This window comes from Tumebacillus permanentifrigoris, from assembly GCF_003148565.1.
Lineage (GTDB): Bacteria > Bacillota > Bacilli > Tumebacillales > Tumebacillaceae > Tumebacillus > Tumebacillus permanentifrigoris.
This window is the reverse complement of the sequence record NZ_QGGL01000001.1, coordinates 474477-517843: the sequence shown is the minus strand read 5'-3', so window position 1 is coordinate 517843 and position 43367 is coordinate 474477. Positions and strand designations below refer to the sequence as shown.

The following is a 43367-nucleotide window of genomic DNA, read 5'->3' as shown; positions in this document are numbered from 1 at the left end:
AAGAGATCATCCGGTATTAGCACTCGTTTCCAAGCGTTATCCCAGTCTGCCAGGCAGGTTACCCACGTGTTACTCACCCGTCCGCCGCTGACATCCATGGAGCAAGCTCCACATCAGTCCGCTCGACTTGCATGTATTAGGCACGCCGCCAGCGTTCGTCCTGAGCCAGGATCAAACTCTCAATTAAAGTTTGATTCAAGGCTCGAATCGATTCTCATCTATCACTCGTTTAGTTTTCAAGGATCAATCTGTAGCTCGTTGGCTACTCAACTAATCTACCATACTACTTTCAATCTGTCAACAATCTTTTTCTACCACCGCATCATCTCGCGGCGACAAGAGTTATCTTACCATGACAGCCTGAGCAAACGAAACCTGATCGCTGAAACAAACCCAAACAAATTCGCTCACACCTCCCCCTTATTCTGACCCAGACTCGCCCACGCTTATACATGCTCCATAAAAAAACCGCGTCTGCAAACGTGCAGACGCGGTGTAGAACCTACTCTTCTGTTTGCTGATCGCCGTTTACTTCTACAACGGCTTCCTTGCTCTCTTCTTTGTCTTCCTTCTCATCCTCGTCACTCTTCGGCACGCTGGCGACGGTTGAGACTTCCTCATCCTCGTCATGCAACGTGATCAGTTTGACGCCTTGCGTGATGCGGCTGAGTTCGGAGATGGTGTGGACGGCCATGCGGATGACGACACCCGTGTTGGTGATGACCATGATGTCATCCTCCTCCGTCACGACCTTCAGCCCCGCGATGTGTCCGGTCTTCTCCGTGCGGTCGATTGTCTTGAGGCCGCGTCCACCGCGACCTTGGATCCGGTAGGAGTCAATCGGGGTCCGCTTGCCGTAGCCCTTGCTGGAGACGACGAGGATGTGGCAGTTTTCACTGGTCACGTCCATATCAATCACGTAGTCACCCGCATCGAGCTCGATCCCCTTCACGCCGGCAGCAGTACGGCCCATCGAACGCACATCGTTCTCCGGGAAGTGAACCGACATGCCATTGTGCGTCCCGATGATGATCTGTTGATTGCCATCGGTCAGCTTCACGCCGATCAACTCGTCCTCGTCTCCACGAAGTGTCAGGGCGATCAGTCCACCCTTGCGGATGTTCTGGAACGCGCTCAGCGGGGTCTTTTTGACGATCCCGCGACGGGTCGCCATGAACAGGAACGGCCCGTTCACGACCTCGACCGCCTCTTCGCCCTCGACATTGTCGAGTTCCACAACTTCCGCTTCTGCCGACTCCTGTACCGCTTCGAGCGGAATCACAGCCGAAACCATCTCACCCTGTTCGATGTTCAGGACATTGATGATCGGAGTGCCCTTCGCCGCACGGCCAAACTCCGGCACTTCGTAAGCTTTGATCCGGTACGCCTTGCCGCGGTTCGTGAAGAACAGCAGGTAATTGTGTGAGGACGTTGTGAACAGGTGCTCAACAAAGTCCTCCTCCTTCATCCCCGTCGCCGTCACCCCACGTCCGCCGCGTTTCTGGCTGCGATATGTATTCGCCGGCAGACGCTTGATGTAGCCCTGGTGGGTGATCGTGATGACGACTTCCTCCACCGGGATCAGGTCCGCTTCGTCGATATCACCTTCTGCAGCCATGACTGAAGTGCGGCGTTCATCGCCAAACTTGTCACGAATTTCGGTGATCTCTTCGCGGATGACCTCCATCAGTTTCGCTTTGTCTTCCAAGATCGCCACGAGTTCCGCGATCAAAGCCATCAGCTCTGCGTACTCGTTTTCAATCTTGTCGCGCTCCAGACCGGTCAGGCGTTGCAGACGCATATCGAGGATCGCTTGCGATTGCTCCTCCGAGAGGCCGAAACGCTCCATCAACCCGTTGCGCGCTTCTTCACCCGTGCGAGACGAGCGAATCAAGGCGATCACCTCGTCGATGTGGTCGAGGGCAATGCGCAAACCTTCGAGGATGTGAGCGCGGGCACGCGCTTTTTTCAACTCGAACTGGGTGCGGCGGATGATGACTTCCTTCTGGTGCTCCAGGTAGTAATAGAGCATCTCGCGCAGGTTGAGGACTTTCGGTTCCTTGTTGACGAGCGCCAGCATGTTCACGCCAAATGTCGCTTGCAACTGGGTGTGCTTGAAGAGGTTCATCAGCACGACCTGCGGCTTCACATCTCGGCGCAATTCGATCACGACGCGCATCCCGTTGCGGTCCGACTCATCGCGCAGGTCGGTGATGCCGTCGATTTTCTTATCGCGGACGAGTTCGGCGATTTTTTCTACCAAGCGCGCTTTGTTGACTTGATAGGGAAGTTCGTTCACGATGATCCGCGCTTTGCCGTTATTGGCTTCCTCGATATGAGTTTTCGCGCGCATCACCACTGAGCCACGGCCGGTTTCGTAAGCTTGGCGGATACCAGAACGTCCGAGGATGTGCGCCCCGGTCGGGAAGTCTGGTGCGGTGATGATCTTCATCAGGTCCTGCAACGTAATCTCCGGGTCCTCAATCATCGCCAGCACGCCATTGATGACTTCAGTCAGGTTGTGCGGCGGGATGTTGGTGGCCATCCCGACCGCGATCCCGCCAGAACCGTTGACGAGCAAGTTCGGGTAGCGGGACGGTAGGACGTCCGGTTGCTTTTCCGAACCGTCGTAGTTCGGGACGAAATCGACCGTTTCCTTGTTGATGTCGCGCAGCAGTTCCATCGCGATCTGCGACATGCGCGACTCTGTGTAACGCATCGCTGCTGCTGCGTCGCCGTCGACCGAACCGAAGTTCCCGTGACCGTCGACCAGCAGGTAGCGGATGTTGAAGTCCTGTGCCATCCGCACGAGCGCATCGTATACAGATGCATCGCCATGCGGGTGGTATTTTGCCAATACGTCACCGACGACGCGCGCCGATTTTTTGTACGGTTTATCTGGCGTCATCCCGGCTTCGAACATAGCGAACAGAATCCGGCGGTGGACCGGTTTCAAGCCATCACGCACGTCCGGCAGTGCGCGGGAGACGATAACCGACATCGCGTAGTCGATAAAAGAGCTTTTTAACTCATGAGCTATGTCAATCGTCGGGTTGCGATCGATGTCTGCCATTGGGTATCCCCTTGTTCAAGAATGATAAAAAAATTAGATGTCGAGGTTCGCGTATCGCGCGTTCTCCTCGATGTAATCGCGGCGCGGTTCAACGCGATCGCCCATCAGGTGGTCGAACAGCATCTCCGCTTTGGCCGCGTCCTCGATGTTGACTTGCAACAGCGTGCGGCTCTCCGGGTCCATCGTGGTCTCCCACAACTGGGTCGGGTTCATCTCGCCGAGACCTTTGTAGCGCTGGATAGTGACGCCTTGGCGGCCGATCTCGGTGAGGCGTGCTTCCAGTTCCTTGTCGCTGTAGGCATAGGTGACCGTCTTGCCCTTGGCGACTTTGAACAGCGGCGGTTGTGCCATGTAAATATATCCGGCCTTGATCAGATCCCGCATGTAGCGATAGAAGAACGTTAACAGCAGGATGCGGATGTGGGAACCGTCGACGTCAGCGTCGGTCATGATGATGATCTTGTGATAGCGTGCTTTCTCGAGGTTGAAATCGTCCCCGATGCTCGTCCCTAGTGCCGTGATGATCGCACGGATCTCGTTGTTGGACAGGATCTTGTCCAGTCGTGCCTTCTCGACGTTGATGATCTTCCCGCGCAACGGGAGGATCGCCTGGCGATGCCGATCGCGACCTTGCTTGGCGGAACCGCCAGCGGAGTCACCTTCGACGATGAAAACTTCGGACTCGGATGGGTCGCGGGACGCGCAGTCAGCAAGTTTTCCTGGCAACGAAGACACTTCCAACGCCGATTTGCGGCGGGTCAGTTCGCGCGCCTTGCGAGCTGCTTCTCGTGCTCGGAACGCCAGCAGCGATTTCTCGACGATCTTTTTACCCGTCTGCGGGTTTTCCTCGAGGAACTGCAAGAACTTCTCGGCAAAAAGGGTCTCGACGATCCCCCGCACTTCCGAGTTGCCGAGTTTCGTCTTGGTCTGCCCTTCAAACTGCGGCTCTGGAACCTTGACGGAAATGACGGCGCAGATCCCTTCACGCACATCATCACCAGTCAAGTTGCTCTCGTTTTCCTTGAGCAAATTGTAGCGGCGTGCGTAGTCGTTGATCACGCGGGTCAAGGCCGACTTGAAACCAGATTCGTGCGTGCCGCCTTCATGCGTGTTGATGTTGTTGGCAAACGAGTAGATGCTGTCCTTCGAGTAGGAGTCGTTGTACTGGAGCGCGACTTCGGCGGTGATGCCTTCCTTCTCGCCTTCGGTGTACACCGGCTTGTCGAACAGCACTTCTTTGCCTTTATTCAAATACTCGACAAAGGACGCAATTCCGCCCTCGTAGTAGAATTCGTCCGCTTTTTCTCGACCAGAGCGCTCGTCGGTCAAACTGATGCGCAAGCCCCCGTTGAGGAACGCCAACTCACGCAAACGTCCTTCCAAAATCTCATAGTCGTACTCCAGAGTCTCTTGGAAAATTTGCGCATCCGGTTTAAACGTGACGGTGGTACCCGAGCGATCGCCATCCCCCATCTCGCCTACTGCGGTCAGCGAGTTCTGCGGTGCTCCGCGCTCATAATCCTGACGATAGACCTTGCCATTCTGGCGCACCTCGACTTTGAGCCACTCCGCGAGCGCGTTGACAACCGAAGCCCCAACGCCGTGCAAACCGCCAGATACCTTGTAGCCGCCGTCGCCGAATTTCCCGCCAGCGTGGAGGATCGTGAAGACGACTTCGACGGTCGGAATGCCCATTTTGGGGTGAACCCCAGTCGGGATGCCGCGGCCGTTGTCGATGACAGTGATGGAATTGTCTTCGTGGATTTTTACGACGACATGGTCGCAATAGCCTGCCAGCGCCTCATCGATCGCATTGTCGACGATTTCCCAGACGAGATGATGCAGGCCCCGGGAAGCCGTAGAGCCAATATACATGCCCGGACGTTTGCGGACGGCTTCAAGTCCTTCGAGGACCTGGATCGAATTCTCATCGTAGACGTAGGGTTTGTTTTCCTCAGTCAATGTCTAACCCTCCAGAAATCTGATTATGTATCTGCTAGTGTAGCCATCATTTCCCGATCTTTAAATACTCGATCTTTAAAATACTAGCATTTTACTGGGCAAAATAAAAGTCCACCGGGTCGTTAGTCCCGGTGGACGCCATTCTCACGCTGCCTATTCGAGCTCGGATACGAAACCAGCTCGTTTTTTTAACGTCAGCGAAGAGATCGGCGAGTAGAACACTTTTCGGGTCGTCACGACGAACGACTTGCTCTCGTTCTCGTCGATCACCACGACAAATCCTTCTTCGTCGGCGACATCAAGAAACTCCTTGGTCGCGTCTGCCGAATATTTCATCTTGAGGTCAAAAATCGCGATGACTTCCTTGCTCTGCACCATGACATCCCCACCCAAGTGGATGAACATCGAACGCACCTACCCTTCCCTGCAAATCACTCCGTGTTCCACGCGGTACACGTGGGCTTGTTCCTGCATGAACTGCTCCAATCCGTACGTGGTGGTCGTCGTGATCAAAGTCTGCACGCGCTCGCCCATGCTCTCGACCAGATGCAACTGCCGTTCGCTATCCAGCTCCGAAAGGACGTCATCGAGCAACAGCACCGGGTATTCGCCGACTTCAGCGCGGATCAATTCGATCTCCGCGAGTTTCATCGACAGCGAAGCCGTGCGCTGTTGACCTTGAGAACCGTACGTATGCACCTCTCGATCGTCAATCCGCACTTCCAAATCGTCGCGGTGTGGACCGACAGATGTCGTCCCTCGAAGGATATCCTGTCTGCGCTTTGATTGCAAGGTTTCAAAAAACCGCTCCGTGACGTCCGCGCCTTCTAGCAAATCAAACGAGTTGACATAACGAAAGGAGAGCAGTTCCTTGCCGCCTGAGATCCGGCTATGAATGTCCCTCGCAAAGTGTTCGAGCTTCTCCACGAACTCGTAGCGTTTTTGGACGACTTTCGCCCCATAGACGCACAACTGCTCGTCCCAGATCGCGAGCAGATCCTCTTTTTTTTCCTTTTTCGAGATCTCCTTGAGCAGCGTGTTGCGTTGCAGGAGCACCTTTTGGTACTGGGAGAGGTTGTAGAGATACTGCGGAGAAACTTGCCCGATCTCGACATCGAGAAAGCGGCGCCGCAGTTGCGGGCCGCCTTTGATCAATTGCAGGTCTTCCGGGGCGAACAGCACCACGTTCAAATGCCCGACGAAATCGCTCATCTTGCGTTTTTCGACGCCGTTGACGCGGCTTTTCTTGCCCTTGGCGAGCATGTGCAGATCGAGTTTCAACGTGCGGTCTTCGCGCTCGACCATCCCTTGCACCAGCGCCGTTTCCGCTTCGAAGCGGATCACTTCGGCATCGCGGCTGGTGCGGTGACTCTTGGCGACGGCAAGCATCAGGACCGACTCGACCACGTTGGTTTTGCCTTGCGCATTCTGACCGACAAAGATGTTTACGCGCGGGCTGAGGTCGAACAGCTGCAAGGACTCGTAATTGCGAAAATCACGAAGTTCCAGCGCTTTGAGCCACATCTACGGGGTTTCCTTTTCCAGCTTGTACGTGCCAACACCCGCGATGACGACGAGGTCGCCTGGGTGTAGTTTGCGGCCACGACGGTTCTCGATCTCGCCGTTGACCGTGATGTCGTGCTCTTCCAGGAACCACTTGGTGTTCCCGCCCGAATCGATGATGTCGGCAAATTTCAGGAATTGACCGAGCTTGATCTCGTCCTTGGACAGAAAGATCTCTTGTGCAGCCATGCAGGGATCGACTCCTTCAGGAATTAGTAAATGCGCACCGGCAAGATCAGGTGGAGGTATGTCGGGTTGTCTGGCAATTTGATCAAGAACGGGCTCATCGAACCGGTAAACTCGATCAGCAGATCCGGGCTGTCGATGACGCGCAGGGCGTCCATGAAGAACTTGGAGTTGAACGCGATCAACAATTCGTCCCCGTTGACCTGAATTTCATCGATCGGCTCCGACATCTTCCCGGCATCCGGGGATGCGGAGGTGATTTCCAAGCGGTCGTGCTTGATGTTAAAGCGTACCACGTTGTTATCCGATTCCTTCGCCACCAACGATGCGCGCTCGACAGCACCTTGCAATTCCTTGGTGTTGACGGTGAGACCTGTTTTGAAAGTCGTCGGGATGATTCGCGAGATATCCGGGTATTGCCCGTCGATCAAGCGGGTATAGAACTGCGTATGGCCCATTTTGACCAGCACTTGATTTTCCGCGACCACAACGTCGACGAGCACATCATTGTCGGCAAGCAGACGGCCAAGTTCGTTCAAGCTCTTGCCTGGCACGATCACGTTGGTAAATTCCATCTCAGGCGGTGCTTCGACAATCGATTCGCGCGTGGCGAGGCGGTGGGAGTCGGTCGCGACGAATTTGAGATTGCCGTTTTTCAGTGTGAACAGCACGCCGGTCAGCACCGGGCGGATCTCCTCGGAGGAAACCGCGAGCGATGTTTGGCGGATCATGTCTTTTAGAATGTCCGATTGTACGGAGAAAACCTGATTGCCCGCCACTTGCGGCAGGCGCGGGAATTCTTCGTGATCCAGACCGTGCAGGTTGTACTCGGTCTTGCCTGAGCGAATGATCGTCAGGTAGTTCTGTTTCACTTCGATCTCGACGGTCTTGCCTGGCAGCTTGCGAACAATTTCGCCAAAAAAGCGCGCAGAGAGAACGATCGCACCGGCCTCTTTAACTTGGACGATTTCTTCGTCGTCTATCAGCGTCGGCACCAATGTTTCGATTCCGATCTCCAAGTCGGTTGCGGTAAAACGCAGTCCGCTCTCGTCTGCAGCCATCTTGATCCCTGACAAGACGGGAATCGTGGACTTGCTGGAAACTGCTTTGTGTACGTTTTGTATAGCCTGCACCAATGCGTTTTTGAGAATGATAATTTTCATGCTTGGGCCCCCTCACTGGGATCTCATAGTTGTACTAGTACAGCACCGTTACGCATATTGTTGTAGGAGATAATATATAGATCTTTTTAGTAATAATACTAGTAGGCGCGGTGGATATGTGGATAACGCCGAAAATCCCAGCCAGAGCCGGGTTTGATCGGTGTGGACAAAATGTGAGCAAGTTCGACATGGTTATCCACATATCCACGGTCAATTTTTGCCCAAAAGTTATGCACAGTTTGACCACAAGGCTTATCCCCACCTGTTACTTGTGGCCGAGTTTGTCCTTCACCGCCTCGACCGTTTGCCGAAGTGTGAAGTCCGTTTGTAGTTCTTTGGCGATTTTTTCGTGGGCATGAATGACCGTGGTATGGTCGCGGCCACCGAACTCATCACCGATCTTCGGCAAGCTGAAATCGGTCAGCTCGCGGGCGAGGTACATCGCAATCTGGCGCGGGTAGGCGATCGCCTTCGTGCGCTTTTTGGCTTTGAAATCATCCAATTTCATATCGAAATGCTCGCCAACCGTCTTTTGAATGTCTTGGATGGTGATCTGGCGCGGCTTGTTGGACGGGATGATGTCCTTCAACGCCTCGGCTGCCAGTTCCGCAGACAGGTCGCGGTTGATCAGCGACGAGTAGGCGACCACGCGGATCAGCGCACCTTCGAGTTCGCGGATGTTGGTGTCGATTTTGTTCGCGATATGCGAGATGACATCGTTGGGGATGTCCAGCGCTTCGGCCTTAGCCTTTTTGCGCAGGATGGCAATCCGGGTTTCATAGTCCGGCGGCTGGATGTCGGTGATCAAACCCCATTCAAAGCGGGAGCGCAGACGGTCTTCCAGCGTCGGGATCTCCTTGGGCGGGCGGTCGGAGGAGATGATGATCTGCTTGTTCTCCTCGTGCAGCGCGTTAAAGGTATGGAAGAATTCCTCCTGGGTTTGTTCTTTGCCAGCGAGGAACTGAATATCATCGATGAGGAGGACATCCACGTTGCGGTACTTATTTCGGAAATCGATCGGGCGGTTGTCACGGATGGCATTGATGAACTCATTGGTGAACTTTTCGGACGAGATGTAGACGACTTTTGCCGAGGGGTTCGATTCCAACACATAATGACCGATCGCGTGCATCAAGTGGGTTTTGCCCAGACCGACGCCCCCATAGATGAACAGCGGGTTGTACGCTTTGGCCGGTGCTTCCGCGACGGCGAGCGACGCTGCATGGGCAAATCGGTTGCCGGCCCCGATGACGAATGTGTCGAAGGTGTACTTCGGGTTCAGCGCAGACGGGACAAACTCTTCGCCGGTGGTACCGTTTGACTTCGCAGGTACAGGCTTGGGCGAGTTCTCGTACAGAGATTCATCGAAGACCTGGGGAATGACAAACTTGACCGCAACCTCCGACATCGTTAATGCGGCGAGTGTTTCTTTGATGATGTGGGAGTACCGTGATTCCAGCCAATCGCGGGCAAAGTCGTTCGGCACGCTGACAATCAGGGTATTCGATTCAAAGGAGACGGGCTTCGTGGATTTGAACCACGTCTCGAAACTAGGCTTGCTGAGCTTCGTCTCAAGGGTGGCTAAAGTCTTCTGCCACAGGTCTACAGCTTGCCGATCCATAGAAGACGAGAACCTCCTCAAAAAATGCACAAATAAAAATCCACAGTCGATGGTTCTATCAACAGGAGCTGTGGATAATGGTGTAGGCATAAGATGTCGATATTTTATACGATTTGACAATCGATGTAAACCAATATCCCCAACCATGTGGACAAGCCGTACACAGCCTTGGACAACTATCCACAAACTTATCCACAGCTGTTAGTAACTTTGTGGATCGAGTAAAGTTCTCCACAAAGGGCTTTTCCATAATACCAGATAGGAAACCCTCATGACAACGGGACTTTTAGAACTTATCCACATAGGCAACAGGAAGCAAGCGACTGTATACACAGCCGTGTGGATTGTGGATAAGGATGTTGCAGGTTGTGGCTAACCTTGTCGAAACGTTCGAAATGTGTCGAATCCGTTATCCACAGGCTCAAATGCTGGCGTTGAAGCTCCGACTCCAGTCTTTGTACTTGCGTCATTTACTGAGAACCGCTATAATGATAAGGAATATTGTCTCTAACCAAGTGACTTGTGTCTCTTGACATAGACAAGTCGTAAGGGAGGTGTAACGATGGGACCGACTTATCGTCCGAACGTACGCAAGCGTAAAAAGGTTCACGGCTTCCGTACCCGCATGTCTACTAAGAATGGCCGTCACGTGCTTGCACGTCGCCGTGCTAAAGGCAGAAAGGTTCTTTCCGCATAAAGGCCACATTTTGTGGCCTTTTTTTCTACATAATAGGTGGGTTTACGCTCGAAGATGTAGCGGTTAAACGGCACCCTTGCTTCCGATACTAGAGATGGAATGGGGGCCAGCTCATGTTACAACGGGAACACCGATTGACAGACAAGCGAGATTTTCAGCGAGTATTCCATCACGGGCAGTCGTTTGCCAACCGCTATCTCGTTCTCTACTATATGAAAACAACCAACCCCGCGTTTCGGATCGGATTCTCCGTTTCCAAGAAAGTCGGCAAGGCGGTCACGCGCAACCGCGTCAAGCGATTGCTGCGCGAGGCGTTCCGGCTGGAGAAGGAACGGGTAACCGAATCCTACGACTTCGTGGTGATCGCGAGGCCGTCTGCGGCGGAGCTTGATTTCCATACGATACGCCAAAATGTCCAGCACCTGTTGCGCAACATGGATGCCAACAAGGACGGGACTGCGAAGAAATCGACACCCCCTGGGAAAAAGGGCGCGCCGGTTCGCAACGGCGGCGAGAAAACGAAGGGAGCCACCTCCTCATGAAGCGAGGGGTTCTGGCGTTTTTCCGTTTCTATAGGAAGTTTATCTCGCCGTTCAAGCCTCCGTCCTGCCGTTTTTACCCGACATGCTCTGCCTACGGTGTGGAAGCCGTGCAACAGCATGGCGCGGCGCGCGGTCTTTTTTTGACTGCGATTCGCGTGGGCAAATGTGGCCCGTGGCATCCGGGCGGGTTCGACCCGGTGCCAGATGCTCCTACACAAATACATACTGATGCTCTCAACAAGGAGGGAAATCCCGCGTGTTGCGTAAACAATCACGAATGAGCATCTTTTTGCTTCTGATCGTCCTCGCGATGACACTCACTGGCTGTACGGCGAAGACCACAGCAGAAGGCCAGATTGACCGCAGTGGATACTGGGGGAAATTCGTCGGGTTCGTCTCTGACGGGCTCGATTACTTCTATCATCTGCTCGGTGACTACGGGATCGCGATCCTGGTCGTCACGCTGATCGTCCGTATCATCGTATTCCCGCTGATGATGAAGCAGATCCGCTACCAGAAAGTCATGCAGTCGATCCAACCGGAACTTGCGAAGATTCGCGAGAAACACAAGGACGACAAGGAAAAGATCAACGCAGAAACGATGAAGATCTTCCAACAATACGGAGCGAACCCGTTCTCTGGCTGCCTGCCGATCATCGTGCAGATGCCGATCCTGTTCGCGCTCTACCAAGCGATCACCGTCAACCCGGATCTGAAAACGCACTACTTCCTCGGCTTCCTGGCGCTCTCGGAGAAACAAGGCATCGCCAACATCGTCCTCGCGATCCTCTCGGCGGCGACGACATTCCTTCAGTCGAAGATGTCGATGACCAACGCCAAGGACCCGAACACCAAGATCATGCTGTTCTTCATGCCGTTGATGATCGCGTTCTTCACTTGGCAATTCCCGGCTGCACTGGGTCTGTACTGGATCTTCGGTAACATCCTGACGATCATCCAAACGTACTTCACCAAGGGCATCCGCAACGCAGCACCGACCAGCCCCGAACCGGCTGCTCCGGCGAAAAAATCCGGAGGCAAGTCGAAGTGAAAAAGGTGATCACTACGGGGAAAACGGTTGAACTCGCAACCGAACTCGCGCTGAACAAGCTCGGGCTCTCTCGTGATCGCGTAGATGTAACCATTTTGACGCAGCCAAGTCGCGGTCTGTTCGGCTTGTTTGGCAAGCGTGATGCAGAGGTTCTGGTGGAGGAGCTTGCACAGGAAGTGCTTGCCCCCGACCCGATCGGTGAAACGCGCAAATTCCTCGAAGAGGTGTTTGCGGCGATGAACTTGAGAGATCTCACGCTCACGGTTGAGGAAGAACAGGACAACAGTTACTTGTTCCGCATGAAAGGCGAGTCGATCGGCGTGCTGATCGGCCGCCGCGGAGCAACGCTCGATTCCTTGCAGTACTTGGTCAATCTCGTGGCGAACAAGCACAGCGATACATTCTTGCGCATCTCGCTCGATGCCGAGGATTATCGCAAGCGCCGGCAGGAGACGCTGGAACGCCTCGCCGACCGCTTGGCCAAAAAAGCTGTGCAGAGTCGCCGCGAAGTGGTGTTGGAACCGATGGGATCTGTGGAGCGCAAAGTCATTCACAGCTATCTCCAAGACCGTTCGAACATCCTGACCTACTCGCAAGGGGAGGAACCGTACCGCAAAGTGGTGATCGCCCCGCGTGGCAGTGATCAGAAACCACGCCGCAAACCGGCCTCGCCGCATCAGCAAAAATCGCAGAGTGGCACACGCCGCTCGCACTCGAAATCGTCGAAGTCTGCTGTGCCGTCGCATAGCAAGGAACCGAACGAAAATCGATAGCATCAGGCAAAAACGACCGCCAGTGCCACGCACTGCGGTCGTTTTTTTTATACGAGTAGGGCGAACCTGTGGATAACGGGTTCGCTTTTTTTGTGCGGAGATGTTTCGAAAAAGTATCCACATGTGGATAGTTCTTGCCAATGTTTTGCGCTATGATAGAATGGTTATGCACAAGTGATAGAACGGGCAAACTGGATAGGAAGAAGCTAGACAGGAGCGATACCCGCATGAAGGAATTTGACACGATCGCCGCGATTGCTACCGCTCTCGGCGAAGGCAGCATCTCCGTCATCCGTGTGAGCGGCGCCGACGCGGTGACCGTTGTGGATAGGATTTTTCAAGGCAAACACGCGTTGTCCACTGTGGACAGCCATACCATGAATTACGGCAACATCATCGATCCACAAACGGGCGAGCGCGTGGACGAAGTGTTCTGCGCTGTCTTCCGTGCGCCGCGCACCTATAGCGGTGAGGATGTGGTGGAGATTCAGGGCCACGGTGGGATCGTGGCCGTGCAGCGCGTGATGCGCTTGGTCCTGAATCATGGGGCCCGCCTCGCGGAACCTGGTGAGTTCACCAAGCGTGCGTTTCTCAATGGCCGCATCGACCTCTCGCAGGCGGAGGCGGTCATCGACGTGATCCGCTCCAAGACAGACGCTGCGATGAAAGTCGCGTTCCGCCAAGTTGAGGGCGGACTGTCTGTGAAAATCAAGGAACTGCGGCAAAAAATGGTCGAGATGCTCGCCCATATCGAAGTGACGATCGACTACCCGGAGCATGATGTCGAGGATGTGACGATCCAACATGTCATCCGCGAAGGTGACACGATTGTCGAAGCGATCGACGCCTTGCTTGGAGGAGCTACCACAGGGAAGATTCTCCGCGAAGGGCTCAAGACGGTCATCGTCGGCAAGCCGAACGTCGGCAAGTCCTCCCTGCTCAATGCCTTGTCGCGCACGAACCGGGCGATCGTCACCGATATCGAGGGCACGACCCGCGATATCTTGGAAGAGCACATCAACTTGCGCGGAATTCCGCTGAACATCATCGACACGGCAGGCATCCGGGAGACGGAGGACGTCGTCGAGAAAATCGGCGTGGAGCGTTCGCGAGAGGCGTTGGAAGCAGCGGACCTCGCGTTGCTGATGGTCGATGCCTCCCGTCCGCTCAGCGATACCGACCGTGAATTGGCGGAGTTGGTCAAAGTCCGACCGACGATTGTGATCTTGAACAAGCTCGACCTGCCGCGCCGTGCCGATCTGGACGAGTTGCGCCAGATCGCGGGCGAGTTCAAGATCGTCGAAACCTCTGTCACAACGGGTGCAGGGATGGAGCAATTGGAGCGCGCCGTGGAGGACTTGTTCCTATCTGGCGGCATCGAGGGTCAGGAGAGCACCTACCTGTCGAACGCCCGCCACGTGGCGTTGCTCGAAAAAGCAAGACGCGAGATGAGCGAAGCGCTGGAGAGCGCTCGGATCGGCATGACGCTCGATCTGGTGTCCGTCGATGTCCGCAACTGTTGGATGTCGCTCGGCGAAGTGGTCGGCGAAGCGGTTGCAGATGACCTGCTCGACCAGATTTTTTCGCAATTCTGTCTCGGGAAATAACAACAAAGGGGAATACACCCATGCGATATCACGCGGGAGAATACCACGTCATCGTCGTCGGGGCTGGACATGCCGGGGTGGAAGCGGCACTCGCTGCCGCACGCCTCGGTTGCAAAACACTGCTGCTGACGATCAGCCTCGACATGGTGGCGCACATGCCGTGCAACCCGTCTGTCGGCGGACCTGCCAAAGGCAACGTCGTGCGCGAAATCGACGCGCTCGGCGGCGAGATGGGCCGCAACACCGACCTTACGTACTTGCAAATGCGCTTGCTGAACACCGGCAAGGGCCCGGCGGTGCATGCATTGCGCGCACAGGCTGATAAATTTTTCTACTCGCACCGAATGAAAGAAACGGTCGAGAACACCCCGAACCTCACGATGCACCAAGGCATGGTCGAGGAACTGGTCACAGAGAATGGGCACATCAAGGGGGTTGTGACCCGCACCGGCGCCACCTATACCGCGCAATCGGTCGTCCTGACCACGGGCACCTACCTGCGCGGCAAGATCATCATGGGCGAAGTCCAATACTCGGGCGGCCCGTCTGGACAACTTCCGGCGGTCAAACTGACCGATTCGTTGCTCGACCTCGGGTTCCAACTCGTGCGCTTCAAGACCGGCACCCCGCCCCGCGTCCACCGCGACTCGCTCGACTTCACCAAGTGCGAGATTCAGCCCGGTGATCGCGACCCGTTGCACTTCCAGTTCTCCGATGACGTTATGCCGCGCGATCAGATGCCCTGCTGGTTGACCTACACCAACCCGCATACGCATGAGATCATTCAGGAAAATCTGCACCGTGCGCCGATGTTCTCCGGGATCATCGAAGGCACCGGCCCGCGCTATTGCCCGTCGATCGAGGACAAGATCGTGCGCTTCTCCGAACGCCCGAACCACCAAGTCTTCCTCGAACCAGAGGGTCGCTACACCGCTGAATACTACGTGCAAGGCTTGTCGACCTCGCTACCCGAAGAAGTGCAGTTGAAGTTGTTGCGCACGATCTCTGGCATGGAGCAAGTCGAGATGATGCGCCCAGGCTATGCGATTGAGTACGACGCGGTCGTCCCGACACAATTGCAGTTGACGTTGGAGACCAAGCAGGTCGCAGGCTTGTTCACAGCCGGTCAGATCAACGGCACCTCCGGCTATGAGGAAGCGGCGGGCCAAGGTCTGCTGGCAGGGATCAACGCCGCGATGAATGCGCTGAACCGCGAACCGGTGATCTTGGAGCGCTCGGATGCCTACATCGCCGTCATGATCGACGATCTGGTCACCAAGGGCACGCTGGAACCGTACCGCCTGCTCACCTCGCGTGCAGAGTACCGTCTGATCCTGCGCAATGACAACGCGGACATGCGCCTGTCGGAGATCGGCTATCGGATCGGTCTGTTGCCTGAGGAACGCTTCGTGCGCTTCATGAAGAAAAAAGAAGCGATCGAGCAAGAAAAAGCCCGCCTCGCCACGACTCGCCTGAAAGCGAACGAGGTCAACCCGAAACTCGTCGAGGTCGGCTCCAAGGAAATTCAGGATGCTGCGACTCTGGAGCAGCTTTTGCGCCGCCCCGAAGTGGGGTATCAGTTGATTGAAGACGTCGCACCAGCACCGGACGGCTTGCACCCGGAAGTGCGGGAACAAGTCGAGATCCAAACCAAGTACGCCGGGTACATCGAGAAGTCCCATCAGCAGATCGAGAAGCAGAGAAAGCTGGAGGAGAAGAAAATCCCCGACAGCATTGACTACAACGACATCAAGGGCCTCTCCAGTGAATCGCGGGAAAAGCTGATCAAGATCCGCCCGATCTCGATCGGCCAAGCATCGCGCATCTCCGGGGTCAACCCGGCAGACATCTCGATCTTGATGGTCTATCTGGAAGGCTATAGAAGGAGTGCAGTTCATGAGTGAGGTACAGGCGCGATTTCGCGAGGAGGTCTCGACAGGTCTCGGTCTGACGTTGTCAGATCCGCAGATGGAGCAGTACGAGACCTACTTCAACTGGCTGGTCGAGTGGAATGAAAAAATGAACTTGACCGCGATCACCGATCAGGAAGGCGTGTATTTCAAGCACTTCTACGATTCGATGATGCTCTTGAAGCTCCAGCAATTCCAACGCTCAGGCACGTTGCTCGACGTCGGAGCGGGTGCTGGCTTCCCGTCGCTCCCGGTACACATCGCGGCACCGGAGATCGAAGCGACGGTCGTCGATTCGCTGAACAAGCGCATCGGGTTCCTGAACGAACTGGCGCAGGCGCTAGGCACATCGAACTACCGTGCCGTGCATGGACGAGCTGAAGACTTCGCGCAGCAAAAAAATTTCCGAGGAAATTTTGATCAAGTCACCGCCCGCGCCGTCGCCCGCTTGAACATCCTGCTGGAGTTGTGCCTGCCATATGTCAAGGTAGGCGGGCACTTTTTTGCCATGAAAGGGCCAGAGGCGGACAACGAAATCTCCGAGTCCAGCAAGGCGCTGCAAGTGCTCGGCGGCCGCGTCGTCGATCTGTTAAAAATGGACCTGCCCGGCGGGCAAGGGTCGCGCAACATCGTCGTCGTCGAAAAAGTGAAAGATACGCCGAAACAGTATCCGCGCAAAGCAGGTACTCCGTCGAAATCGCCGCTGTAAGGCGCGTCGACTCTTGTAAAATCATAGGAACATTTGTTACATTTGATCGGTTAGCAGGAAAAACCGCAAGGATTGACGAAAAGAGAGTGTGACTTCTTTTACTGAGTTTTTTACTGAGTAGGTGGGTGAGTCGGTGATGAAAGAACAACTGTCTCGTATCTTCGGCCTCGGGGACAACAAGGATTCGGAAGCGGGTACTTCCCTAGAGCAGCATTCTCAAGAGGAAGTTCGCCAGGTTCCGATCGACCAGATCGTGTCGAGTCCCTATCAGCCCCGCACGATCTTTGATGATGAACGCATCGAAGAATTGGCGCAGACGATTCGAACCCACGGGATGATTCAACCGATCGTCGTCCGCAAGGTCGGCGATACATATGAATTAATCGCCGGTGAGCGCCGTTGGCGTGCTTGTACGAAGCTTGGGTTAGAAACCGTTCCTGCGATCGTCCGCGAATTGAACGATTCGCAAGCGGCTTCGGTTGCCTTGATCGAGAACTTGCAACGTGAAGGTCTGACCGCGATCGAGGAAGCTGCTGCGTACTCGCAGTTGTTGGAGTTGCACGGTCTCACGCAGGAGAACCTCGCACAACGTCTGGGCAAGGGGCAGTCGACGATTGCGAACAAACTGCGTCTGTTGAACCTGCCGAAGGATGTGCAGGAAGCGTTGATGGCTCGGAAAGTCTCGGAGCGTCATGCCAGAGCTCTGCTGGCCTTGCCATCGGAGGAACTGCAGTTGAAAGTGCTCGGCGAAATTGCTGAGAAGGAAATGAATGTCAAGCAGACCGAGGCGCGGATCAAGCAATTGGTCGACGCACAAACTCCGGTTAAAAAGCCGCGCAAGATCTCCTTCTCGCGCGACATCCGACTTGCAGTGAACACGATTCGCCAGTCGCTCGACATGATCATCCAGAGCGGCATCTCCTGTGAGAAGGAAGAAGAAGATCACGAGGACTACTATCAGTTCGTCATTCGTGTACCGAAAACAAAGTCATAAGCTGGTGATGTGATTTTGTAGGATTTCCATGCATGTTTTCAAGCAGGCGTTTGCCTGCTTTTTCTGTTCTATTCTTTTTCTTCGATTTCTTGTAAAATGGAGATTGCATGCTTACAGTTTTGAAAGAGGTGGATGCTCATGGCGAGAGTCATCGCAGTGGCGAACCAGAAGGGTGGCGTGGGCAAAACCACGACTGCTGTCAACCTGGGCGCCTGCTTGGCGAGTCTGGGAAAGCGCGTCCTGTTAATTGACATCGACCCGCAGGGCAACACCACGAGCGGGATTGGTATCAACAAAGCGGATGTGCGTTACGATATTTATGATGTGATCATTAATGAGGTCAACGCGGTCGATGCGATTTTGCCGACAGAAGTGCCGAATTTGAACATTCTGCCAGCGACGATCCAACTTGCAGGGGCGGAGATCGAGTTGGTGCCGACGATGTCGCGCGAAGTGCGCTTGCGTCAGGCGCTGCAACCGATCAAGAGCCAGTACGACTACATGTTGATCGATTGCCCGCCGTCTCTTGGTCTGCTGACTGTTAATTCGTTGACAGCGTCAGACTCGGTGTTGATCCCGATTCAGTGTGAGTATTATGCGCTGGAGGGTTTGAGCCAGCTCTTGAATACAATTCGCATGGTGCAAAAGCATCTCAATACCACGCTGGAGATCGAAGGCGTGTTGTTAACGATGCTCGATGCGCGGACGAACCTCGGTTTGCAAGTTATTGAAGAAGTGAAAAAGTACTTCCGGGAGAAGGTCTACTCCACGGTCATCCCGCGCAATGTGCGCTTGGGTGAAGCACCGTCGCATGGTCAATCGATCATCCAGTACGACCCGAGGTCTCGCGGTGCCGAAGTGTACCTCGAACTCGCGAAGGAAGTGGTGGGCGCATGAACAAAAAACAGGGCGGGTTAGGTCGCGGCTTGGATGCGATCTTCCACTCGAATCCGAAAGCGGATGACAATGTGACGGAGGCCGCTCCCAAGGACATGCGTCCGAACCCGTACCAGCCCCGCCGTGTCTTCGATGAGGAAAAAATGGCGGAACTGGTGCAATCGGTGAAGGAACACGGGATCATCCAACCGATCGTCGTCCGCCAAGCTGTGCGCGGCTATGAGATCGTCGCTGGCGAACGCCGTTGGCGTGCAGCACAGGCGGCCGGTTTTGAGATGGTGCCGGTGGTCGTGCGCGACTTTACGGATGAGCAGATGAACGAGATCGCGCTGATCGAGAACTTGCAGCGCGAGGATTTGAATCCGATTGAAGTCGCGGAGGCGTACCAGAGTCTGATGGATACTTTCCATATGACGCAGGACGTATTGGCGAAAAAAGTCGGACAGAGCCGTTCGCATGTCGCCAATACGTTGCGCCTGCTGAACCTGCCAAGCGAGATCCGCGAACACGTTTCGCGTGGAACGCTCTCGATGGGTCATGCGCGCGCCTTGCTAGGATTGAATGACAAAAAGCTACAGATTCAACTGGCGGAGAAGACCATCGACGAGGAACTGTCTGTTCGCGAAGTCGAGCACATGGTCAACCGTCTGCAACACTTGGCACAGCGTGAGGCAACACCCAAGCGCGCGGTGAAGGAAAATCCGATCCTCAAGCAATACGAGGAGGAGTTCCGGTTCCGACTGGGCACCGGAGTGAAAATTCACCAAGGCAAGAAGCGCGGGAAGATCGAGATCGAATACTTCTCGCAGGACGACCTTGAGCGGATCTTGGGACTTTTGGAATCAAAGTAGTACATCAGGGTAAGCGGAACTCTCGCCGGCATATAGGCAGGGGTTCCGCTGATTTTTTATCATCACGAACGACTAGGAGGCTGCTCGATGATCTACCTCGACAACGCTGCTTCATCCTACCCCAAACCAACGCATGTGATCACCGCGATGGAGGCGTGCATCCGCGACTACGCGGCGAACCCTGGTCGTGGTACGCACCAACTCGCGATGAGAGCCTCCCGCACGCTATTTGAAGCGCGCAGCAAAGCGGCCAAACTGTTCGGGATCAAAAACTGCGACAACGTCGCCTTTACTAAAAACGCCACCGAAGCCCTCAACCTCGGGATCAAAGGGCTTTTGCAACGAGGCGATCACGTCATCACCTCCACGCTCGAACACAACTCGGTACGCCGACCGTTAGAATTTCTCCACAAGCAAGGTCTGATCGAACTCACCTACGTGCCGGCAGATGCACAAGGCCGTTTTTACGCGGAGGATATTCGCCCTGCGATTCGGGACAACACGCGCCTGATCGCCGTGACACATGGCTCCAACCTGACCGGCACCTTGATGCCGATTGCCGAGATCGGGCAGATTGCCAAGGAACATGGGATCGTGCTCCTCGTTGACGTCTGCCAGACAGCCGGTGTCTACCCGATCGATGTGGAGGCGATGAACATCGGACTGCTCGCCTTCACGGGGCACAAGAGTCTGTACGGTCCGCAAGGCACCGGCGGTCTCTACATCCACCCCGACCTCGACCTCGTTCCGCTGATGCAAGGCGGCACGGGTGGTTATTCGGAGTGGGTGGAGATGCCGATGACCCGCCCAGATCGCTACGAAGCGGGCACGCCGAACACCGTCGGATTCGCAGGACTGCTGGCCGGGCTGACGTTTTTGGAAGAGACCGGCTTGGCGAACATCCGCGCACACGAAGAGGCGTTGACGACTGTCCTGCACCAAGGTCTGTTGGAGATCCCTGGCGTCGAGGTCTACGGTCCGCCGCTCGGGGAGGCACGTGTGCCGATTGTTTCGTTTACGATCGCAGGCTTTGAATCGCATGAGATCGGGTTCATTCTCGACAAAAACTACAACATCTGCGTCCGCTCCGGCCTGCACTGTGCTCCGTTGGCGCATGAAACGGTCGGGAGCATCGAGCATGGACTCGTGCGTGTCTCGATCGGATATTTCAACACGGCGGAGGACATCGACGCCATTTTACAGGCCGTCCGGGAAATCGCAGGCTAACGAGACGAGGATCTAGATCGAGATACAGATAGAGAGGGGGAACTCGGCAGATATGGTATTGCTCGGCACCATCGTCAACTCACTGGCGATTCTGGTTGGATCGCTACTTGGGATGTTCCTCAACCGCATCCCAGATCGGATGAAGACGACTATTTTGCAAGGCCTCGGCATGGCGGTGTTCGTCATCGGACTCTCGATGGCGCTCAAAGCCGCCTATGCGGACGGCTATGATCTGCTGTACGTGATCGCGTCACTGGTCTTCGGCGGTGTGCTCGGAGAAGTGCTCGACATCGAGGGCAAGCTGCATGCGGTCGGTCGTTTTGTAGAAGGCAAGATGAGCAAGTTTGGCAATGGCAAAGTCTCGGAAGCGTTCGTTTTTTCCTCGCTGGTCTACTGTGTAGGGGCGATGGCGATCGTCGGCTCGTTGCAGAGCGGCTTGGAAGGCAGTCATAAAATTCTCTACACCAAAGCGATGCTCGACGGTTTCTCCTCGATCTTCTTCACGTCCGCGATGGGCATCGGCATCGCGCTCTCGGCGGTTCCGGTCTTTCTCTACCAAGGGAGTATCGCGCTGATGGCAGGATGGCTCGCCAGTGCCTTGTCCGCCCCGATCATCGCAGTGATGGCAGCCACGGGCGGCATCCTGATCATGGGCATCGCCTTGAACGTCATGGAAGTGAAGAAAATCAACGTCGGCAACCTGCTTCCGGCCATCTTCGTCGCGGGGATCGTCAAGTGGATCGCCATGAAGTACGGATTCTAAAAAAGCGGAGACGAGCACGCCTCGTCACCGCTTTTTTTTCCGCTGTCTGGGAAGGCTATGTTACAATAGCAGATGTGTCCGAGAGGGGGGTACATAACTGATGGTCGATTCGAAACAATGGTTGATTCAAAACATTGATCTCGTGGTCGCACTGTTATCCGGTCTCTTGATCGTCATGCTGATCCTGTTCATCGTCTCCATGGTTCGCATGGCTCAAGTTCGCAAGCGATACCGGAATCTCATGAAGGGCCTGAAGGACGCCAACTTGGAGGAGATCCTCTTCCAATATACGGATGACGTGCAACGCCTGGAAGCACAAGTTCAGGATGTCGTAACAGCCCAAGACCGCCTGCAACACGACATGGAACTGTCGATCGGCCCGGTCGGCGTGCTGCGCTACAATGCATTTCCCGATGCGGGTAGCGACCTGAGCTACAGCATCGCCTTGCTGAACCGCGATGCGGATGGCGTGGTGCTGTCCAGCATCTTCGGCCGTGAGGAATCCCGTACATATGCCAAACCGATCGTCGCTGGAGCGTCCTCGTACAAACTCAGCGAGGAAGAGCAAGAAGCCATTCATAGAGCGACCCAACAGATGATGACGAAAAAGGCACCCTAACAGCCGTTGGGTGCTTTTTTTGTAGGCAAAAAACATCCCAAGGCGCACACGTGCACCCTGGGATGTGGTCGTTCAACATCGTTCAACATGCGAATTATTGCTGTTGGAGCTGTTTGAGACGTTTCGAGATGTCTTCCGGCGTCAAACCGTGCGCGTTGATCACCGGAGCAAGGCTGGCAGCGTTGCTCACACCCATCACATTGTTGTCAGCGCCCGAGATGATGATCGCTTCGAGACCTTGGTCATTCTGGTTTTGGTTGTCCAGATTGACGCACTGGTAGCCCTCTTGGCTCAGGTAGTCCTTGACCGTGCTGAGGTTTTGCTCAATCGCCACTTTTTTGTTCGTCATCGTACCAGCCCCCTTTGTGTTCGCTTGGAAGAACCAGTACTAGTATGTGCGGGATGGGGGTGGCTATGCGAGGCGACAACTTACAGAAACGGAAACAGACTCTTGACGGTGCCTTTGTTTGTTTTGGCGTCGAGATGGGAGTTGGACAGCTCATCGACAACAACAGGATGCGGAACTGCAAAGGCATGAGTGACCGCTTGGTGCAGGCCGTCTGCGATGCAATCCGCCATGCGCATGACGATGGAGAGGCGTGTGTTCTGCAGGACAAAGTACTCCATAAAACCGCCGACGTTGACGATGCCGGTGACGTGGATGTTGCCGACCTCGGGCAGAACTTTGTTGACACCAGCCCCTGGCTTGAGCGGGCCATTGCCAATCGTGACCAGACCCACGCTTTGAATTTGGCCGAGGCAAGCGTCGACCGCGATGACAAACGGGTTGGTGTAACGGCCTTGGATCTCCTGAATCGTGTCCTTGAGGTTGACTGCATGGACAGGCGATTCGAGCGTACCATACACAGTAACAAACGGATGATCATCGACTCGTGCAGATAGTTTGGACCCGACGAGTGGCCCGAGGGCATCGCCGGTGGAGCGGTCTGTCCCGATGCAGACGATGACGACCTGTCGTGCTGGCCCATGCTCTTGTACGTAGCTGAACAATCGCTCTGCGAGGGATTGTGCCGCACGGGGTTCGTTATGATCAACCTTGAACGGCGCGCCGCTGGTCTTTGCATTGTTCTCTCTCAACATGGACACCCTCCGCAAACGAATAAGTTTTAATAGTATATGCATTGGGAGAGTGTTCCATACGGGGATGGTCGTCTAATTTTCTGACTCCGACTTGCATAGAGTCTCTAGAGGACAACCTGCAAAGGGGGAAGGAAAGAGATGGTCGACCTATGTATCGCCGTGGTACTATCATGGTGTGTCTGGTTTGGATATAGACGGGGATTTTGGCGCACGTGCATGGACGCGATTGCCTTGCTGGCACCGATGTTCCTGCTGACGTTTTCGATCCCCTTTTTAAAAGGGGCGCTCGTCGATAAAAGTTGGAGTTTCGCCCTCACCAAGTGGATGGCGGGACACCTCGTCCACACGTCGCCGCAATCGAGCGGCTTTTTGAATGTCACGAAGGCGACCCCGGTCGGCCAAGGTTTAGGCCCAGATGTGATAGCGGTCGTCGAGCGCTTGTACGATCTGCTGTTGCTAGGCTTGATGGGCGGGACTATTTTTGTCGGTTTGCAGATGATCCTGCGCGTCTATGAAACCCTCTGGCGCGATGAGCGTGGCTTGTGGCGTTCGAAGATCGCGGGTGGATTTGTGGGTTTGGGAATCGGAACGACGATCTCTACCTATCTAGTGAGCGTGCTCGGCTTGGTCTGCTGGTTGCAAGGGTTGCAGTGGATCGACGGGGAATTGATGCATTCGATGTTTGTGCGGAGCTTGTACCGCTTGATTGTTTGGTAGTGTCTCGAATTCTATAGGAGCGCGGGGTGTGCAGGATGGGTTTTTGGTTGGTGGCATTTGATTCAACGCACCATGCCTTGCGTGCAGAGGCGGAGTTGGAGGGAGCGGGGCTGGAGATCGACATCCGCCCCACCCCGAAGGCGGTCACAGCCGGGTGTGCGCTGGCGATCGACTTCTCCCCGGAGGACTATGATTCTGTGCGCGAGATCATCTCCGACCGAGAGATCGTGGTGCGCGGCTATTTTAAGCCGGAAGGAGACGGCTATACGTCGCTCTAAGCCAAGGAGGTTGGAACGTGGGTACTTTTGTTACGACTTATGATCAATTTGCTGCGAAGTTTTTCAATCCAGAGTTTTGGATTGGCGCCGGTTGGATACTCCTGAAGATCGCGATGATTTTGATCGTCGCCAAACTTGCGATGAAGCTGGCCGATTCTACGATCGGACGGATTTTTGGTTCCCGCGCGATGCGGATGGACGAACGTCGGAGCAAGACGATGACGACACTGTTGTTGAACGTGACGCACTATGTGGTGTATTTCATGGTGATGTTGACGGTGCTCTCAAACCTTGGGCTCGATGTCACCACACTGATTGCAGGAGCCGGCGTGATCGGTCTCGCGATCGGTTTTGGTGCGCAGAGCCTCGTGAAGGATGTGATCACCGGGTTTTTCATCATCTTCGAGGATCAGTTTGGCGTTGGCGACAATGTGATGATCAACAACAACATCAATATTCGTGGCAACGTCGAGGAAGTGGGTCTGCGTGTTACCAAGATTCGTGCCTATCAAGGCGAGGTACACATCCTGCCGAACAGCCAAATCCAGCAGGTGACCAACTATTCGAAGACGAATTCGCTGGCGGTATTGGACGTGTCCGTGGCGTATGAGGAAGACTTGGAGCGCGTCTATCATGTCTTGCGTGAGGTTGGCGAACAACTGAAAGCGGACAATGAGGCTGTAACTGGCGAGCCGCAAGTGCTCGGCGTGCAGAACTTCGGCCCCTCGGAAGTGATCGTGCGGATGACGGTGGAGTGCAAACCGATGGAAAATCACGCGGTCGGGCGCGAACTGCGCGAGCGCATCAAGCTGGCCTTTGAGCGAGAGAACATCGAAATCCCATATCCAAAGCAAGTCAATCTGTTCCACGGCGAGCCGGAGAAGCAAAAGCAACAGCAGACAGGCAAGGCGTGATTCGAGAGCAAAGGGGTACGCGATATGGAAGGGAAACAGTTTGAACTGGGTGATGTTGTACAGATGAAAAAAGCGCATCCCTGCGGTGCGAATGAATGGGAGATCCTGCGTCTCGGGATGGACATCCGCATCAAGTGCGTAAAGTGCGGACGCAGCGTGTTGCTCCCGCGCCGTGACTTTGAGCGCAATATGCGCAAGGTGTTGCGCAGCAAGGGAGGGGAGAGCTGATGGCGGTCGAGTTGATCAAAACGGCTTGTCCTCTCGATTGCTGGGATTGTTGCGGGATGATCGCACACGTTGAGGACGGGCGACTGATCAAAGTTGAAGGCGATCCAGACCACCCGATCACACAAGGCACGCTCTGTGGCAAAGGTCGGAAGCTGGTCGACCGCTACCACCATGAGGAACGCGTGCTGGAACCCTTGAAAAAAGTCGACGGGGAGTGGCAGCCGATCTCCTGGGAGCAAGCCTTCCAGGAGATTGCGGCCCAGATGCAGGCTGCACGTGCGCAGTATGGTGCGACGGCGGTAATGCACCACTACGACTATGGCTCGTCAGGGTTGTTGAAGGTGCTGGAACAGCGCTTTTTCAACCTGTTCGGCGGGTTTACCGATACGGTGGGGTCGATCTGCTGGGGTGCCGGGTTGGAAGCACAGAAATACGACTTCGGATACGCGAAGAGTCATCATCCGGATGATTTGGCGGCACATACCGACCTGTTCGTGATCTGGGGGCGCAATGTCTCCGTGACCAACATGCATATGATGCCCTACCTCAAAGCGGCGATGAAGCGAGGAGCGGAATTGGTGATCATCGATCCGTTAAAAACTGACTTGAGCGACAAAGCGGTCAAGCAGTTGCAACCGCGTCCAGGATCGGACGGTGCGTTGGCGCTGGGGATCGCTCGCCATCTGCTGGATCGCGGGTTGGTGGATGAGGCGTTCGTGCAGGAGCATGCGGTGGGATATGAACAGTTTGCGGCGTATGTGCAAGAGTGGACGGTGGAGCGTGCGGCGGAGGTGACCGGGGTTGAGGCGGAGGACATTCGCTGGCTGGCAGAACAGTACGGCTCTGGACGTGCAGCTGCGACGATTCTCGGGCTGGGCATGCAGCGCTACGCCAACGGTGGCAACACGATCCGCCTGATCGATGCAGTGGTCGCGATGAGCGGAAACGTCGGACGTCCGGGCGGCGGTGTGCAGTACGGCAATCAAGTACACAAGTTCGATTATGCAACGCTGATGGCAGACGACAAGCCGAAGCAATACCGGGCGTTTACAAAGGTCACGGAAGCGGACGAGATGCTGGCGGTGCAAGACACAGAGGAGCCCGTAAAGGTACTGTTCGTCACGCGTTCCAATCCGGTGGGGCAGTTGCCAGATACGAACAAAACGCTCCAAGCGTATGCGACGGTTGATACGGTCGTCGTGCTGGATATGTTCATGCATGACACGGGCGTGATCGCCGATTACTTCCTGCCGTGTACGACGGTGTTCGAGGAAGAGGATATCATGTACAGCTCGATGTGGCATTCGTATATGACCTATGTGAACCGGGTGGTGGAACCGCGTGGGAACACCAAGCCGGACTGGGCGATTCTACAAGGGTTGGCAAGAGAGTTGGGGTTCGGGCATGAGTTTGGCGAAGGGGACAGCGTGCATCAGTGGATGGAAGTGGCGTTGAAACCGTTGGAAGAACAGATGGGGATCTCGCGGGAGAAGTTGCAGCGTGAAGGGATTGTTCAGGCGCATGAGGAGTCGGTTGCGTGGTCGAATTATCAGTTTGGGACTCCGAGTGGGAAGTATGAGTTCTACTCCACGGTGGCGGAGCAGGACGGGGCTTCGGCGCTGCCGGTGTATGAGGAGCCGGTGGAGAGCCCGTACCGAGACAAGGAACGGGCTGAACGGTATCCCTACCACCTGCTGACGATCCATCCTCGTCGATCGCTGAACAGCCAGTACTACCATGTCCTCCAGATGCCCGACCGACCCGTTGTGGAGATATCGCCACTGATTGCACGGGAAACTGGACTTCGTGACGGTGACCTGACCCGCGTCTACAATGACCGTGGCGAGATTCTCGGCACGATCAAAGTGACCGACGGCCAACACAAGCGCACGATCAAGATCGAGGAAGGCTGGTGGGGCATCAAAGGAACGATGTTGAACACCCTGACATCGAACAGACGAAGTGACTTAGGCATCGGCTCTACGCAGTACGACTGCCTCGTGAATCTGGCGAAGGTGTAACGTATATCTTGCAATATGGCTCCCAGGGCCCTGCGGTTTTCCGCATGTGGCTAGTCCCTCCTCCGCAACAGCGGGCGAGGGACTTTTTTTAATTTTAGGACTGGCATAAAGAACGTGTGTTCGTATATAATATAACCATACAGAACGCACGTTCGCAATACCTTTCGTAAAAAAAGTGGAGGTGACGACATGAACATCAAGGAATTGCAGATCGCCTACCGGGAGCATCGCCCGGTCTCCCTCATCTATATGAAGCAGAGCGGAGAGATCTCCCAGCGGGTCGTACAGGTGCGAGAAATCACAGAGGACCTCATCCACACCTACTGCTACAAGCGCCGCCAGCCGCGCACGTTTTTGCACGAACAGATCCTCGCCGTCTCGCTGCAAGTTCCGCGTTCGCATCTGTCGTCATCCAGCCGCCGCTACGGATAGAGACCGCATCTCCCGCGCATTCTACCTCCTAGATAGCCTAACGACAGGAGGGTTTATGGATGGGGGAGAAGATCATCGCGATTCAGAAGGATCAGAACGGAGACATCGCTGAGGTGATGACCCACACCGGGCGTGTGATCTCGATCGAACAGGCGATCGAGGAGGCACGAGCGGGCCAGTTTGACTCGATCACCGCGCTTGATAAGGAAGGCAATTGGTACATCAACTCCAGCACGGGCGATGGAGAGCCGGAGTCTGGGAGCAACCTCGACAGCTTACCATCCTTTGAACAGGCGATGCATGAGGACAATTTGGAGGGCTGACCAGCACCTTTTGCAAAAAAGGGTTCCGGCGCACAGGCTTGGAGCCCTTTTTTCACGTGGAACAAGTTCGTTTCCCTCGTACATTTTGTTATAATGGGTAGTGGACTATTTTTGGAGGTGCTAGCCAGATGGCTTTGTCAGTAGGTATCGTTGGATTGCCGAACGTCGGCAAATCTACGCTTTTTAATGCAATTACCAAAGCAGGGGCGGAAGCAGCAAACTATCCGTTCTGCACCATTGACCCGAACGTGGGGGTCGTCGAAGTTCCGGACGAGCGTCTGATCAAGCTGACGGAGATCGTGATTCCGAAAAGCGTTGTCCCGACAGCTTTTGAATTTGTAGACATCGCAGGCTTGGTTGCAGGTGCGTCCAAGGGCGAGGGTCTGGGCAACAAGTTTCTCGGACACATCCGTGAGGTCAACGCGATTGCGCACGTGGTCCGCTGCTTCGAGGACTCGAACATCACCCACGTCGCCGGCAAAGTCGATCCGCTGAGCGACATCGAAACGATCGAGCTCGAGCTTGTTTTTGCTGACCTCGATTCGATCGAGCGCCGTATGGATCGCACGCGCAAAGCCGCCAAGGCGGGCGTCAAGGAAGCTGTGCTGGAGATCTCCGTGCTTGAGCGCCTCAAGGAAGCGTTTGAAAATGGCAAACCGGCACGTTCTGTCGATTTGGATGAGGAGGAGAAGCATGTCATCCGTGACCTGCACCTGCTCACCATCAAACCGGTGCTCTACGTCGCCAACGTTGCAGAGGACGAAGTAGCGAACGCGGAAGAGAATGAGTACGTCAAGCGCGTCCGTGAGTTCGCGGCTGGCGAAGGTGCAGAAGTCGTCGTGATCTCTGCGAAGGTTGAATCGGAAATTGCAGAGCTCGAAGGCGAGGACAAGCAGATGTTCCTCGAGGAACTCGGTTTGCCGGAGTCCGGTCTGGACCGTCTGATCAAGCAAGCGTACAAACTGCTCGGCCTGATCACCTACTTCACAGCGGGTGTGCAAGAAGTCCGCGCTTGGACGATCAACCGGGGCACGAAGGCACCGGGTGCTGCTGGCGTCATCCACACCGACTTCGAAAAAGGCTTCATCCGCGCTGAGACGGTTGCCTATGACGACCTCGTGCATTACGGCTCGATGAATGCCGCGAAGGAAGCGGGCAAGGTGCGTCTGGAAGGCAAGGAATACGTGGTAGCTGACGGGGATGTCATGCACTTCCGCTTCAACGTCTAATTGACTGTTCGCGCCTCGATGCGCGCAACTCGATTACGTGCCCCAGTAGGGGGTGCGCACTTTTTCATGAGGAGGAATATCCCATGTTGAACCGCATCATCTTGATCGGTCGTCTGACGGCCGATCCAGAATTGCGCTACACCCAGTCCGGGACTGCTGTTGCGACGTTCTCTCTAGCAGTAGACCGCGCACGCACCGGCCAAAATGGCGAGCGTGAGACTGATTTTATCAACATCGTGGTCTGGCAAAAACAAGCGGAACTCTGCGCACAATACCTGCGCAAAGGCCGGATGGCCGCAGTGGATGGCCGTCTGCAGATCCGCAGCTACGACAACAAGGAAGGCCAAAAAGTCCGCGTCGCAGAAGTTGTCGCGGAAGGCGTGCGCTTCCTTGATCGTGGTGACAACGCAGGTGGTGGCAGCCAGGGCGGCGACTTCGCTGGTGCTGGAGCAGGCGGCTACGGCGGCGGTGGAAACCAAGGCGGAGGCGGCTACGGCGGCGGAAACCAAGGTGGAGGCGGCTATGGCGGTGGAAACCAAGGCGGAGGCGGCTATGGCGGCGGAAACCAAGGCGGAGGCGGCTTCGGCGGTGGAAACCAAGGCGGAGGCGGCTTCGGCGGTGGAAACCAAGGCGGAGGTGGCTTCGGTGGTGGAAACCAAGGCGGGGGCGGCTTCGGCGGTGGAAACCAAGGCGGGGGTGGCTTCGGCGGCGGGAACCAAGGTGGCGGCGGTGCCAAGCGCAACGACGACCCGTTCTCTGATGATGGCAAGCCGATTGATATCTCGGATGATGATCTGCCGTTTTAAAACACTAGCAAAAAGTGCATAGTAAGAAATGTAGGAGGTCCCTTGTGTAGCAAGGGGTCTCTTTGTTTTTGTACCTGTGTATTTGAAAAGGAGGGCCAACATGCCGCGGTGTACTTTCATTTTTGAACTTGGAGCGAGAAGGGAATCATTGGAGCGCGTTGAAAAAGATATTAGAAAATAATTTTTCAACCTGTCGATTTCGGTGTCCCCCGTTCGTTGCCAATATAGAGGCAAATTATAGACAAGGAGAGGATTTTCGATGTTATTCATGTTGGTTGTCAAAGCAACAAAAAGTTCCGAGGCCGGCATCATGCCAAATCAAGAGCATTTTGACGCTATGAGGAAGTTCAACGAGGAGCTGGCGGAGGCAGGCGCACTGATTGCCGCACAAGGACTCCACCCAAGCTCGAGCGCGATTCGCATCTCTTATCCGGAACCTGGTGGAAAACCGAAGGTGTTAGAAGGACCCTTCACGGAAGCAAAAGAGCTGATCGCGGGCTTCACGTTGATCGAGGTGAAATCGAGAGAAGAGGCGATCCAGTGGGCGATGCGGATGCCAGACCCGCACGGCTTCGGCGAAGGCGAAATCGAGTTGCGCCAAGTGTACGAAGCGGCGGAACTGACTCAGGACCCGGAAGCGATAGCCAGGGAAACTGAAATGCTTGAACGTGTTAAGAGGAAGCTGAGGTAGTGGGGGAATCCGCTGGCCATCGCACCATCGATGGCATTTGGAGAATCGAGTCGGCCAAGATCGTCTCCGGTCTTGCACGCCAATGAGTTGGCGTAACATAACTACCATTTTAAAGCACTAGCACGAACTGCATAGCGAGAAATGCGAGAGATCCCTTTTGTAGCAAGGGATCTCTCTGTTTTATTCTTGAAAAAACCGTTCCATACGCGGCATCATTGCATTCAGCAGGACGCCCCCGAAGCAGACTGTCAGCACGGTTCCGATGCCAATCGGCCCAGCAAAAACGAAGGCCAGTAACAAGAGCAGCAGATAGATCAAGGTTCTTGCAAACAATAGATTGGTGCGTGTCAGATCCCGAATGATGAGCATCAGGCTGTCAATCGGAATCGGGGCAACGTTGGTCAACAAATAAAGGGATGTGCCTGTGACGGTAATCATCAGGCCAAGGACAAAGCAGAGATACGTGGTGAATCCGGCTTCCGGTTGTACCCAATCGGGTAGTACCCATAGCCAAGTATCAATCCCCACCCCAGTGATAAAGGCGGTCAGCATGCCCAAAAACTCGGGCTTTTTTCTCCTGAGCAGGGCATTGCTGCTCACCAGAACCAGCGCAAGAATGATCTCCCAACTGCCGACCGTCAGCCCGACTGTTTTGGACAACCCTACCAGCAGCGCATCAAAAGGGGACGTTCCCAGATTGGAACGGATCGTGAGCGCAATCCCCATTGTTAAGATCACAATCCCCAATCCATAGAGGCAATATCTCAGCTTGTTCGTCATTTTTTTTCTCTCTCCCTAGCCAAATGGAATGGATCGTTTTATAATAGTCTACGCGCAACATTATTGCAAATGCAACAAAAAGATGGGCGAGAAGGAGGTTTGCCGTTGAAAGAGATTCTGCGTGAGATCGGCATGATCGCTCGGGCCTTGGACTCGATAAGCAACATCGAGTTTAAAGAGTTTGACCTGGCCAAAGGGCAATATTTGTACTTGGTGCGCATCTGTGAGAACCCGGGAATCATTCAAGAAAAAGTAGCCGAGATGATCAAAGTGGACCGTACAACAGCAGCCCGCGCCATCGCCAAACTGGAGGAACAGGGACTCATTTATAAGCAAAAAGACGATCACAACAAAAAGATCAAGAAGCTATTTGCCACCGAACAAGGGTACGCGATCTATCCTTCGCTACAAAGAGAAGGGGACTACTCCAACCAGATGGCCTTGTCCGGGCTGTCACCAGAGGAGATCGAGACGATTCACGACCTGCTTGTGAAAGTCAGAAAAAATGTAGAAGTGGACTGGGAATTCGTGAAAAAGGGACACAAGCGAAATTACTAACCACAACACTAAAGGAGACGATTACCATGACCATACAGTTGAAAACTTGTACGTTGTCAGATGTGCACACCCTTCAAGCGATCAGTACTGAGACATTTGATGAGACGTTTCGTGCAACCAATGTGCCTGAGAACGTGGATGCTTACTTGGAGAAGGCATTCACTCTGGAAAAACTGGAGAAAGAGCTCGCGAATACGGATTCCTTTTTCTATTTTGCGTATGTCAACGAAGAGCTGGCTGGGTATTTAAAAGTCAACATCAACGCGGCACAATCAGACGAGATCATTGACGATGCCCTCGAAATCGAACGCATTTATATACGCCGCGCCTATCATGGACAAGGGCTGGGAAAATACTTGATCCAAAAGAGCATCGACATCGCCAAGGAGAAAAACAAACAGCATATGTGGCTGGGGGTGTGGGAGAAAAACGAGCGTGCCATCCGATTCTATGTAGGGCTGGGCTTTGTTCTGCACGGCGCGCATTCCTTCTACTTGGGGAACGAAGAGCAAACGGACTTGATCATGATCAAGCCCCTTGCAAATTAAGCTGCAAGGAACAAATTGATCTTCAAATCATTTTGATGTAATGTCGATGAAAGGGCTTGATGCTCGGTTGATCGAAAAATTGAAGAGGGGTGTTCCTTGATGACAACTAGTAGTATGAACCCCAAGGTTGATGAATTTTTAAGTAAAGCTAATAAGTGGAAGGACGAATATGAGAAGTTGAGAACTATTGTTCTTGACTGTGAGCTGACCGAAGAATTTAAGTGGATGCATCCATGTTACACGTTTGAGAAAAAAAACATCGTTTTAATTCATGGATTTAAAGAATATTGTGCGCTTCTGTTTCACAAAGGTGCCTTGTTACGGGATGCCCAAGGGATTCTCATCCAACAAACGGAGAATGTACAGGCGGCGCGCCAGATTCGGTTCACCAATGTTCAAGAAATAGTTGAGATGGAAACCATCTTGAAAGCCTATATTTATGAAGCCATCGAAGTTGAAAAAGCTGGGTTGGAAGTGAATTTTAAAAAGAGTTCAGAGGTCATCATTCCTGAAGAACTTCAAAATAAATTCGATGAAATCCCTGCCTTGAAAACGGCTTTTGAAGCATTGACGCCGGGACGGCAAAGAGCATACATTCTTTATTTTTCTGACCCCAAACAATCCAAAACTCGAGCCTCAAGGGTTGAAAAATATATGCAGCAAATTCTCAATGGAAAGGGATTAAAAGATTAGTTTATTCGTGCGACCACCCCTTGTCGCTTTGGACCGATGCATCATTTCAGAGGTGTGAAAAAGACCCAGCCGTATGGCTGAGTCTTTTTCATTAATAAAGCGTAGGCGTCGAGTAGCAATAACTTGGTCAATCAACTTTTTCCCCCACCCTGTCACAAATCCCTACGCTCTCTCGTCTTGAGGGTACTCACTACAAACGGGAGGCGTTTTCGAATGGAAAAAAAGAAGTGGGACATCACGATCATCGGTGCTGGTTTGGCAGGTTTGACCGCGGCTGTGTACTTGGCACAGGCGGGAAAACAGGTGTTACTACTGGAACATGGTTCACGCTTGGGCGGACGTGCGGCAACGGATGAGCAGAACGGCTGTTTTCTAAACATCGGCCCACACGCCGTGTATAAAAACGGAGCGGGCCTCCAGATCCTCCACGAGTTGGGCGTTGCGCCGAGTGCAGGCGAGCTGAAACTCGGCGGGCGGCTCGTCACTGAGGAGAAAATACACGACCTGCCGTTGACAGCGTTTGGCTTGCTGAAGTCCGGCTGCTTTTCTTTCAAGGAAAAAGCCGAGCTGGCCCGCCTGCTCACCAAAATCTCAAAACTCAACCCGCAGTCGGTGGAGCACCTAACCTTGCAAGAGTGGCTACATGGCGCAGTGAAGGGGAAAAACGCCCGCAATTTCTTTCTCGCCCTCGCTCGTCTGAGCACCTACTCGAACAGTCCGATGCAGATCAGCGCAGGGACGGTGCTTCGCCAGTACCAACTCTCGCTCGGCGGGGTGTATTATGTACATGAGGGCTGGCAGACGGTGGTGAATGCACTAGGCGAACGGGCAGCGCAAGTCGGTGCGAACGTTCAGACGGGGAAAAAAGTCACCGCGATCCGCGGGACTCATCCGGAGATGACGGTGCAACTTGCGGACGGCACGGAGATTGCCACTCGCAATGTGCTGTCAACAGCCAGCCCGAGCAAGACGTTCGAACTGGCCGATGCGAAGCCAACCTCACAACTGGGTGTACTTTGCGACCGCGTCACCCCGGTCTATGGTGCTGCCCTGGATGTGGCCTTGCGCCGCTTGCCCAATCCGGGAACGAATTTCGCCTTGCATCTAGAGCGGCCATATTACTTCTCCAACCACTCTCACACCGCTCGTCTGACGCAGAATCGTAACCATGTCGTGCTACACATCTTCAAATATCTCAGCGCGCAAGAAGAAACGAGCGCCAAGCGCAACCGTCAGGAGTTGGAGAGTTTCCTCGATCAGTTGCAACCGGGATGGCGCAACGAACTGATCACGTCCCGTTATCTGCCGCGCATCGCGGTCACCAACGGACTGCCGACTGTCGAGCGAGTCAGAAACGCCCGCCAAACTGAGGTGCCGGAAACGGTCGTGTCCGACTGCCCAGGTCTGTACCTCGCTGGAGACTGGGTGGTAAATGAGTCTTTGCTGGCCGATGCCGCCTATGTCAGCGGGAAGGAGATCGCCACACACATCCTGCGCACGGAAATGAGCCATTTGAGCCTTGCTACTGGCGCACGCTGCTAGAGCTTTTGTCAGGGGGAGTTGTCATCGTGATGCAAGACCTCTATCCGCAATATCGGCCGCTGTTGTTCTCGCTCGCCTATCGCATGCTGGGCACGGCGATGGACGCAGAGGATATGGTGCAGGAGACGTTCCTTGCCTTCGCCGAAGTCAACGACGAACGAAAATTGGGCATCGCCAACGTGCGAGCCTATCTGTGCAAGATGCTCACCAACCGCTGTGTGGACTTCCTGCGCTCGGCCAAGCACCGCCGGGAAGTGTACGTGGGTGTCTGGTTGCCGGAGCCAGTCGTGTTCCGAAACGTTCGATCGGATCACGATCCGTTGCACGAATTGTTGTGGCGGGATGACTTGTCGATGGCGTACCTGATGATGATGGAGACGCTAAGCCCGACAGAGCGGGCCGTATTCGTTCTGCGAGAAGCCTATCAATACGACTATGCGGAAATTTCAGAGCTTGTCGACAAGGAAGAAGCGAACTGCCGCAAGATCTACTCCCGCGTCAAAAACAAACTCGGGGTTGAGTTGGAAGCATGTCGGGTGGACTATGCACAGGACCAAGCGATGCTCAACCGTTTCCTCGCCGCTTTTTCCACAGGTGACGCAGGGCAACTGTTGAAGCTCTTGGCCCCCGATGCCACGCTGTATTCCGACGGGGGTGGAAACGTGCAGGCTGCGATCCGCCCGATCGTTTCGGGGCCTCACGTGCTGGCCTTCCTTCAGGGCATCACCCGCAAGTCCGCTGCCAACTCCTCGATGGAATTTGTCACGATTAACGGGCAACCGGGCCTGCTGTTCCGGATGAACGGTCAAGTGGACAGCACGTTTTGCTTCCATCAAAAAGAGGGTCTCATCCAAAGCGTCTACTTGGTTCGCAATCCGGAAAAACTGACCGCCATTCAGTAATTAAACGTTGTCTACGTTCCAAGCGAACGAAGACAACGTTTTTTCGTGAAACTTCCTCTGTCCGTTCCTTTCGTTTAGACTAGACAAGTACAGCTAGACGATGAAGACAGGGGAGAACCAAAGTGTCTGAGAATCACGAACATGCAGTACTGTTGCACGAGAGGTATCGCCAGAGCTTGGAAGCTGACTGTGAGAACTGCTTTGGCTTATGCTGTGTCGCGTTGCCGTTCGCAGCGTCTACAGACTTTGCCGTCGACAAAGACGCCGGACAGCCCTGCCGCAACTTGCAACCAAACTTCCGTTGCGGCGTCCATACGAACCTCAGGGACCTCGGTTTTCGAGGTTGTACCGTGTATGACTGCTTCGGCGCGGGGCAAAAGGTTTCTCAGGTCACGTTCGAAGGTCGCGATTGGCGGCAAGACCCAGGGTCGGCGCAGCAAATGTTCGACGTGTTCCGGATCATGAAGCAACTTCAGGAGTTGCTCTGGTATGTAGCCGAAGCGCTGACCTTGCAAGCGGCCCGTTCGATCCATCGTGAGCTCAGCAACGCACTCGACGAGATCGAGAGCCTCACTCAGCTGAGCCCAGATTCTATATCGGAGTTGGATGTTGTCGCCCTTCGAGCAGGGGTCAATGAACTTCTCCTGCAAGTAAGCCAACTCGTTCGAGACGAAGTTCGTCAACAGCAGAATTCCCACACGGGGCGTAAGAAGGCCCAATTCCGAGGGGGGAACCTCAGAGGCGCCGACCTCATGGGGGCAAAGCTTCGAGGTGCTGATCTGCGAGGAGCCAACTTGAGAGGTGCTTACCTGATTGCCGCTGACCTCCGAGGTGCAGACTTGAGAGCGGCCGACTTCATTGGCGCTGATTTCCGAGACGCTGACCTCCGTGGTGCTGATCTGACAGACAGTCTCTTTCTCACCCAAGCTCAGCTCAACGCGGCGAGAGGCGACGCTGACACCAAGCTGCCGAAGTCGCTCACTCGTCCCGCACATTGGATCACCAGCGAAGTATAAAGGATCGGGTTGCGCAGTTCAGGCAAGAGGGTCACCTCAAGCATCGAAGCATCTGCGAGTCCAGTTGGAGACTGGGCTAGTCGAGGTACAGGCGGTGACACTACATATCAGGAGGGATTTTCCATGATGAACAACATGATTTTCAAGGTAGAGGGTCAGGAACTTATCCTAGAGCGGGTTTTTAACGCGCCGCGCGAGCTTGTCTTCAAAGCGTTCTCTGAGGCGGAGCATCTGAAGCACTGGTGGGGGCCACGCGGCTGGACGCTTACGGTTTGCAACGTCGATTTCCGTCCGGGCGGCATCTGGCATTACTGCATGAAGTGCATGGATGAAAACCAAGGTGATTTTTTCGGATTCGAATCTTGGGGCAAAGCGGTCTACGAGGAAATCGTCGAGCTGGAGAAGATCGTCTACGTCGACTACTTCTCGGACGCAGAAGGCAATGAAACGGAAGGCATGCCCTCCTCCCATATTACGATGACTTTTGAAGAACTAGATGGAAAGACGAAACTCGTGAACCGTGCTCGATTCGCGTCCGCCGAAGCGCTCAAAACTGTCGTGGACATGGGGATGGAGCAAGGAATCACCGAAACGTGGGATCGTCTCGCTGAGCATGTACAATCGTTACGATAGCCTCTTTTTCAGCGAGCTCCGGCTTTGTCTAAGCGCTAGTGCATGCACATACACAAAAAGCTGATGACTGGTGAATCCAGACATCAGCTTTTTTTGCTAGAGGTCGAACCATCCTCCAGCCTCTGCAAATAATCACGCCGCAACAACCCCATCACGACCGCGTCCCAGTACCTCCCATTCATATACCACTTCTCCTTCAACGTCCCCTCATACGCAAATCCAAGCTTCTCTAAAACTCGTCTCGACCCGACATTCTCAGGTGCAGATGACGCCTCGATGCGATTCAAACCCATCTCCTCAAATCCAAATGCCAACACTCGCTTCAAGATCTCCGTCATAATCCCCCGGCCCCAGTACTCCCGAGCCAGATCATACCCGAGGTCTGCACTGGCGAACGGCCGAATCCAGTTGCTGATGATCACGGTACCGATCATCCGATCGTCTTCCTTGCGTGTGATGGCCCAGCGGAGCAGACGCTGTTCTCTGAATTCTGGTTCGATCATGTGGAACCGTGCTTCAGCTTGCTCGATGTTCACGAGTGGATCATAGTTATAGCGCATGACCTCTTCATCAGAATGCAAGGCAAACATCGCTTCCACGTCATCCAGACGCACTTGTCTCAAATGAAATGGCCCGCAGTCCAGTTCTGGAAATCGATCATATGAAAAGGGAAGAACAGCCATGAAATCCTACCTACCTCTCGTTTCAAGTCCTTGCAAGTTTCGCGAATGACCTACACGAATCCTGTCCCGCATCACGAAGGGGTCTTTTTTTGTTAAAATTACCCCATGATAAATACTTTCATCTATTTAAGTTACATTGACTCAATTGTATTGACTTTGTTATTCTGACGATGCGCACGATGAGATGTAAACGTATTCTTTTGAGGAGGAGAACGAATGAAAAAGGGTCTTCTAGTCTTTTCCACAGCCCTTGTTAGCCTGTCTGTTTTGACGGCCTGCAATTCGAAGGAAACGGCGGAACCAAGTACTGCATCTGGTGAGGTTACCATCCAATACTGGCATACACTAACAGAGGAAGACCGCGTGAAGGTTTTAAAAGACATGCTCCAAACCTTTGAAGCCGAAAACAAAGGCATCCATGTCGAGCAAGTCCCCGTACCGGAGGAAGACTTCCCGAATAAAATTTCCGCCGCGTTGGGAGCGAACAAATTGCCAGCGCTCATCGAGGGCGGCATCGACCAAATGCTGTTCCTCGGCACAGAAGGCGTGACCGATGAAACCGGGCATGAAGCGCTCATCAAGGAAGTCGGCCAAGACGATTTCTACAAAGGCGCCCTGGACACATTGAAAGACCCGAAACAAGCGGGCTATTACGGAGTCCCGATCGCCGGCTGGGTGCAAGGCATCTGGTATGACCAAAAACTCTTCAAGGAAAAAGGCTTAGAACCGCCTGCAACCTGGGACAACATCCTGAAAGCAGCCAAGGCGTTCCACGACCCGAGCAATCAAAAGTACGGGATCGTCATCGGCACAGCGAAGGAAGATTTCACGGAGCAGACCTTTAGCCAATTCGCGCTCTCCGACAATGCCCTCGTGTTTGGCAAGGACGGCAACGTCAAGTTCGACACCCCGGAAATGGTCGACTCCTTAACCTACTACAAAAATCTCTCCCAATACACGCCGCCCGGTGCCGAAAGCTGGCGGGAAGCGCGTGAGATGTATCTCTCCGGTCGCGCCCCGATGGTGATGTACTCGACGTACCTGATGGGCGATCTCTCGCAAAACCCGGAGCTGGCGAAAAACACCGGGTTCGCGATTCCCGAAAACAAAGGCAAGGCCTCTTTTGGCCAAATCACAGGCTTGACGATCACGAACACCGTCAGTGACCAACAGCGAGCAGCCGCCAAGAAACTGGTCGCGTTCTTCATGAAAAAGGAAAACAACATCAAGTACCTGCACATGTCGCCCGGCGGCTCGAACCCGGTTCGAAAATCGGTTACGCAAGACCCCGCCTATCTGGACAACGACGTCCTGAAAGCGTTCGGGTCGACGGCGAAGGACATCCCCGCCGGATTGGAAAATCTGCAACGCTTCGGGTTCCAAGACGGGGTCGTGTATCCGTCGATGGGCGACATCTCCGCCCAGAACATCATCGCAGAAGCGGTGTACGACATGACCGAACACGGCAAAGACCCAGCAGAAGTCGCGAAAACGGCGCAACAGAAGATGGAAAAATCGGTGAAAAAGTAGGGATGGTCGTATGCAGAAAAAAAGGAACTCCTTTAAGGCGAGCGAAGCTCGCCTGGGGTATCTTTTAATCGCCCCAGCATTTTTACTCGTCGCTGCCGTGATCTTCTATCCTGTGCTGTACAATGTCTGGCTGAGCTTCAACAAAGTGTCTCTGAATCCACGCCGACCCGACCTGTTTATCGGCTTGGAGAACTACCAGACGCTCCTCCAGGATGCGGCGTTTTGGCACTCGATTTGGATCACGCTGCTCTACACGGTGATCACGGTGCTCGGGGCGACACTGGCCGGTCTAGGGGCAGCCCTGTTGCTGAATCGTCCCTTGAAGGGCAGACGCTACTACCGATCGATCCTCTTGCTCCCGTATGTGGCCCCGGTCATCTCCTTGGTGTTTGTCTGGCAGTACATGTTCAATCCGGTGTATGGCATGGTGAACTATTCGCTCGTTGACAAGTTAGGTGTTTTCCAAGAGCGCATCGATTGGCTGGATTCCCCCGGTGCGTCCTTTTGGCTGGTGATCTTGTTTGACATCTGGCACATCTTCCCGTTCGCCTTCATGATGATCCTCGCCAAATTGCAGACGGTGGACGCATCGTTGCAGGAGGCAGCCGAGATCGATGGGGCCAATGGGTGGAAAAAATTCTGGTACGTCACACTGCCAGAATTGAGTTTCGTGATCGGCTCACTGATGATCCTGCGCTTCATCTGGAATTTCTACAAGTTCGATGAAGTGTACCTGCTGACCAAGGAAGTCCCGGTGGTCGGTGTGTACACCTATGAGACGGCCTTCTCCACGTACAATCATGGGTTGGCGGCGGCGATCACCGTCAGCTTGTTTGCGCTCGTCATGGTATTCGTACTTATTGCGGTGAGGAAGGTGTTGAAATGGTAACGCGAAACAAGCTGGTCAATCGCATCATCCTCTACACCCTCGTCACGCTGACCGTTGTCACGACGGTTTTTCCCTTTCTGGTCATGCTCAGTACGTCCTTGAAATCCAATGAGGACGCCATCTCCGTCATTCCACACTTGATTCCGAGCACGATTACGTTCGAACATTTCCGAGATGTGCTGAATCCGTCTGTCTTTCCCTTTTGGACGTATTTCAAAAACAGTTTTGAGATCTCATTCATCACAGCTCTGTTGTCACTGATCGTCGGCATCATGGGCGCGTATAGTTTTGCGCGATTGGAATACAAGGGGCGCGGGGTGTTGCAAAAAGGGGTCTTGATGATCTACATGTTCTCCGGGGTGTTGTTGGTCGTTCCGTTGTTCAAGATGGTCAATTTGGCGGGCCTCTACGACACCAAACTCTCCCTGATCATCACCTATCTGGTCCTGACGATGCCGGTGACTCTCTATATGCTCGGCAATTATTTCCGCACAATTCCCGAATCGCTGGAGGAAGCAGCCCTGATCGACGGGTTGAGCCGGGTGCAGGTCATCTACAAAATTGTCCTGCCGCTCTCGATGCCGGCGATCGTTTCTGTATTTGTCTATGTATTTATGATTGCTTGGAATGATTATCTATTCGCATCCGTGTTCATCACGTCGGAGGACAACATGACGCTGCCGATCGGACTCAGTCACCTGTTCCACACGAAACATTACGTGTGGGGACGGATGATGGCAGCCTCGCTGTTGACCGCCCTGCCGGTGGTCTTGATGTTTGGTTTCATGGAAAGGTACTTCACGGGCGGTTTGACCGATGGAGGGGTAAAAGGGTAGCAACCCAAGGAAATGGAGGGATTGGGAGATGTACAAACAACTGGTCGCGGTCGCGCCTCGTGAGGCCGCCCTCTTGTCCTATCAAGACCGCCCGATTTTGCCGCATGAAGTTCGGGTACAGGTTCAATACGCGTCCCCGAAGCACGGATCGGAACTGGCGGACTTTCGCGGGGAGACCCCTTTTTTAGACGAGCAATACGATGCGGAATGGCAGTTGTTTTTGCCACGAGCAACCCAAGCGGACAAGGGCGTCAAGTTCGGAGAGTGGAATCTGGGGAATCAATGGGTCGGCGTGATTCGCGAAGTGGGGGCGGATGTGCAGGACTATCTCGTCGGGGATCTGGTCTGCAGCTATGGCGGCATTCGCGAGACGCAGATCGTGCCTGCGGTGGACAATTTCCGGCTGCGCAAACTCCCAGCGGGGATGTCCTGGAAAAACGCAGTCTGCTATGACCCTGCGCAATTTGCTTTGGGCGGTATCCGCGATTCGCAGATGCGGGCAGGCGACCGTGTGGCGGTGATCGGCTTGGGGGCGATCGGGCAATTGGCGGCGCAGATGGCGAAGCAGTGCGGGGCTAGTTATGTCGCCGTCGTCGACCCGATTGCCATTCGACGAGACGTTGCGTTACAAGCGGGTGTGGACGATGCCTTCGACCCGCTGACGGAGGATGTCGGGTTGGCTTTGAAAAAAGCGACCGGCAAGCTCGGCGTCGATGTGATCATCGAAACCAGCGCCAACGCTCATGCGCTGCAAGCCGCGCTCCGAGGCTTGGCGTATGGGGGAACGATCGCGTATGTCGGGTGGGCGAGGGCATGGAGTGGGGGTCTCGATCTGGGACGAGAGGCGCATTTTAACAATGCGAAGATCGTGTTTTCCCGCGTCGCCAGCGAACCGAACCCGGACAGCCCGCGCTGGAATCGCCGGCGGATCGAGGATGTCTGTTGGGACATGCTCAGCTCCGGCAAACTGGATTGTGAAGGGATCGTGACCCCCGTGGTCGCGTTCGAGGAATCGGCTGCCGCATATTGTGAGTATGTCGACCGGAGCCCGGAGTTGAGCATCAAGTTGGGCATTCGCTTCGAGCAGGAGGGCGGAGGCGCGTGAGGATCGGGACGCAGGACAAACCGTTTTTTCCCGCCGACTTCGCTGGCAAGTTGCGCACGATCCGACTGATGGGATTTGAAACGTTTGAAGTCGATGGGAAGGCTGTGCTGGAACGTTTTGCGGAACTGAAGGCGGCCATCCGCGAGACGGGTGTCCCGATCTCCACGGCTTGTGGTGGGTATCAGGGGTGGATTGGGGATTTTCAGGAGGAACGGCGGCAACAAGCGATTGCGGAGATCGGGGAAATTCTCAAGCGCCTCGCGGAACTCTCCGGCAGGGGGATCGTCGTGCCGGCCGCATGGGGGATGTTCTCCAAGCGGCTGCCTCCGATGATCCCGCCGAGGTCGGAGGAGCAGGATCGGCAGGTGCTGTTGGACTCGCTGGAGCGGATCAACCGAGTGGCGCAGGCGACGGGCACATATCTGTATCTGGAACCGCTCAACCGCTATGAGGATCACATGATCAACAAACTCTCCGATGCGGTCTCGCTGTTGGAGGAGGGGCAATTTTCGCATGTGAAAGTGATTGCCGACCTCTACCACATGAACATCGAGGAAGCGAGCATCGAGGACAGCCTCCGCAGGGCGCAGGCGTATCTGGGGCACATCCACCTCGCGGACAGCCACCGCTACCAACCGGGTGACGGGCATCTGGACTTTGTGTCCGCGTTTCAGGTGCTCCAGGAGATCGAGTATGCGGGGGAC

47 protein-coding genes and 1 rRNA gene (1 of these 48 only partly in view) are annotated in these 43367 nt (G+C 54.6%); 36 read left to right on the top strand and 12 right to left on the bottom strand.

Annotated elements, in window-relative coordinates; translation table 11 throughout:
• From C7459_RS02345 to dnaA, 8 genes are all read right to left on the bottom strand, one after another.
• Nucleotides 1-187 (bottom strand): 16S ribosomal RNA (locus tag C7459_RS02345); the annotation flags it as partial.
• Between the two features lie 315 nt (nt 188-502).
• Nucleotides 503-3073 (bottom strand): DNA gyrase subunit A, encoded by a 2571-nt coding sequence (gene gyrA / locus C7459_RS02340; RefSeq protein WP_109685861.1) that lies wholly within the window; start codon nt 3071-3073, stop codon nt 503-505.
• A 33-nt stretch (nt 3074-3106) separates the two neighbouring features.
• Nucleotides 3107-5035, bottom strand: coding sequence for a DNA topoisomerase (ATP-hydrolyzing) subunit B (gyrB, locus tag C7459_RS02335; RefSeq protein WP_109685860.1), 1929 nt, complete (start codon nt 5033-5035; stop codon nt 3107-3109).
• Nucleotides 5036-5188: 153 nt separating this feature from the next.
• Nucleotides 5189-5440, bottom strand: a complete 252-nt coding sequence (gene remB, locus C7459_RS02330; RefSeq protein WP_038093873.1) for an extracellular matrix regulator RemB — start codon at nt 5438-5440, stop codon at nt 5189-5191.
• 9 nt (nt 5441-5449) lie between these two features.
• On the bottom strand, nt 5450-6559 hold the full coding sequence (recF, locus tag C7459_RS02325; RefSeq protein WP_109685858.1) for a DNA replication/repair protein RecF: 1110 nt from the start codon (nt 6557-6559) through the stop codon (nt 5450-5452).
• Nucleotides 6560-6787: a S4 domain-containing protein YaaA gene (gene yaaA, locus C7459_RS02320; protein ID WP_109685856.1), complete on the bottom strand. Its 228-nt coding sequence runs from the start codon at nt 6785-6787 to the stop codon at nt 6560-6562. It abuts the gene before it with no gap.
• A gap of 23 nt (nt 6788-6810) precedes the next feature.
• Nucleotides 6811-7947: a DNA polymerase III subunit beta gene (gene dnaN, locus C7459_RS02315; protein ID WP_109685854.1), complete on the bottom strand. Its 1137-nt coding sequence runs from the start codon at nt 7945-7947 to the stop codon at nt 6811-6813.
• Between the two features lie 265 nt (nt 7948-8212).
• Nucleotides 8213-9568: a chromosomal replication initiator protein DnaA gene (gene dnaA, locus C7459_RS02310; RefSeq protein ID WP_109685852.1), complete on the bottom strand. Its 1356-nt coding sequence runs from the start codon at nt 9566-9568 to the stop codon at nt 8213-8215.
• 562 nt (nt 9569-10130) lie between these two features.
• On the opposite strand from dnaA, the gene rpmH reads away from it, so the two are divergent.
• The 14 genes from rpmH (at nt 10131) to C7459_RS02240 (ending at nt 22208) form a co-directional block, all read left to right on the top strand.
• Complete coding sequence (gene rpmH / locus C7459_RS02305; RefSeq protein WP_109685850.1) at nt 10131-10265, top strand: 50S ribosomal protein L34; 135 nt, start codon at nt 10131-10133, stop codon at nt 10263-10265.
• 113 nt (nt 10266-10378) lie between these two features.
• The gene (rnpA, locus tag C7459_RS02300; protein ID WP_109685848.1) at nt 10379-10807 is read left to right on the top strand and encodes a ribonuclease P protein component; all 429 of its coding nucleotides are present in this window, start codon (nt 10379-10381) and stop codon (nt 10805-10807) included.
• Nucleotides 10804-11088: a membrane protein insertion efficiency factor YidD gene (yidD, locus tag C7459_RS02295; protein WP_109685845.1), complete on the top strand. Its 285-nt coding sequence runs from the start codon at nt 10804-10806 to the stop codon at nt 11086-11088. Before rnpA ends, yidD begins: the two co-directional genes overlap by 4 nt.
• Complete coding sequence (locus C7459_RS02290) at nt 11064-11858, top strand: YidC/Oxa1 family membrane protein insertase (RefSeq protein ID WP_245884364.1); 795 nt, start codon at nt 11064-11066, stop codon at nt 11856-11858. The genes yidD and C7459_RS02290 overlap by 25 nt, the downstream gene beginning before the upstream one ends.
• Complete coding sequence (gene jag, locus C7459_RS02285; protein ID WP_109685841.1) at nt 11855-12631, top strand: RNA-binding cell elongation regulator Jag/EloR; 777 nt, start codon at nt 11855-11857, stop codon at nt 12629-12631. The genes C7459_RS02290 and jag overlap by 4 nt, the downstream gene beginning before the upstream one ends.
• Before the next feature lie 227 nt (nt 12632-12858).
• Nucleotides 12859-14238 (top strand): tRNA uridine-5-carboxymethylaminomethyl(34) synthesis GTPase MnmE, encoded by a 1380-nt coding sequence (gene mnmE, locus C7459_RS02280; protein WP_109685839.1) that lies wholly within the window; start codon nt 12859-12861, stop codon nt 14236-14238.
• 20 nt (nt 14239-14258) lie between these two features.
• Complete coding sequence (mnmG, locus tag C7459_RS02275) at nt 14259-16142, top strand: tRNA uridine-5-carboxymethylaminomethyl(34) synthesis enzyme MnmG (RefSeq protein ID WP_109685838.1); 1884 nt, start codon at nt 14259-14261, stop codon at nt 16140-16142.
• Nucleotides 16135-16857: a 16S rRNA (guanine(527)-N(7))-methyltransferase RsmG gene (gene rsmG, locus C7459_RS02270; protein ID WP_109685835.1), complete on the top strand. Its 723-nt coding sequence runs from the start codon at nt 16135-16137 to the stop codon at nt 16855-16857. Before mnmG ends, rsmG begins: the two co-directional genes overlap by 8 nt.
• A gap of 136 nt (nt 16858-16993) precedes the next feature.
• On the top strand, nt 16994-17851 hold the full coding sequence (noc, locus tag C7459_RS02265) for a nucleoid occlusion protein (RefSeq protein ID WP_109685833.1): 858 nt from the start codon (nt 16994-16996) through the stop codon (nt 17849-17851).
• A gap of 138 nt (nt 17852-17989) precedes the next feature.
• Entirely contained in the window at nt 17990-18748 is a 759-nt protein-coding gene (locus C7459_RS02260) for a ParA family protein (protein ID WP_109685831.1), read from the top strand.
• The gene (locus tag C7459_RS02255; RefSeq protein ID WP_109685828.1) at nt 18745-19599 is read left to right on the top strand and encodes a ParB/RepB/Spo0J family partition protein; all 855 of its coding nucleotides are present in this window, start codon (nt 18745-18747) and stop codon (nt 19597-19599) included. Before C7459_RS02260 ends, C7459_RS02255 begins: the two co-directional genes overlap by 4 nt.
• An 87-nt stretch (nt 19600-19686) precedes the next feature.
• Complete coding sequence (locus C7459_RS02250) at nt 19687-20826, top strand: aminotransferase class V-fold PLP-dependent enzyme (RefSeq protein WP_109685826.1); 1140 nt, start codon at nt 19687-19689, stop codon at nt 20824-20826.
• Between the two features lie 52 nt (nt 20827-20878).
• A complete protein-coding gene (locus tag C7459_RS02245) occupies nt 20879-21589 on the top strand; it encodes a DUF554 domain-containing protein (protein ID WP_211320321.1) in 711 nt (236 codons plus the stop codon).
• 100 nt (nt 21590-21689) lie between these two features.
• Entirely contained in the window at nt 21690-22208 is a 519-nt protein-coding gene (locus C7459_RS02240) for a DUF4446 family protein (RefSeq protein ID WP_109685824.1), read from the top strand.
• A gap of 94 nt (nt 22209-22302) precedes the next feature.
• On the opposite strand, the gene C7459_RS02235 is transcribed toward C7459_RS02240, so the two are convergent.
• Together C7459_RS02235 and yyaC are read right to left on the bottom strand one after the other, a co-directional pair.
• Complete coding sequence (locus tag C7459_RS02235; protein ID WP_109685822.1) at nt 22303-22557, bottom strand: YkuS family protein; 255 nt, start codon at nt 22555-22557, stop codon at nt 22303-22305.
• 80 nt (nt 22558-22637) lie between these two features.
• Entirely contained in the window at nt 22638-23309 is a 672-nt protein-coding gene (gene yyaC, locus C7459_RS02230; RefSeq protein WP_109685820.1) for a spore protease YyaC, read from the bottom strand.
• Between the two features lie 138 nt (nt 23310-23447).
• Here yyaC and C7459_RS02225 point away from each other — a divergent pair, with 138 nt between their 5' ends.
• The 10 genes from C7459_RS02225 (at nt 23448) to C7459_RS02180 (ending at nt 30948) form a co-directional block, all read left to right on the top strand.
• Nucleotides 23448-24026, top strand: coding sequence for a hypothetical protein (locus C7459_RS02225; RefSeq protein ID WP_146200929.1), 579 nt, complete (start codon nt 23448-23450; stop codon nt 24024-24026).
• A gap of 35 nt (nt 24027-24061) precedes the next feature.
• On the top strand, nt 24062-24304 hold the full coding sequence (locus tag C7459_RS02220; protein ID WP_109685816.1) for a putative Se/S carrier protein: 243 nt from the start codon (nt 24062-24064) through the stop codon (nt 24302-24304).
• A 17-nt stretch (nt 24305-24321) separates the two neighbouring features.
• Nucleotides 24322-25218: a mechanosensitive ion channel family protein gene (locus tag C7459_RS02215; protein WP_245884363.1), complete on the top strand. Its 897-nt coding sequence runs from the start codon at nt 24322-24324 to the stop codon at nt 25216-25218.
• Nucleotides 25219-25242: 24 nt separating this feature from the next.
• A complete protein-coding gene (locus C7459_RS02210; protein WP_109685813.1) occupies nt 25243-25446 on the top strand; it encodes a DUF951 domain-containing protein in 204 nt (67 codons plus the stop codon).
• Complete coding sequence (locus C7459_RS02205) at nt 25446-27467, top strand: molybdopterin-containing oxidoreductase family protein (RefSeq protein WP_109685810.1); 2022 nt, start codon at nt 25446-25448, stop codon at nt 27465-27467. Before C7459_RS02210 ends, C7459_RS02205 begins: the two co-directional genes overlap by 1 nt.
• A 189-nt stretch (nt 27468-27656) precedes the next feature.
• Nucleotides 27657-27899 (top strand): hypothetical protein, encoded by a 243-nt coding sequence (locus C7459_RS02200; protein WP_109685807.1) that lies wholly within the window; start codon nt 27657-27659, stop codon nt 27897-27899.
• 59 nt (nt 27900-27958) lie between these two features.
• Entirely contained in the window at nt 27959-28222 is a 264-nt protein-coding gene (locus tag C7459_RS02195; protein WP_109685805.1) for a DUF3892 domain-containing protein, read from the top strand.
• Nucleotides 28223-28350: 128 nt separating this feature from the next.
• On the top strand, nt 28351-29451 hold the full coding sequence (ychF, locus tag C7459_RS02190; RefSeq protein ID WP_109685802.1) for a redox-regulated ATPase YchF: 1101 nt from the start codon (nt 28351-28353) through the stop codon (nt 29449-29451).
• Nucleotides 29452-29534: 83 nt separating this feature from the next.
• Entirely contained in the window at nt 29535-30257 is a 723-nt protein-coding gene (locus C7459_RS24065) for a single-stranded DNA-binding protein (protein ID WP_109685800.1), read from the top strand.
• A gap of 259 nt (nt 30258-30516) precedes the next feature.
• Nucleotides 30517-30948 carry a YciI family protein gene (locus C7459_RS02180; protein WP_109685798.1) on the top strand — a complete coding sequence of 144 codons (432 nt, stop codon included), beginning with the start codon at nt 30517-30519 and terminating at the stop codon, nt 30946-30948.
• Nucleotides 30949-31128: 180 nt separating this feature from the next.
• Here C7459_RS02180 and C7459_RS02175 read toward each other — a convergent pair whose 3' ends face one another.
• Nucleotides 31129-31728, bottom strand: coding sequence for a YczE/YyaS/YitT family protein (locus C7459_RS02175; RefSeq protein ID WP_245884362.1), 600 nt, complete (start codon nt 31726-31728; stop codon nt 31129-31131).
• A gap of 105 nt (nt 31729-31833) precedes the next feature.
• Here C7459_RS02175 and C7459_RS02170 point away from each other — a divergent pair, with 105 nt between their 5' ends.
• The 7 genes from C7459_RS02170 to C7459_RS02140 all read left to right on the top strand — a co-directional run bounded on the left by C7459_RS02170 (nt 31834) and on the right by C7459_RS02140 (nt 37620).
• The gene (locus C7459_RS02170; RefSeq protein ID WP_109685796.1) at nt 31834-32286 is read left to right on the top strand and encodes a MarR family winged helix-turn-helix transcriptional regulator; all 453 of its coding nucleotides are present in this window, start codon (nt 31834-31836) and stop codon (nt 32284-32286) included.
• Between the two features lie 26 nt (nt 32287-32312).
• Nucleotides 32313-32834, top strand: coding sequence for a spermidine/spermine N(1)-acetyltransferase (gene paiA, locus C7459_RS02165; protein ID WP_109685793.1), 522 nt, complete (start codon nt 32313-32315; stop codon nt 32832-32834).
• A 99-nt stretch (nt 32835-32933) separates the two neighbouring features.
• Nucleotides 32934-33527, top strand: a complete 594-nt coding sequence (locus C7459_RS02160; protein WP_109685790.1) for a YdeI/OmpD-associated family protein — start codon at nt 32934-32936, stop codon at nt 33525-33527.
• A 213-nt stretch (nt 33528-33740) separates the two neighbouring features.
• A complete protein-coding gene (locus tag C7459_RS02155) occupies nt 33741-35069 on the top strand; it encodes a phytoene desaturase family protein (protein ID WP_109685788.1) in 1329 nt (442 codons plus the stop codon).
• A 29-nt stretch (nt 35070-35098) separates the two neighbouring features.
• Nucleotides 35099-35971, top strand: a complete 873-nt coding sequence (locus C7459_RS02150) for an RNA polymerase sigma-70 factor (protein WP_245884367.1) — start codon at nt 35099-35101, stop codon at nt 35969-35971.
• 122 nt (nt 35972-36093) lie between these two features.
• Nucleotides 36094-36987, top strand: a complete 894-nt coding sequence (locus C7459_RS02145; protein ID WP_109685786.1) for a pentapeptide repeat-containing protein — start codon at nt 36094-36096, stop codon at nt 36985-36987.
• A gap of 123 nt (nt 36988-37110) precedes the next feature.
• Complete coding sequence (locus C7459_RS02140) at nt 37111-37620, top strand: SRPBCC domain-containing protein (protein WP_109685783.1); 510 nt, start codon at nt 37111-37113, stop codon at nt 37618-37620.
• Between the two features lie 83 nt (nt 37621-37703).
• Here the strand turns inward: C7459_RS02140 and C7459_RS02135 are convergent, their stop codons facing one another.
• Entirely contained in the window at nt 37704-38234 is a 531-nt protein-coding gene (locus tag C7459_RS02135) for a GNAT family N-acetyltransferase (RefSeq protein WP_245884366.1), read from the bottom strand.
• A gap of 285 nt (nt 38235-38519) precedes the next feature.
• Between C7459_RS02135 and C7459_RS02130 the strand changes: the two genes are divergently transcribed.
• The 5 genes in view from C7459_RS02130 to C7459_RS02110 are tightly spaced (at most 28 nt apart) and all read left to right on the top strand, a layout consistent with a single transcriptional unit that may run on beyond the window.
• The gene (locus tag C7459_RS02130) at nt 38520-39833 is read left to right on the top strand and encodes an ABC transporter substrate-binding protein (RefSeq protein WP_109685778.1); all 1314 of its coding nucleotides are present in this window, start codon (nt 38520-38522) and stop codon (nt 39831-39833) included.
• Nucleotides 39834-39843: 10 nt separating this feature from the next.
• Nucleotides 39844-40722 carry a carbohydrate ABC transporter permease gene (locus tag C7459_RS02125; protein ID WP_109685775.1) on the top strand — a complete coding sequence of 293 codons (879 nt, stop codon included), beginning with the start codon at nt 39844-39846 and terminating at the stop codon, nt 40720-40722.
• On the top strand, nt 40716-41558 hold the full coding sequence (locus C7459_RS02120) for a carbohydrate ABC transporter permease (RefSeq protein ID WP_109685773.1): 843 nt from the start codon (nt 40716-40718) through the stop codon (nt 41556-41558). Before C7459_RS02125 ends, C7459_RS02120 begins: the two co-directional genes overlap by 7 nt.
• 28 nt (nt 41559-41586) lie before the next feature.
• Nucleotides 41587-42663, top strand: a complete 1077-nt coding sequence (locus C7459_RS02115) for a zinc-dependent alcohol dehydrogenase (RefSeq protein ID WP_109685772.1) — start codon at nt 41587-41589, stop codon at nt 42661-42663.
• Nucleotides 42660-43367, top strand: the 5' portion of a protein-coding gene (locus tag C7459_RS02110) for a sugar phosphate isomerase/epimerase family protein (RefSeq protein ID WP_109685770.1). Its footprint extends 99 nt past the window's final position; only the first 708 of its 807 coding nucleotides appear in the window; the start codon lies at nt 42660-42662; the stop codon falls past the right edge of the window. Before C7459_RS02115 ends, C7459_RS02110 begins: the two co-directional genes overlap by 4 nt.

Coding starts and splice junctions, on each gene's coding strand:
- gyrA (WP_109685861.1), bottom strand. CDS start 3,073: ATGGCAGACATCGATCGCAACCCGACGATTGACATAGCTCATGAGTTA.
- remB (WP_038093873.1), bottom strand. CDS start 5,440: ATGTTCATCCACTTGGGTGGGGATGTCATGGTGCAGAGCAAGGAAGTC.
- recF (WP_109685858.1), bottom strand. CDS start 6,559: ATGTGGCTCAAAGCGCTGGAACTTCGTGATTTTCGCAATTACGAGTCC.
- yaaA (WP_109685856.1), bottom strand. CDS start 6,787: ATGGCTGCACAAGAGATCTTTCTGTCCAAGGACGAGATCAAGCTCGGT.
- dnaN (WP_109685854.1), bottom strand. CDS start 7,947: ATGAAAATTATCATTCTCAAAAACGCATTGGTGCAGGCTATACAAAAC.
- dnaA (WP_109685852.1), bottom strand. CDS start 9,568: ATGGATCGGCAAGCTGTAGACCTGTGGCAGAAGACTTTAGCCACCCTT.
- rpmH (WP_109685850.1), top strand. CDS start 10,131: ATGGGACCGACTTATCGTCCGAACGTACGCAAGCGTAAAAAGGTTCAC.
- rnpA (WP_109685848.1), top strand. CDS start 10,379: ATGTTACAACGGGAACACCGATTGACAGACAAGCGAGATTTTCAGCGA.
- yidD (WP_109685845.1), top strand. CDS start 10,804: ATGAAGCGAGGGGTTCTGGCGTTTTTCCGTTTCTATAGGAAGTTTATC.
- mnmE (WP_109685839.1), top strand. CDS start 12,859: ATGAAGGAATTTGACACGATCGCCGCGATTGCTACCGCTCTCGGCGAA.
- mnmG (WP_109685838.1), top strand. CDS start 14,259: ATGCGATATCACGCGGGAGAATACCACGTCATCGTCGTCGGGGCTGGA.
- rsmG (WP_109685835.1), top strand. CDS start 16,135: ATGAGTGAGGTACAGGCGCGATTTCGCGAGGAGGTCTCGACAGGTCTC.
- noc (WP_109685833.1), top strand. CDS start 16,994: ATGAAAGAACAACTGTCTCGTATCTTCGGCCTCGGGGACAACAAGGAT.
- C7459_RS02260 (WP_109685831.1), top strand. CDS start 17,990: ATGGCGAGAGTCATCGCAGTGGCGAACCAGAAGGGTGGCGTGGGCAAA.
- C7459_RS02255 (WP_109685828.1), top strand. CDS start 18,745: ATGAACAAAAAACAGGGCGGGTTAGGTCGCGGCTTGGATGCGATCTTC.
- C7459_RS02250 (WP_109685826.1), top strand. CDS start 19,687: ATGATCTACCTCGACAACGCTGCTTCATCCTACCCCAAACCAACGCAT.
- C7459_RS02245 (WP_211320321.1), top strand. CDS start 20,879: ATGGTATTGCTCGGCACCATCGTCAACTCACTGGCGATTCTGGTTGGA.
- C7459_RS02240 (WP_109685824.1), top strand. CDS start 21,690: ATGGTCGATTCGAAACAATGGTTGATTCAAAACATTGATCTCGTGGTC.
- C7459_RS02235 (WP_109685822.1), bottom strand. CDS start 22,557: ATGACGAACAAAAAAGTGGCGATTGAGCAAAACCTCAGCACGGTCAAG.
- yyaC (WP_109685820.1), bottom strand. CDS start 23,309: ATGTTGAGAGAGAACAATGCAAAGACCAGCGGCGCGCCGTTCAAGGTT.
- C7459_RS02225 (WP_146200929.1), top strand. CDS start 23,448: ATGGTCGACCTATGTATCGCCGTGGTACTATCATGGTGTGTCTGGTTT.
- C7459_RS02220 (WP_109685816.1), top strand. CDS start 24,062: ATGGGTTTTTGGTTGGTGGCATTTGATTCAACGCACCATGCCTTGCGT.
- C7459_RS02210 (WP_109685813.1), top strand. CDS start 25,243: ATGGAAGGGAAACAGTTTGAACTGGGTGATGTTGTACAGATGAAAAAA.
- C7459_RS02205 (WP_109685810.1), top strand. CDS start 25,446: ATGGCGGTCGAGTTGATCAAAACGGCTTGTCCTCTCGATTGCTGGGAT.
- C7459_RS02200 (WP_109685807.1), top strand. CDS start 27,657: ATGAACATCAAGGAATTGCAGATCGCCTACCGGGAGCATCGCCCGGTC.
- C7459_RS02195 (WP_109685805.1), top strand. CDS start 27,959: ATGGGGGAGAAGATCATCGCGATTCAGAAGGATCAGAACGGAGACATC.
- ychF (WP_109685802.1), top strand. CDS start 28,351: ATGGCTTTGTCAGTAGGTATCGTTGGATTGCCGAACGTCGGCAAATCT.
- C7459_RS24065 (WP_109685800.1), top strand. CDS start 29,535: ATGTTGAACCGCATCATCTTGATCGGTCGTCTGACGGCCGATCCAGAA.
- C7459_RS02180 (WP_109685798.1), top strand. CDS start 30,517: ATGTTATTCATGTTGGTTGTCAAAGCAACAAAAAGTTCCGAGGCCGGC.
- C7459_RS02175 (WP_245884362.1), bottom strand. CDS start 31,728: ATGACGAACAAGCTGAGATATTGCCTCTATGGATTGGGGATTGTGATC.
- paiA (WP_109685793.1), top strand. CDS start 32,313: ATGACCATACAGTTGAAAACTTGTACGTTGTCAGATGTGCACACCCTT.
- C7459_RS02160 (WP_109685790.1), top strand. CDS start 32,934: ATGACAACTAGTAGTATGAACCCCAAGGTTGATGAATTTTTAAGTAAA.
- C7459_RS02155 (WP_109685788.1), top strand. CDS start 33,741: ATGGAAAAAAAGAAGTGGGACATCACGATCATCGGTGCTGGTTTGGCA.
- C7459_RS02150 (WP_245884367.1), top strand. CDS start 35,099: ATGCAAGACCTCTATCCGCAATATCGGCCGCTGTTGTTCTCGCTCGCC.
- C7459_RS02140 (WP_109685783.1), top strand. CDS start 37,111: ATGATGAACAACATGATTTTCAAGGTAGAGGGTCAGGAACTTATCCTA.
- C7459_RS02130 (WP_109685778.1), top strand. CDS start 38,520: ATGAAAAAGGGTCTTCTAGTCTTTTCCACAGCCCTTGTTAGCCTGTCT.
- C7459_RS02125 (WP_109685775.1), top strand. CDS start 39,844: ATGCAGAAAAAAAGGAACTCCTTTAAGGCGAGCGAAGCTCGCCTGGGG.
- C7459_RS02120 (WP_109685773.1), top strand. CDS start 40,716: ATGGTAACGCGAAACAAGCTGGTCAATCGCATCATCCTCTACACCCTC.
- C7459_RS02115 (WP_109685772.1), top strand. CDS start 41,587: ATGTACAAACAACTGGTCGCGGTCGCGCCTCGTGAGGCCGCCCTCTTG.